Raw genomic sequence first — 57,671 nt, 5'->3', positions numbered from 1 at the left:
AAAAGCAGGCGATGACGGGTCCCACGCCGTATAACCACGGGCTTCAAAGGTATTTCTCATTCCGCCGCTTGGTAAGCTGGATGCATCAGGCTCCTGCTGCACAAGATTGCCGCCGTCAAAATTTTCTATTACAGAAACATCCGAAGAAGGCTCGAAAAATGCATCGTGTTTCTCTGCAGTGGCGCCGGTCAGGGGATGGAACCAGTGTGTGTAGTGGGTAGCCCCACGGTCAACAGCCCAGGCTTTCATGCCTGAAGCGATCTGGTTTGAGACCTTACGGTCGACTTTTGTACCCTTGTCAATTGCTTCCATAACACTGGCAAAAGCCTCTTGCGAAAGATATTCCTGCATCTTCCTTCTGTTGAAAACATTAACACCAAAATATTCTGAGGTCTTGCCGGCCGGAAACTTAACTTCCTGCGGATACCGGGAGCTTGATTTTTCCACGGCACTGAAACGGAGTGTACCCATTAGCGGTTTGTTTTTAAATTATACAAATAATCAAAATTGTTTTTCGGGTCAAATATATATATTTTTTCTTACACCCCCCTGCTTTTTCTCTTTTTTCTATTTATTTTATTATTTTTTTGTACACACCCCCTCTTTTATGACCCTTTATTGTGCTTATTTTTCTTTTTTCGGGCTTCCCGACAATTCTCGTCAATAACAACATCTGAAATTTGCAATACCAAAAAGCCGGTACCAAAAATGTGGTACCGGCTGAAATCTTATAATAACCTTATTCTATCTATTTCCTTACTTCCTGTATATAGTATTTGTAGAACAGGGGAATGGTCTCGATCCCTTTGTAAAAATTCCACAGGGGGTAGTTCTCATTGGGTGAGTGTATTGCATCGCTCTCGAGTCCGAATCCCATAAGGATAGACTTTACCCCGAGAACCTTCTCAAAAAGACTGATTATGGGTATGCTCCCACCGCTTCTGAAAGGAATCGGCTTTTTCCCGAAGGTATCTTCATAAGCCTGGCTTGCTGCCCGGTAGGCCGGATGATCAACAGGAGAAACATAACCCTGTCCCCCATGCAAAAGCCTTGCATTTACCCTTACACCCGGCAGTGCAATAGACTCAAAGTGGGCTTTGAACATCTCATCCACCTTACGGTAGTCCTGGTCGGGGACAAGCCTCATTGAGATCTTTGCATATGCTTTTGAGGGCAGGATGGTTTTTGCTCCTTCGCCCGTATATCCTCCCCAGATACCATTAACATCAAGCGAAGGCCTTGTGCCGGTCCGTTCCATTGTCGAGTAACCCGCTTCCCCCCCAAGCTCATCCACATCGATCTCTTTTTTGTACTGCTCTTCATCGAAGGGAGCTCCTGCCATTCCCTTTCGCTCCTCATCACTGGCTTCAATAACGTCGTCATAGAATCCGGGGATGGTTATCCGGCCATTCTCATCGGTAAGTGAGGCTATCATTTTGGCAAGGGCATTTACCGGATTCACGACAGCTCCGCCATAGAGACCGGAATGAAGATCACGGTTCGGACCTGTTACTTCAACCTCCATATAGCTCAACCCCCTCAAACCGGTGGTAATTGAGGGCACATCCCGTCCGATCATGCTTGTATCGGACACAAGGATGACATCGGACTTCAGTTTACCGGCATTCGCCTCACAAAATTTTCCCAGGCTTGGAGAACCGATCTCCTCCTCGCCCTCGATCATGAATTTCACGTTGCATGGCAATATCCCGTTGTTAACCATGTATTCAAATGCCTTTACATGCATGAACAGCTGGCCCTTGTCGTCATCAGAGCCCCTTCCCCATATCCTGCCGTCACGTATCTCCGGCTCGAACGGGGGAGATTTCCAGAGATCGAGAGGTTCTGCCGGTTGTACATCATAGTGACCATAGACCATGACCACAGGCAGTGAAGGGTCTGTGATCTTTTCAGCATATACAACCGGGTGTCCGTCCGTAGCAATTACCTCGGCATTATCGGCTCCGGCCTCCAGCAATGACTTTTTGATATATTCGGTTGCACGTTGCATGTCCGGCTTATTCTCACTTTTTGAGCTCACTGAGGGGATCCTGATCAGACCGAACAGCTCATCAAGAAACCGGTCCTTGTTTTTTTCAATAAAAACATTAATATTTTCCATGGTATTTATATGAGTTTAGGTCAAAGATAACCAAACCACCTTAAAAAGCCGACCAAAAAAAACCATCATTCATTTCCTCCGGCAAAAGTGGCAGCAGCTATTTCAAGTTCACGGTAATAATCCGACCCGAACCTGCGCAAAAGGCCTTCTTTGCAGAAAGCAAAAACCGGGACTCCCAGTTTTTCACCATTGACGATCGCAGGCTTGCAAACCGGCCACCGGTCGTAGTTGACAGCGGTAAAACTCTCATACTCCTTAACCCTTACAGGATACAGATGGCATGACACCGGTTTGCGGAAAGGAACAGCACCCTCTGACCAGGCCTTCTCAATCGCACACCTGGCAATCCCATTATCGAAAACAGCATAAACGCACTCTTTACCGCCAAGAAGAGGCGTTACCTTCTCACCGTCACTCTCGTCAGTCACATAGGTCCCTTCAGATTCGATAGCAGCCACTGATTCGCTCCGCAAATAGGGTTTAAGAACCGGAAAAATACTGTCCAGAAGGGGCAGCTCATCATCCAGCAGGGGAGCTCCGGCATCTCCCTGTACACAGCATGCTCCCAGGCATTTTTCAAGATTACATACAAATTTTTCTTCAAGCAATGAGAGTGCCAGTACTTTATCACCTGTCTGCAGCATGCCGGTCATTTCACAAGAACTTTACCGGTCATCTCTTCCGAAGCAGGCAAACCCATCATATACAGAAGGGTGGGAGCGACGTCTGCAAGTATCCCGTCCTCTACCGCTGTGAACCTGTCAGATACAACAATGCAGGGCACCGGGTTCAGAGAATGCGCCGTATTGACCGATCCGTCATTGTTAAGTGCATTGTCGGCATTTCCGTGGTCGGCTATGATCATACATTCGTAGCCGTTATCAGCGGCAGCCTTTACAACACTGCCAACGCAACGGTCCACTGTTTCGACCGCTTTGCGGATGGACTCATAGACGCCCGAATGGCCGACCATATCGCAGTTTGCAAAATTGAGACAGATAAAATCAAATTTCTTATTGTTAAGCACGGTAACAACAGCATCAGTAACCTCAGGGGCGCTCATCTCAGGCTTAAGGTCATAGGTGGCTACTTTTGGTGAGGGGATAAGTATTCTCTCCTCATTCTCAAACTCCTTTTCACGCCCGCCGGAGAAGAAGAAGGTAACGTGGCCGTATTTTTCGGTTTCGGCTATCCGCAATTGCTTCAGGCCAGCTGCCGAAACTATCTCCCCCATCGTATTGGTGAGGTTTTCCTTGTCAAACATAATCTTCACACCCCTGAAGGTATCATCATACCTGGTCATTGTAACGTAGTGAAGCGGCATGGTCTTCATATCGTGATCAGGAAAGTCCTTCTGCGTAAGCGCCATGGTTATCTCCCTAAGCCTGTCGGTACGGAAATTGAAGCATATTACAACATCATCAGGGCTGATATTTCCCACGGGATCGCCTGAATCATCAACCATAACAACTGGCCTGATGAATTCGTCTGTTACGTTTTCGTCGTAGGACTCCTGAATCGATTTGAGAATGTCGGTCGATTTTTTTCCTTTACCGTCGACAAGCAGGTCATAGGCCTCCTTGACCCTCTCCCATCTCTTGTCCCTGTCCATCGCATAATACCTGCCAACCAGCGATGCTATCCTCCCGTTTGATTTTCCGAGATGATCCTGAAGGTTTTTCACAAACCCGTATCCGCTTTTCGGATCAGTATCACGGCCATCGGTAAAAGCATGGATATATACCTTGTCAAGCCCGTATTCACCGGTAATATCACAAAGCTTGTAAAGGTGCCTGTCGGATGAATGCACTCCTCCGTCACTTACCAGTCCCAGAAAATGCACTGCCTTGTCATTATCCTTTGCATATGCCATGGCCTCTTTGAGTACTGGATTATCAGATATGCTGTCATCCTCAATTGCAAGGTTTATCCTGACAAGGTCCTGGTAAACTCTCCTGCCTGCCCCGATATTGAGGTGCCCGACTTCGGAGTTCCCCATCTGACCCTCCGGCAGACCAACATTCTCACCCGATGCATGCAGGCTTGAAAAAGGGTACTTTGCCGAAAGGCGGTCCATTACAGGAGTGTCGGAGTTATAAATCAGGTCGGAGCGTGACTTGTCACCGATACCCCACCCGTCAAGTATAATCAGAATTGTTCTTTTGTTTTCCATAATTTATTATATGCTCTCATTAAAAAATATCCTGCAAAATTATTCTTTTTAATTCAGGTAAAAAACCGCAGGCAAAATAATTTACGGTTCTCCGGCATGGGCCCTGACAGCAATGTCCTGGGAAGCATGGCCGGGCTGACATAATATGGCAGTGATCCTGGGACGCAAAAGTCCAGGTGATTATATCCCGATTTGATCACTGTTTTTTGATCGTTGGAAAGGTTTAATTACTTTTGGTCCCGTTTGCATTAAGCCCATAAATGAACTGCGGATCAATGTATATCTTATGACGGAGAACAAAAAACCAGGAATTGAACAGCTCCGGGACGACAAAACCTATTGTCTTGTAAGAACGCTCAAACATGACGAAATTGTGGAATTTGTCACCGCAGAACTAAAAAAGTTCAGGTGGCCTATTGTCACCTTCTACATTTTCAACTCTGTCCTGCTGCTGATCATAACCGCTATTACTGCAGCCAATGTGTTTCATGAGGTTATACCGTGGAGGGCACATCTTACGGGCCTTTTGGCAGGGACAGCAGCCGGCATACTGTTTGTCATCCCTTTTCATGAGGGGCTGCACGGACTGGCATACCGGATAGCAGGTGCAGGAAAGATCAGGTATGGAATGGATCTCCGGCAGATGCTGTTTTATGCCAGTGCTCCGGGGTTTGTTGCCGGAAGGAATGATTTTATGATTGTGGCATTCCTTCCCTTTATCGTTATAAACCTCTTCTTTTTTGCTTTTATAATAACCGGCCAGCAGTTCATGCAATGGGCATCCCTGGTGGCTATGCTAATGCACAGCACTATGTGTATCGGTGATTTTGCAATGATTAATTTCATGGCAGGGTTCTCCGGGAAGGATATTTACACCTATGATGATCCCGGATCAGAAACAAGTTACTTTTATATCCGCAACCGGGTTTAAAGTCAGTTTTTTTATTAGTTTTGCAAATCCCGCCCTGATTAATTTAGCACCGAAGTTAATGAAAGTCCCCTTTAAATTGGCGGCACTGTTGCTGCTGTTGGGTCCATTGCTGGGAGAACAGGCTGCCGGACAGACCCCGGGGAAGGAACCTCTCCGGCAGGAGGAGCTTATAAGACTGCTTGAAGAAAAACACTCGACCAGGATATTTTACAGACAGGAATGGCTGCTGGAAAGTGCAGCCGGACCGGAAATCCTTGAAATGCCTATTGAGAGGGCAGTATCAGTACTTTCCCGGAACAATAACCTCTCAGTCTACCGGATTGACAACTACTATGTCCTTGCACCGGGCAGTGACCTGGCATCCCGTCACACTACCCCCGATGAAACCACCGTTGCCATTGGTAATCCTCTCGAATACGGGCGCTTCCCAATTGTAAGCCTGTACGGCACCATATCTGACGGTCAGACCGGCGAACCCCTTGCAGGTGCTGTCATATACAGTCAGAGATCAGGAACGGGGGTGCCGGCAGGACCGGACGGCCACTTTTCCCTGAACCTCCCTCCGGGTGAACACCGGATCAGTATCAGCTTTGTAGGCTATGAGACTTCAGCTCGCAGGTTATATCTGTACAGTCCGGGAGAATTTGATTTCGAATTATTTGAGGAGAGCCTGCAGCTTGATGAGGTCACAATAATGGCACAGAGGGCAGAGTCAAATATCACACGCACCAGGATGAGTATGATAAGCCTGGACTCGAAAATGCTGAGGGAGCTGCCGGGAAGCATGGGAGAGCAGGATATTATCAGGAGCATGAGCCTGCTGCCCGGTATATCAACCGTAGGTGAATTCGGCACCGGGTTTAATGTGCGCGGGGGCAGTGCCGACCAGAACCTGGTACTGCTTGAGGAGGTTCCCCTGTTCAATTCCTCTCATCTCTTCGGACTTACATCGGTGGTGAACCCCGACATGGTAACCGGCGTGACAATGACAAAGGCAGGTATCCCTGCCAGGTACGGGGAAAGGGCTGCATCAGTCATGGATATAAGGATCAGGCCGGATGATGTAACCGGCACCAGCCTTACCGGCGGGATCGGACTGCTCAACAGCAGGGCCCATCTTAAAACCCCCCTTTTTTCTGAAAATATCATCTTTTCTGCAGGAGCGCGCACCTCGTGGTCGGACTGGCTACTGGGCAGGATACCCGACGAGGACCTCATGAACAGTTCAGCAGGGTTTTACGATCTTACCGGTACACTGGCCTTTTCAATCAATCCGAAAAATACAATCACAATCTTCGGATACAACAGCGCCGACCGCTTCGCATTTGCCGGGAACAGCGATCATGCCTACGGCAATACACTCGGGGCGATAAGGCTTAACTCGATTGCCGGGGAAAAAATTTCATTCAGCATCAATGCAGGTTTCAGCAACTACAACTACGAGGTTATTGAAAGCGATGAGTTGAGGCCATCGGCGGCTTACCGCCTTAATTCGGCTATCAGTTACCGGAGTCTTAAAAGTAATTTCATGTACTTTCCCGATCCCGATCACAACATAGAATTCGGATTCAATGCAATCCATTATTATACCGATCCCGGCAACCTCACCCCATACGGTCCCGGTTCGGATATCATCCCAGTGGCAGTTGACAACGGACAGGCTGTTGAACTGGCAGCTTACGTGAGCGATAATTTTACACTTACACCGTCGGTCAGCATCGAAGCCGGCCTGAGGTACTCCCGTTACTTCAGGCTTGGTGAAGCAACGGTCTACCTTTATGAACAGGGGGTGCCCCGGACAACAGCTTCAATAACCGACACGTTGCATTTTGGCGCCAACGAGATCGTAAAAAGCTACGGTGGCCCCGAACCGAGGCTGGGTGTCAGGTATATTCTTGACGGGGAAAGCTCGGTTAAAGCAAGCTATAACAGAATTCACCAGTATATCAACCTGATCTCGAATACATCAATAATTACACCCTCCGATACCTGGAATCTAAGCGACACACATCTCAAACCCCTTAAAAGCGACCATTATGCGCTGGGATACTTCAGGAATTTCAGCAACAACAGTGTTGAAACTTCCGTCGAGCTTTACTATAAAAGGCTTTACAATGTAACTGAGTACAAAGAAGGTGCGCAGATCATACTGAACGAAAGACCTGAGACCGACCTGATAAATGCAAAGGGGCACAATTACGGTATCGAGCTCTATGCAAGGAAGAACAGCGGGAGACTGACCGGATGGGCCAGTTACACACTTTCAGCTTCGATCAGAAGGTCCGGTGAGGAGCACCCTGAAAACAGAATTAACCGCAACGAGTATTTCCCTTCAAACTATGACAAGCCACACGACTTCTCTGCAAATCTTAATTACAATATAACCAGGAGGTGGATCCTGGGCGGCACCTTTGCCTACAGCTCGGGAAGGCCGGTAACCCTCCCGGAGCTTTATTTCTATCATGGAAACACCATGCTGGTGCGCTATTCAGACCGCAACGCTTACAGGCTGCCGGACTACCACAGGCTTGACCTTTCGCTGACCCTGCTGGAAAACCTGAGGACCGACAGGCGGGGCAAGGGACACTGGACATTTTCTGTTATCAATGTTTACGGCAGGAAGAATGCCTATTCGGTCTTTTATGAGAGGAATGACATGACATCAGGTTCAAGGTCAAACCTGTTCAGCCTGTACAAACTTTATATAATCGGGCGGCCACTGCCTACCCTCACCTATAATTTCACCTTCTGATGAAGAGATATATATTATATATCACCTCAATTGCCGTTATGCTCCTGCAGGCTGTTCTGCCGTCCTGCCGCGAGATATACAACCATGTGCCAAACATCGCTGAAGATGCGATAGTCGTTGACGGGCTTCTGTCAGACCATCCCGGCCCCCATCTTATCAGGCTTACCGGCATTGAGATGATCGAGACAAGTGATCCGGACAACCCGCATTCGCCAGTAAACGAAGGCATCCCTGATTATATAAAGGGAGCATCCGTGATCGTTGCTGATGATGCCGGCAACCAGTTCATATTCAGCGAAGAGGCACCGGGGCGTTACTATTCGGACAGCACGCTGAGGGCCGTTGAAGGGATGAGTTACACTCTTCATATAACCACTTCCAATGGTCATGTTTACCTCTCTTCTCCACAGCAACTACCTGAACCTGTTACCATGGATACCCTGATCGCAATGAATACATACAGGGAAAGGCTGGTGCTGTCAAACCAGGGGACATATTACATCGAAAGGATACACGGACTTGAAATAGTAGCCGACATCAGCGGCAGCAGCAATAACCGTCTGCTGTTCAGGGTTATTCCACAATACCTTTTGCTGTACACCGAGACCTTTGCCAACCATCAGAACTATTTATGGAAGAAGCTGTACATGCCCGATAATATAAATATAAATATTGAGGCCTTTGAACAGGAGACTGCCGTTGTGAGAAACCATGAGGTCGCCTTCATGTCGCTGAGGGAACAGGATATGTATATCGACAGGGAACAAAATTTTGACCCGCACAGAAGAATACTGCTCCTGAGCCTCTTCTCCCTTAATGAGGACTCCTGGAGTTTTTACCACTCGGCGCACGGACAGATCCGTTCGGAGGGCAGGCTTTTTGACCCGATGGCAAAGCAGCTTCCGTCCAATATATATTGCGAATCCGATCCAGGCAGGCTGGCACTGGGTCTGTTTGAAGTATCGCGGGCCACAAAGAAGACCTTCGTGGTAGTCGAGACACCATGGCAGGATTACTACCCTTTGAGGGAAACAGAGGATCTGCATCATATACCTGATTTCGGAAAGATTTTCTTTGACCCTCCCGGTTTCTGGGTTGACCGGTAAACATTGCAAAAATGATAATAAAAAAAAATTTCTGTATCCTATTATTAACCGGTGTTATCCTTGCCGGGGGAAGAGCAGCTGAGCCTCCGGCTCCGTTGATCTCCACATGCGGCAACGAAGATCCGAAGGAGATCACCTCAAACTTTCCTGTCCCGGTTCTGTATACTGACAGGGACATATACATTGCCGGTGAATACCTGTACTTTTCAGCAAAACTTCCGGGACCCGTAATACCGGGCGAGACCGGAAGGCTGGCCTTTATAGCACTCAGAGGCTCAGGCGGCAATACCGTTAAGAAAGGCATAGCAGCGGTAGACCGAGGATATGCATGGGGAGGCATCTACCTGGATGATACACTGTCAACCGGCATCTACCAGATCATCTGTTTTGAAGGCACTGCAACAGCCGGTGTCAGTCCCATACCGTCAGGAAGGGAGGTGATGATTGCAAACCGCTTTGACAGTGACATGGATGAGTTCATAAAATCCTCCGGTTATTTAAAGGGTAATGAAAGAAGAAGTCACGATCCAAAATATACCCCGGAAGAACCCAATATCAGGATCAGCAGCAACAGAAAACGTTACGGGACAAGAGAGCCGGTAATAATAAGCCTTGAGACGGAACCTCACAACGAGTACCCGGTATGGGCATCGCTGAGTGCAGCAAGAGAGGAGACCCTCCTCTGGTGCCCCGATGGCATTTCTGCCGGTGAACATGGCAGTCCGGATCCAAAGGGTAACAGTTCTGAACGCCACCAGCATACCGCAATACGGGGAGGACTGCAAATAAGGGGCATGGCAAGGTCGAATGAAACCGGAGCCCCAATGCCCGGTCTGGGACTTTTTCTCACTATGGCAGGAGAGATGGTCAACCTCTACCACACAGTAACCTGTTCGAACGGAACATTCAGCTTTGTGTTGAATGATTACCATGAGACCAGCCAGGTGTATATTAGTCCCCAAACCCCTGAAATGTCAGGCATTTGCTCAATTACACTGAATGATGAGTTTGATACTGCCCCTCCTTATATCCCCGGAAGGGGAATCAGAGCTCTTCCGTCAACGGAAACAATAAAAAAGAGCCAGGATATCACGACGATCAACAAACTTTTCGGCATTTCATTGCACCATGAAAAGCCCGGCCCTGATCCATGGCAGTTTCGCAGGCCGCTGCTTTACTCAAGGCCGGCCAACAGGGTGTTCCCTGAGAACTTCATCCCGCTTGACAATCTGATGGAGATCGCCCGGGAGCTGGTGCCCCAGTGGCAGATGCGTTACAGGGGGGACAGACTTGTTTCACGACTGGTAAATTCCCGGACCGGGACCTATTTTGATGATGCCCCGGCCCTGTTTCTGGATGGGGTTCATATCATGAGGCCCGAGGATATTATCCACCTCGGTTCGCAAGATATTGGGGTCATCGAGGTGCACAACTATCCCTGGAGGTATGGAGATGCAGAATTTTCGGGGATCATATCCATAAAAAGCACCAACGAAGCATACCTTGATGTCACTTCCTCAGGCCCCTATATAGTTGCAGATATTCCTGAAGTGATACCCCGGTCAACTATTATGCCGCCGGCCTATGAGGAAGACCCCGAAAGGAATGATCCTGATTTCAGACAAACACTCTACTGGGAACCTGAAATCATCTTCAGCTACGGGGAGGAAAAAAAGGAGCTGAGATTTTATTCAGGAGATCTTGCCGGAACATATATCGTGAAAGTCGAAGGTCTTTCCAGCTTTGGTAATCCTTTCAGCGAATATTTAAAAATAGTTGTAGAGTAAATTGTTTAACTGATGTCATACATTAAAATAACAGCCCCGGTAATTGCACTTATGTTTTTTGCCGCATTGGTATCCGGCCAGGATCCCGTCGCGCCTCTCCCGGGAGAGATTACGCAGCCCGGGGGGATGTTCAGGGGAAACCCGTACTTAATTGATGAGTGGCTGGATGGTGAAATAATACTCAGCAACGGATCCATTGTTGGCAACATAAAACTGAAGTACGACGGATACCGTGATGATGTTCTCTGGCTCCATGAAAGAAATATGCAGCACATAATACTTGACCGCAGCCAGTTATCAGGATTCACACTTACCATACCTGAGACCGGAGAAAAACTGCAATTCAAAAAGATTGAACGTGCTGCACTTGGATTGCCGGGCATGGGAGACCTGTTCGTTGAGGTGCTGTTCAGTGATACTGTTTCTCTCTATGTCCACAGGAGAATAGTGAAGATCAGGGACATCTACGAGAGAAGGGGCCGCTCCAGATATATCTTCGCCGAAATTGAATCAGATCCTGTATATTACTTTTTGCTTCCTGGAAACACTGCGATAAGGCTTGACAATATAAACAGGAGATCTCTATACAGGGCCTTCCCTGAGAAGAGAAATGAGCTCAGGCAACTTCTGCGCAGGAGCCGGAGGACAGGGAATGACGAACAGGCACTGGTAGAAACAGCTATCTACCTTAACAAATTACTGGGTAAATGAGCAAGGCAGCCTCAGGCTGCCTTGCGGTGTGGTACCACCTGGAATCGAACCGGGCCGAGCGTTAAAAATCAGCCCGGGGGGCTGATTTAGCGAGGAGCCAGGCTGTAGCGGGAGATCGATTCCAGGGCTGTAAAACAGACAAAGGCAGCCTCAGGCTGCCTTGCGGTGTGGTACCACCTGGAATCGAACCAGGGACACACGGATTTTCAGTCCGTTGCTCTACCAACTGAGCTATGGTACCTTTAAGGGACTGCAAATATATTAAAAAATCATTTTGTAAAATAATTTTGCAATCGAACCCCCTTTATTTAGACGCGGTAAAAATTGTCCGGTTCAGGCAACCTTGCCACCTCCCGCCAGGACAGGGACCCGCATCATTATTCTTACACACCATCAGGAACCTTTGAGGCGTAAGCACAGGCATTTACATATCCGCACAGGACCGGCAAGCAGTCTGCTCCGGGGCCAGGATCCGCACCACTGTCAGTGTGCATCTATTCCGTGGTACATAAAGAGCAGGTGGTCCATCGTCTTAACTATCTCTGTCATATACTCGTTAACCGCCCTGACGCTTCCGGGAAGGGTGTAGACAAAGGCAGACCCCATAAGTCCGGCCACCCCCCTGCTGAGAAGTGCATTGGGCTTATCGGCGCCATACTTCACCCTGATCATCTCCATAATACCAGGTATCTCCTTGTCAAGCATCGGCCTGACGACATCCGGACAGATATCCCGGACACCGACACCGGTGCCGCCTGTAGTTATAATAAAGTCATACTGCCCCGTGCAGGATTTCTCCAGCAGATCACGCAGCTTCACCGCATCATCAGGCATAATAACATTATCAGTCTGTATTCCTCTTTTAAGCTGTTCAAAATGCCCCTCCAGAAAACTGTTAATGGCGGGACCGCTCCTGTCTTCATATTCGCCGCTGCTGGCCCTGTCGCTCAGGGTGATCACCAGAAAACGGTAGAGACGGGGCACATATTCAATACGATCGCCGGCTTTAAGCCTTCCTCCCCTGATTACCCTGGCGAACACCCCCTCCTTTGGCATCACACAGTTGCCGGTCTCGTTATAAATGGCGCAACCCGTACCATGGCATTTCTTGCCGATCTGGGTTATCTCCAGCCCGGCATTTTCTGATACGATCCTGTCTAATGGCAATGCGTCTTTAAGCTCCAGCCCCCTGGTGGTAATGTTTTCTGCAAACTCACCCGGCCCGGGCACCCTTCCCAGCTCCTTTGCAAATCTCTTTACACTCTCCTCTCCCAGCAGGCTTACCTGCCTGTGCCAGAATCCGGCATGAGCATCACCCTCAATTCCTTTGTCACCCAGTTGAATGAACGGTGCGGGTTTTTTTACGGTACCCTTGACCTCTGATATGTTTACAGAGACTACTGTCAGTGTTTTTCTTTTCATCATAAATTGAATCAGAACCTCCTTACCTCCCACTTTTTTATTTCATTCAGTGCGACATCACCGTCACCCATAGCACGCAGCTGCCTGACATCTTTTCCTTTGCAGGAAGTAAACCATCTGACAACAATATCTACAATGTCAGGATAATCATCAAACAGCTCCTCGTATGTTACCGCCTGTATGACACGCAGCGTTTTACTTGCAGGCACGGCTAAAACAACCGGATCAGTAAGCCTGTTGCGCGGCCCTTCGTCATCGTCGAAATAGAAGACCAGTACCGGCACAACCTCTATAAGTGTGCCTGTGGGAAGAGATTCGCAAATGACCATTATACCGACCGGCCGGCCGTCACCACCCAAAACCGGATCGGTGAATGTCCCGGGCACAAAGCCATAGTTGGCAGGAAAAGGCAAAAAATCAACCATCTCCCTGCCTGTATGCTCCTGCTGCCCGGTAATGAATGCACGCTGTCCGGGGTCCCATGTTATTATCCGGTTTGTTCCTGCCGGTATCTCTATTACAGCGTTTACATTATCGCCTGAAAAAGATGGTGTCCTGCTGAAGTCATATGTCTTCCGGTTGCCGCAGCTGCACAGCACCCATACCAGGATGACCGGTAGCAGAACCATGAGCTTTGATTGCGGGGTAAATGATTTTTCCATTACCGGACCTCCTTTTTTGATTTTCCGGTCAGCGATATTCCCTCTATCACCATTGTCTTGTCGGCCGATTTGCACATGTCGTATATAGTAAGCAAGGCAATACCGGCAGCGGTAAGCGCCTCCATCTCAACGCCGGTTCTGCCCGTACACCTGCATTCCGTCCTAACCTCAATGCCGTCATCCATTATTGAAGCTGTAACAATTACCTGCGACAATTCAAGGTTATGGCACAGGGGGATAAGGGCAGGTGTCTGCTTTGCCGCCTGAATTCCTGCAATCTCGGCCACCTTCAAAACATCACCTTTTTTTATACTGTTCAGGCGTACAAGCTCAACCGTCGTGGGCTGCATCCTTATAAAACCGCGTGCCGTCGCAATCCGCAATTGCTCGGATTTGTGGCCGACATCAACCATCGCGGCCCTGCCCTTGTTGTCGGTATGTGTCAGTTTCCTGTCCATTCTGGTCATCCTCCGATATTATAAAAATGATCTTTACTGCATGCAGTTCCATGCTCCGGTTTGTATGTAACCGCGGCAAGCAGGGCATTTCGCGCCCCGAGGGTGCGTACATCAAAGCCTATATCGCTGAAAAGGCAGGGCTTGACTTTGCCGCTGGCAGTCAGCCTCAGCCGGTTGCACCTGGAGCAGTCGCCACCTTCACCTCCTTCGACAACCGAAAACTCACCGCCGTCGAGGTCCATCTGGTGGATAAATCTAACCTGAAGCCCCCTGTTTTCTGCAAACTCCTTTACGGCCCCGGCGTCGGATGAACCTGAAAAACCGGTCGAACTGTTAACTACACAGTTTATCTTTACCGGGCCAAGCCCGGCCGACAGAGCGGCATCTATACCCCTTATCACATCGTCAATATTGCCACCCGAGGTAAGCTCACTGAACCTAGACCTGTCCATTGTGTCAAGGCTTACATTCACCCGCATCAGTCCCGCCTCCCGAAGCGGGCCGGCAAATCTTTCAAGCAAAATACCGTTGGTGGTCATTGACAGATCTTTTATCCCTTTTACGGAAGCAATCATACCCGTAAGTTTCACTATATCCCTTCTAACCAATGGCTCGCCGCCGGTTATCCGCACCCTGTCAATTCCCATGGCAGCGCCCTCGCGAACAACCTCTGCTATTTCGGCGAAACGCAGGATATCTTCATGCCTGAGCATAACAAAATCACCACAGGGCATGCAATACCGGCACCGCAGATTGCACCTGTCCGTTACCGAAACGCGCAGGTAATTTATCCTCCTGTTATAACTGTCTAACATCAACCAAATCTCCTTTTTTGTATGAAAAGACACCTGCAGGCATTGCCATCAGTCCCCATGCATCAGTAAGCGCATGTATATGGGCCGAACCATGATATTCCACAGGCATCACCCCGCCTCCTTCAGTTACAATTACCGGCGACCATGCCACCCGGTCGGCTTTCTTTCTGCTGTAGTCGACTGCAATGGGAAACCGCAATACCGGGGGACGGTAATTATGGCCGCTCATGGTATAAACCAGGGGCTTAACCAGAAGCTCAAATATGGTGAATGATGAAACGGGGTTGCCAGGCAGCCCGAAAACAAAAACATTTTCCCTGCGCCCGAACACGGTCGGACGGCCCGGTTTTACCGCCACCTTTTCAAAAAACAACTCAAACCCGGCTTCTTTGAGAACATGGGGAACAAAATCAAAATCGCCCATCGACACCCCGCCGGTAATAAGCAGAACATCGTTTTCCTTCATAGCAGCTGTAACGGCTGCCATTGTTTCGTCAATGCTGTCGCCTGCAATCCCCCTGTAGTCTCCGGCACAGCCGGCAGCAGCCACCTGGGCCATCAACTGACTCCCGTTGCTGTTACGTATGGAGGTGCCCTGCGGTTTAATATCCGGCTCAACGATCTCGTCGCCCGTTGTCAGAACAGCAACCCTTGGTTGCCTGTAAACAATTGGGCGGGTACAGCCTGCCGAAGCAAGAATTGCTATATGCTGCGGCCTGAGAAGGGTCCCTTTCTCAAGGGCAACGCTGCCCTCCCTCATATCCTCGCCCTTGAATGCAATGTTCACGGCTGTTTTGCCCCCTGTAAATCTGATATGATCTTCTCCCTCATTAACGGTATGCTCAACCATTACGACACAATCTGCTCCATCGGGGACACGGGCACCTGTCATTATCCTCGCACACATTCCCGGCCCGATCCGCTCTTGCGATATATCACCCGCCTTTATTGTTTCAGTCACCCTGAGCCTGGACCCAAGGTCTTCACGCCTGCAGGCAAATCCGTCCATTGCCGATTTGTTAAAGGGCGGCATGTCGGTATCTGATATGACATCCTCTGCAAGCACCCGGCCAACTGCCTCACTGAAAGGGACCTTTTCATCCCTCATTCTTACAGCATTTCCTCCAACAATCCTGAGGGCTTCTTCTAACGATTTCATAGACATCATATTTTTTTACTGAACGCCATACAAAAATAAGCAATTATACTCACCTTACCTTGCTGTCCGGGCCGGAGCTCAGTCACCGTCAAGATGCCAACCCTTTTCATCCAGTATGATCCTTTCAGGCTGCGGGTCAAATGATGCGCCGTCTGAACTGACCGTAACATCTGCCAGATGGATGAGATCTGCAACGCTCTTCATAGTGTCCTCATCACCCTCCCTCCTGACCATTATGAAGAGGCCGGGGCGGACTATCTTTCTGAGCCTGGCAGATTCGGCCAGAATAAAAGCATGCTGGCCGACGGCCTTTAAAAAGTGGTCCAGCGCCTCTTCCAGGAACTCATCCCTTGTCCGAAGATAAAATGCCCTGGCTGCCCCGGCCAGCAGCATCTTCGAGCTGTCCTTCACACCGTCACGGCAGGTCTCCTCAATCAGCCGGAATTTCTCGGGCGGGGGGCCATGCCGGCCGTGACAGGTGTCATTACCGGGTTTTATGCCGGATATTTTCAGGGTAATGATCTCCTTATCGCCCGACAGTCTGCCGATGATACGGCACAGATACTCTGTTTTTCCGGCATTGCGGCCTGTACCGCCTGCAATAAGCATATTCTTCAACACCCTCATCTTCTGATGTATTTGATTGCCGATGCCTTCAGGCTGACCCACACTTTTTTTCCCGGCACGAGTCCCAGTGATGCCACCGACTCTTCCGAAACCAGCACACCAAGCTCCATGCCTGTATCAACCATTACCTCGGTCCCGACACGCGCCGGCTGAACGGACATGACCGTTGCCGGAAAATTATTCACGGCCGAAGTGGATGGTTTTGAAACCGATATAACAATATCTTCAGCCCTTACCACCACAAAACCTTCACCAGGAGGTTCATCGCTAAGCAGGTTAAACCTGATGCCTCCTGCAATAAAGTTTCTCAGCCTGCCTGTATCACCAACCAGGATACCGCCAAAAATATTCCTGATACCTACAAACCGGGCAACAAATTCGGAGCCTGGATTTAAAAACACCTCAGCAGGAGTTCCCGTCTGCACCACCGTGCCATTCTCAATCACGCCTATCCGCCCGGCCAGCATTGCAGCCTCCTCATAATCATGTGTTACATGAATGATAGTCTGTCCGCCGCCGTTTATCTCTCTCAGCAAAGCCCTGAGGTCGGACCTGAGCTGAACGTCAAGCGAAGAGAGCGGCTCATCCAGCAGCAGAAGCTCAGGCTCCGGGGCAAGGGCTCGTGCAAGTGCCACCCTTTGCTGTTCACCCCCGGAAAGGTTACGGGGTGATCGTTTCAGCAGGTGGCCCACCCTCGTTATCTCCGCAAGCTGACCTACCCGCCGGAGCACCTCCTTGCCTCCAATACCCGCCGACACCAGCGGGTATGCAATATTCCTGTAAACGCTCATATGGGGGAAAAGGGCCGAATCCTGGAAGACCAGTCCCACTCCCCGCTTCTGTATCTTTTCGTTCGTAATATCCCGGCCGTTCAGTATCACGCGCCCACCGTCAGGCCGTATCAGTCCCCCCACAACCTGCAGCAGCACACTCTTCCCTGACCCCGACATACCAAGGAGCACAAAGTACCCACCCGGGTCAGCTTCAAAGCTGATATCCCTCAGCTCAAATTTGCCCAGTCTGACCGATATGTTTTCAACTTTCAGCATTGTCATATTTTGATGAAAGCATGCGAAGCAGCACAAAAAAGGCAAGGCAGACACAGATAAAAACGACCGCCACGGGCCGTGCATATGCAAGTCCGAATGCCCCGAACCTCTCATATATAAGTACCGGAGTGATCATCGGGTGGTACGCTACAATCACAACAGCGCCAAACTCACTCATACCCCTGGCCCACATCATTATCATTCCCGAAACAATTGATCGCCAGGCAAGCGGCAGGCTTACAGTGAAAAAGACACGAACCGGAGAGGCGCCCAGAACGAGAGCGGACTTTTCCAGTTTTTCGGGCACCGCCGCAAAGCCGTCCCTTGCCGCGTTGATTAGGAACGGGATGCTTACGAATGCCATCGCCAGTATAATGCCGGCTGCACTGCCCACGAAGCTCAGTCCCACACTCTCCCCCAATCTCCCCACCACGGTATCTCTCGACACGAACCCCAGTATTGCTATGCCTGCTGCCGAATGGGGTATGACAACCGGAACGTCGATAATGGCTGATACCAGTTTCTTAAAGGGAAACTTCTTCCTGGCAAGGATCCAGGCGAATGGTATGGCGGCTACACCGAATATAATGGTGGCAAGCATAGAGGTCCACAATGTAAGTCCTATGCTTCCAGCCACCTCCCTGTCGGCAGCCGTTTCAAAAAACTCTGCCGGCGAGGTGGCAATGAACATCCCGGCAAGAGGCGCTATGATAAACAACAGCACCAGTCCCCCAAGAAGAATAAACACCAGTCTCATCGTATCAAGCCCTCGCATAATGATGACATATGAACTTTATCACTCTGACTTCACAAACTGCCTGAGACTCTCAGGCACCATCCCGTATGTTGAAGACACTGCCGGCACAATGCTGTTCTGGCCGTTTCGTTCCATGATGGCCTGTCCATCCCCCGAAAGGAAAAACCTTACAAACTCCTCTGCCAGTATGCTGTTCCGGGTTTTAAGAGGGATGGTAATGCCGTATATCATCGCCTCACCTGTTTCCGTCATAGTCTCTCCCGGGCGGGTTCCCCTGACCTCGACGCTCGCCCTGGCGTACCAGTCGTTCAGTCCGGCATCCTTCAGGTTAAGCTCGCCGGGAAGCTCCACGAACTGCAACCGGTGCTGCTCAGCGACCGAACGGTACAGGAAGATATAGTCGAGTACGTTCTTCTCAAGCAACGCCAGCAGCTCGGTCTCCTTGGGCCTTATCATGTTGCGGTGCCGCGAGAGAAGCCTGTCCGAAAGGCCCGGCTCTTCATAATACAATTCAGCCAGCCGGGTAACAAATACCGACCTCACCCCGCAGGGATCCGAATCGGGATCCGACCTGCCATAGACAACATCATCCCTCAGCAGCACCCGGTACCAGTTCTCAGAATTAATCTCATCACTGTAGCGCGACCCGGTGTTGTAAACGATTGCCATCTCGTTACCCGCAAAGGGAATGTTCCACGAAGCATGGCCGGGTATCAGGAATAAGTCTATTACATTGTAATCGGCTGATATAAAGATATCGCAGGGCACATCCAGGTCGCTGATCCTTCTTGCTCCCGCCTTGCTGCCCCAGGCCTCGGTAAGGACCCGCACTCCCGGGTTGCGAGCCCCGAACGAATCGGCTGCTTCGCGCACGGGCACCGATAGGCTGCCCGCATGGATGATCCTCAGAGTTTCGGGGCGGCCGTTGCATGAATGCAGCCCCCCAACCAGGCAGAATAAAACCAATACACGAAAATATACAGCCCCTCTTAACATCTGTGAATGTAATAAAAAAAGCCCGGAAGGAACCCCTGCCAGGCTTTTGAATAAAGTAAGCTTTTTAATCCTCCTGGTGGTCCTTAACCATCTCTATCAGCTCAGGCAGGTCCATCCCCAGTTTTTTAAGGTGCTCTATTTTCGGAATACCGTTCTTTGTCCATCCCCTTCTCTGGTATACCGCATCAACCAACTGCTGATAGCGGTCTTCGCGGTACTTCCGGTGGAGGGCTATCTTCTCTTCGGTGGACTTACCCTCCGGATCAATGTTCATAATCTCCTTGAGCTGCTTGTCATATCTCTCCTGCCTCGATTCATACTCTTCTACCGTTACCGGTCCGGCAGCCCTGTAAGGCTGTGCATCATGCTCCCTTGTACCGAACCCGCGGCGCAGGTTGAATATCCGCTGGAAGTTGTAAACCCGCTCCGACTGCCTGATAAGCTCCTCCTTGTCGAACGGCTTGCCGGTAACTGCCTTGTAAATAGCAATGTAGTTGTCGACATGCTCAGGCACCTTGGCAGGCTCATCGGTCTCTGCATTGCCTTCAGGCTCAACGTCGTTCCATGGCAGCTTGCACAATCCCACCAGTCCGAACCATGTACGGAACATCGGAAAGTAGTGAAGCGCCTCGGCCTTGTCTTCGAACGTCGGTATCTGGTTATTGACCATATCCATGAATATCAGCCACGCCTCATCGTGCTGCGGGCCCTTGTTGGTCAAAGCGTAACCGCCCTGCTGGGCAAGAGATTCCTTCGACATGTACTGGGAGTACTCAAGTCCTTTGTTCTCCATTGCGATATCCTGGAGGAGGGCAGCATCGCCCCATCCTTCAGCGGCGAACATCTCCTTCATCTTCCGTACTCCAAGTCCGGCAATCTTCCCGAAACCCTCGCCCCGGGCAAGCATGTGAAGCAGCTCCATAGCCGAGTCGGCATTGCCGAAATTCAGTTTCAGTCCCCCGGTCCTCTCATCATTAAGTATGCCGCTCTCATAGCAGTCCATTACAAAGCCAACCACGGTACCCCAGGTAATGGTGCATATGCCGTATGTGTCGCAGTAGAAGTTAGCCTCAATGGTAAAGTCGGGGTTGAAGATGCCCAGGTTTGAGCCAAGACTGGCAGCCGTCTCATACTCAGGTCCGTCGACTATTACCTTCTCTCCCTCATAGGGGCCTGTACGCAGTTCATAATCATCCACTCCCTTGGCGCACGACATGTTGCAACCGATCCAGCAACCGTCGGGCACTCCCTGGGTGAAGAGCGACTTGTACACGTCTGAGTGAATGTTGCCCGCATCGGGGTGTGAGCCGAACTTAAAATTGTTTACCGGTATCAGGTCATAATCGTTCATAACATTTGTCAGGTGGGCAGTACCCTTGGTGCGCATCTCGGCCTGCTCGTCGTCAAAGCGGCGCATCTCTTCATTAAACCGCTTACCTCGCTCGCGTATCGCTGCCAGGTCAACCACGTTGTTGGCATTGCCCCTTATACCCTCAACTTTTGCAACTATTGCTTTTACACGCTTATCGCGGAAAACCGTGCCGATACCTCCGCGACCTGCCTGCTTCAGCCTGATCTTCTTTCTCTTGGGGTCGTAAAAGGTGAAATTGAGCATGCCGATCAGAGAATGATCAGCCGCAGCTCCGGTCGACACAATACCTATGTTTTTCTTGTCCCTCTCATCGTCGGCAAACATCTCGGTAAGCTGTTCGGTGATCACATGTGAGTCCAGGGCCTCTTTCGGAGCCTCGAATATCTCAACCCTGCCTTTTACACCGTCGATGTATATAATAACGTCATTTTCAGCCTTTCCCTGCAGCTCGAATGCATCGAACCCCGAAAACTTCAGGAAGGGGCCAAAAAAGCCGCCTACATTGCTGTCCATCACCGAGCCGGTCTGGGGCGACAGTGACACCACGAGCGATTTGCCTGCACCCGAATACTGCGTGATGCCACAGATCGGGCCGCCGCTTATTATGATCTCGTTCTCCGGATCGTTCCATTTTGTATCGGGAGCGGTGGCATCCCATAAGAGTTTCAGTCCGTATCCCCTGCCGCCCACAAACTTCTCCTTCATTAGCGGGTCCACATCCTTTTCCTTTATCTCGTTACCGCTCAGATTCACATAAAGTATCTTGTCGGTGTACCCCCTGTCAATGGGGGTTTTACTGTAATCATATCCTGCAAGCAGCTTGTGGCTTTGTTTCAGTTCCTGAACATCCATACCGGTTGGTTTTTGAGGTTGACCCTGGTTAGTATTAACAACTGATTTGTATTCTGTTTTGGATTGATAAAATTAGATCAATGGCCTTAGCTTTCAAATGACTATTATCATACCAGCGACCTGGCTGCAGCCATTTTTTTTATTCCTTCCATTGCGCGTTGTTCCTGGTATTTGTTATTTTTGAAACGGGCAAGTATAATGCAAAAGTGCAAGCAAATGCAAAAAAGAACATTTGAAGAGATCAGAACAATTCTTGCCGGTAAAACAGTGGGCATTGCAGGTGCCGGGGGACTCGGTTCCAACTGCGCCGTTGCGCTTGCCAGGGTGGGAATGGGACGTATCATAACGGCTGATTTTGATACTGTAAGCGAAAGCAACCTTAACCGGCAATACTTCTTCAAAGACCAGGTGGGGATAAAAAAGGTCCTCGCCCTGAAGGAGAACATCGCCAGGATAAATCCGGAAGTCCTGGTTGAGGCTTTTGACATAACCCTGGGCCCGCTTAATATTCCGCAGATATTTGTTGATTGCGAAGTGATAGTCGAGGCCTTTGATCTGGCCGCCATGAAGGTGATGATAGCCGAAACGGTGCTGGAGAAGATGCCCGGCAGGATACTTGTTATGGGCAGTGGCGTTGCCGGATACGGCAACAACGAGGCAATAAAAACCGTTAGATCAGGAAACATATATATATGCGGCGACCAGGAGAATGAAACAGATGAAAGCCTGCCACCGCTTGCACCCAGGGTGGGCATTGTAGCCAGTATGCAGGCCAACCTGGTTTTGGAAATCCTGCTGAAAAATATTTAACCATGCATATTACACTCAATAACAGGAAAGAGGAGTTTGACAGGAGCACCATGACGGTACGCGAGCTGCTGGATGAGAAAAATTTTACATTCAAGATGCTCGTGATAAAGATAAACGGCCAGCTTGTCAGAAAAGAGGATTACGAAAAAGCAGTTATCAGCGATGGCGACGATGTAAGCGTAATACACCTTATATCGGGAGGCTGACCGGCAAACGTATTCAGGCCAGGACACACCCTTCATAACAAATTGGCGGCGAAACGGTTATGGTCAGGCTCTTTGACGTCAACAAATTTTCCCGGAATTTGTTATAATCATAAGGGACCCGAACATACATGCAAACAATAGCAGGCTGGAGGCCCGGACAAATATGTTTATGATGAGTAACACCTTTAAAAAAATATAAAATGCAGCAACAACTATATACCGTTCCCGAAGCAGTCAATGAAGTTCCAAAATCATATGCACCGGGTACACCTGAGAGAGAAGAGCTTCAGAAAGAAATTGCGGCGGCAAGATCAGGCATGGCAGATATTCCTATGTTCATAGGCGGAAAGGAGATAAGGACCAGCAAGAAAGTTGCCATACATCCTCCGCACGACCTTTCACATACACTGGGTCATTTCCATCAGGGTGATGCAGAACATGTATCAATGGCTGTTGACGAAGCCCTCAAGGCGAGAAGTGCCTGGGTTGGGATGCCCTGGAGGGAGAGAGCCGCCATTTTTCTGAAGGCAGCCGCACTCATTTCAGGACCATATCGCTATAAGATCAATGCCGCAACCATGCTTGGGCAGTCAAAGACGGTATACCAGAGTGAAATCGATGCCGTGTGTGAGCTGGCCGACTTCTTAAGGTACAATGTTCAATATATGACCCAGATATTCATGCACCAGCCGAAATCTGCACCCGAGGCCTGGAACCGTATAGAGCAACGGCCGCTGGAGGGATTCGTTTTTGCTCTAAGTCCCTTCAACTTTACTGCCATAGCAGGCAACCTGCCAACAGCACCGGCAATGATGGGCAACGTGGTGGTGTGGAAGCCTGCAAACACCCAGATATATTCGGCAAAAGTTATTATGGAGGTTCTTCGTGAGGCCGGACTGCCTGACGGTGTCATCAATATGGTCTTTGTAAGCGGACCTGTTGCCGGCGACATCATATTCTCGCACAGAGATTTCGCAGGTATTCATTTTACCGGCTCAACTGAGGTGTTCAGGGAAATATGGAAAACCACCGGCAACAATATAGCCGGTTACCGGTCATATCCCCGCATCGTCGGGGAGACGGGGGGCAAGGATTTTGTGCTGGCCCATGCTACGGCAAAACCTGCCCAGGTGGCAACAGCCCTGTCACGGGGTGCGTTTGAATATCAGGGACAAAAATGCTCAGCCGCCTCACGGGCCTATATCTCCCGGTCAATATGGGAGGATGTCAGAAAACTGATGCTTCATCAGATCAGTTCATTCAACGTCGGTGGTCCCGAGGATTTCAGCAATTTCTTTACCGCTGTTATCGACGAAAAGGCTTTCAGCAAACTAACCAGGATAATCGATAAAGTTAAAAATGACGACTCGGTCACTATCATTTCGGGTGGCGGCTACGACAAGTCAAAGGGTTATTTCATTGAACCCACCGTCATACTTACGCCCGATCCATGTTATTTCACGATGATCCATGAACTTTTCGGACCAATACTGACCATTTACGTTTTTGAAGACGACAAATATGAAGAGACCCTTGAGCTGATAGATCGCACAAGCCTTTACGGTCTTACAGGAGCGGTTTTTGCCAGGGACAGGCATGCAATAAACCTGGCCGCCGGCAGGCTTGCAAATGCTGCCGGCAACTTCTACATTAATGACAAGCCCACAGGCGCTGTTGTCGGGCACCAGCCATTCGGAGGCTCTAGGGCATCAGGCACCAATGACAAGGCGGGATCCATGCTCAATCTCCATCGATGGGTGTCACCCCGTACAATAAAAGAGGCATTCCTTCCTCCCGAAGATTACAGGTACCCCCATCAGGGTTCCGTATAACCATTTGTTAAACCTATGTTTATAAATAAGGGGTTACATATCCGGGGTTATGCTATTTTTGTTATATTTTTGTCATGGCCGGCATTCATAAAAATGATCCACCATGCAAACCCGAAGGAAAATATACCGGATACTGAGAAATAAGTACATTCTCAGCATCATGCTTTTTTCCCTCTGGCTGCTCTTTTTTGACCAGAACAATCTGGTTAACAGGTTTCAGGAGATGAGGAGGATCAATCAGCTGGAAGCCGACAAAGAGTACTTCAGGGAAAGAATAAGTGCTGATTCAGCAAGACTTAATGAACTTAAAACCGACCGTGAGAACCTCGAAAAGTTTGCACGTGAACAATACCTGATGAAGAGGGAGAATGAGGATATATTCATTATTGAGTTTGAGGACTAGCATTACAACCATGATCAGCCTTACTTTCAGCAGCTGCTCAGCATCTCCATACCGTTTCTCTCTGGATTCTTCTGTAAATGTTGAGCAGATCCAAGTTACATTTTGCTGCCGGCACCCCCAGCATGTCAAGCAGTCGGGCTGACGCCCCTGTTACGGATATGTCTTCCCGGCCATTCCTGCGTGCATAATTGAGATAACGATGCATCATCAGTCCACCGAACCACCTGAAAAACCTCTTCCTGAAAGCAGGATATGAAGAGGAATTATTATTGACCTGGCCCACCTTCTCAACAAAACAGTTGATTGCAAGGTACTCGCGGAGCACCGGATTAAAGCCGGAGGCAATAGCGGCCGTCTCCCTGGCGGATGCCCTGAAAAGCCCGGGCAGTGACCTGAACAGTTCGCCTGTCTCCTCAAATGATTTTACGGGCCACGTCATCAGGGGCCTTCGCTCACCTTCAGATAATTTCTTTACGGCAACACCAGTCCCAAATGGCACCCTGTCAGACACCCGGGATGAAGGCAGGACTTTGGTGGTATTAAGTTCTGTGAAATTACCCAGCGGAAAGATCTTGTGAAGAAAATAGAAATCCTCGCCCGCTTTCCTCCTGTTCATTCCGCCCTGTTTTACATAAGCAGCAGCAGTAACCGCGAAGCAGCTCCCTATGGTATGGAAGGCCCAGGGAAAACCTGCATACCTCATTGCCTGTACATAGTAGCGAAGGTAAAGCTCATAATCAACTATCACTCCGGGCTCTCCCCCGTCTTTTTCCAGGGGATGCTCAAAATAGATGGTACAGCCGTTAACATTAGGCCGAAAGCAATCCTCAATTGCTGTAAAATAATTCTTGCCGCACAGGGCGTCTGCATCGAATGAGACGATGATCCCTTTCTCATTACCTGACATGTTAAACCTTCTCACAGCCTCATCCATACCCGTTTTACGGGCCCATCCGGCACCGGCATGCCTTGGCGGAAAGAGGGGAGCCTCAATCACATGAAGATAAAAACTGTCACTGTTGTTTGACTTTCCCCATTCGCGTAATTGCTGGATTGTCTTTTTGTTCAGTTCAAGAGCTTCAGCGGGAGCATTTTCGGGAGCATTAACCACCATTATCACCTCAACAGGGAATGAAGGCAGATATGCACAGGCAAGGGAGTTTACCGCACTGATGGCATCAGGCTCATTATAACATGGAATGATTATGATGATCCCGGTTCCGTTAACCGGGGCACCGGGAAGGAAAGGATCAAAATATGCATGTTTCCGGAGATAGGAAGAGGCAAAACCCATGGCCGGCAGAATAACTACCTCCTCCCCGATTCGCTGTACCTGCGGTTCAGCCCCTCAATAACCTCACGGGTAACATCAAGGTTCTTGTCAACATACAGGAATGGCCCGCCAAATGAATGACTGAGTATATACTGGTAGTCGTGATTCCTGTTGAATTCTTCCAGAAATTCATAGATGCTGTGCTGAAGCTGTCTGTTCATAACCTGTTCCTCCTCCCTCAACTCCATTGAGTACTGTTCACTCATCTGCATCAGCTCCTGCTGAACCTGCATCAGTTCGAGCTCCCTCTGCTGTGCCTGTGAGCGGGTCATCAGCCCTTTCTGTACCCTGTCCTGGAAATCTGCTACCTGCCGCTCATACCGGCGTGACCTGGTTGACAGATCACCTTCAAGTTCCTGCTGTTTTTCAAGGAATTTCCTCTGGAGATCGAAAAACATATCATAGTTTTCAAGCAGGGTGTCAAAATTAACATATACAATATCCAGTGAAGCCGGATAAAACTCACCTCTCTCCTCGTATTCGGCCCGAATCTCTTCAGGGATACCCGGAGCAGTAAAATGCAAAACATAAAGGACTGCAACGGCAACACCCAGTACTACATTAATAACCAAAGATAAATGTTTCATGTGTATAAAGTATAGTTAGCAAATTGTTCCACAATGTGTTACAAATTAGTGGTTAGGATATTTAGATTTTCAATTCCCATGGAACCCCCATGCTTTATTCATGTTATTTTGTCTGACGAAGTCTGATGGGGCTTTCATTCGTATAAAGTATAGTTAGCAAATTGTTTAACAATGTGTTACAAATTCATGATCCGGATATTATGCTTTTCAATCCATGGAACCCCCATGCTTTATTCATGTTATTTTATCTGACGAAGTCTGATGGGGCTTTCATCCGTACAAATCAGGTTAATCAAGTTAATAATCAATGAATTATATTTAGCATACAATCAGTGCTCAGCGCCTTGAACGTATGGAACCCCCATGGTTTGTTCATGTTATTTAGTCTGCCGAAGGCTGATGCGGGTTCATTTGCTATACTCTTTTTAAACAACCAACAAAACCAAAGTGCACAAATATACATGAATTTTGCATCATTTGAATATCCCATAGCAGTCAAATCTTGCATGCAAAATTGACGTAGTCAAAATTTTTTCATCCTAAATTACAATCAGACGGTTAAAAACCGGTATTGACGGCAGCCAGGGTGATCAGAACTCAGGACACGGGACCATCCTGGGTTTCCTGGGTATGCGAATTGAAGTCCAGGAATAGGTGATCGATATCTCGTGTGCTCCACCGGTGGATCCCAGCAGGCGGGAAATCGGAAAGTCAAAACTGTAGCCGATATTTAACTGATCTATCTTGTATCCGACAAGGAAGATGACAGCATCCTGGCCACCGCTGCTTATTCCGGGCAACCCCCTGTACCAGGCTCCTACAACAATAGGGCTTCTGTACCAGTACATTCCCAGATCTAGCTGGTTAAAGGGACCCTGCTGCCTGTAAAGAAAAGCCAGCTGGAGGCTCTCCTCCAGACGGGTGCGGACCCTTCCCCCGCGAGTAAACTTTGTCCCTCCGAAAACAGAATATTTAATTGGTATATATGCATTTTCGGCATCAGGGCCGTCAAACTCATAAAGGGAGTGATTGGGTCTGAGCAGGTGGTCAACTGCCAAACCAAACCAGTAATCCTGGGAATAGACCATTGCCGAAGTGGAAAAATCCACACCTCCTCTCCTCTGCAGTGGAGGAATCTCAATCGTTGTAGGGCGGTCCCCCCCGGGTGATATCTGGTCTCCAAAGATAAGCTTGTCAAAGTCAATCGCCCTCTCTGTATAAAAGAAGTGAACCCCCGGCCTCATGTGCCAATCCGGATGTATTGAGAAATCATACGAGTATTGAACTCCCACATTGGTCGTGCGGAGGTTGCCGCTTCCTGCCATATCCTGCATGAACAGGATGCCTGCACCGCTGTTGTAATGGTCAAACCAGTGATCATAAGAAAAGGTGTAGGTCACAAATTTTCCGGGCAACTGGGGCCACTGGTTGCGATAGTTGGCACCAATGCGGCTGCCATCTGTCAGTCCCGCAAAAGAAGGGGCCAGGTACAGCGGGTTTGCATAGAATTGCGAAAACTGGGGATCCTGAGCCCTTAGTTCACCATGCATTAAATAGAATAGAAAGAAAATGACGATAATCCGCCAAATCTCCCTTCTTCCGTATCTATCAAGCATATTCATATAATATGGAGCAAAATAATGAAAAAATAACTAACCCAAATGCCCGATATAGAAAAACTTGTTAGGCGTGAGTAACAGGCACCTGAATTAAGGTTTTCAATCTCTGCATTTCCCCCTGGAGAATAAAGCTTTCCAGGCCGACAACCCTCCCTAAATAATTCAAATCCGTTTCTGCAAATACTTTCTTTCAAACCTGCCATTGCCAAAACCGAATTATTCCTGTTAAAAATACGTTCAAAATACACAACTGGTTACATTTTTTTCTGTTTTTACGTAAAATTACAGGTTTACATGACAAATCATACTCTTTTGTGGGTTAATGAGATCATTGTAATCCAAAATCCCTGCTGCCGCATTGAACAAAAATGAATAGCACCTGTTATTTATAATAGGTAAAAATAAGTAAAATGAAATTAATATGGACAAAAGAACATTTATCAAAAAAGGACTGTTGGGGCTGGGCGGGATAATATCGGCTCCACTTATGGCAAAAGGACAAGGAACTTACGCAGCTAATCGGTTAAGCCAGGAGGAACCGGCAGGCAGTAAATTCAGCCTTCCTTCCCTGCCTTACTCATATGACGCCCTTGAGCCCCATATTGACGCCCAAACCATGAATATCCACCACACCAGGCACCACCAGGCATATGTGAACAATCTCAATAATGCGCTGAAAGGCACAGGTTCAGAAGAGATGACTCTCGAGGATATCAACAGGAATATATCTTCCTTCAATATGGCTGTACGTAACAACGGTGGAGGGCATTTCAACCATAATCTCTTTTGGGAGGTCATGTCGCCCAACGGTGGCGGCCGCCCTTCAGGTGAACTGATGTCGGCAATAAACGGTTCATTCGGGTCATTTGAAAAATTCCGCGAACTGTTCTCGAATGCAGCTGCCACCAGGTTCGGATCGGGCTGGGCGTGGCTCATCGCGAGCGAAGGGAGGCTTAAGGTAACATCCACACCCAACCAGGATAACCCGCTGATGGACATTATCCCGGCCGGTGAACAGGGTGTTCCCGTTCTTGGCATAGATGTCTGGGAGCACGCATATTACCTAAGGTATCAGAATCGCAGAGGCGACTACATATCAGCCTTCTGGGAGGTAATCAACTGGAATGCAGTGGCTGAAAAACTCAAAAGCGCATAAAACACATTTTCCGGGAGGAGCCCGATAATAGGCCCCTCCGGTTTTTCAAGGGGAGGGGGCCGCAAAACGGTCCCCTCTGTTTTTTTAATCGCAATTAACCCGGTTGTAACCGAATAACAAGCACCGGTAATCCCGGACATCTCCCGGAACTTCCCGAATGACCCGAAATTCCTTCAAATGCTCAGGGAAGTTTATAAATAAACATGCAAAAAAGAGTTGCCGGCACCAAAAGCACCGGCAACTCTTCACCAATTAACCTAAACCTTACTAACTAAACCATATGTTCTCTGACATGTATCATGATGATTAAATGAGTCATGTCAACCAAGGAACTTTTCAGACACCGTATTCCAGTCCACTACATTCCAGAATGCTTCAATATAATCCGGTCGCCTGTTTTGATAATTCAGGTAATATGCGTGCTCCCATACATCAATTCCGAGTATTGGAGTCCCCTTTACATCGGCGATATCCATCAGCGGGTTATCCTGGTTGGGTGTAGAACTGACAACAAGTCCGCTACCCGTCTTTACCAGCCATGCCCAGCCCGATCCGAACCTGGTGGCGGCAGCCCTGCTGAATTCATCCCTGAAAGCACCGAATGACCCGAATGAGGAAGTAATTGCATCAAGAAGTTTTCCTTCAGGTTTACCCCCGCCGTTCGGAGACATGATCTCCCAGAAAAGGTTGTGGTTATAAAACCCGCCTCCGTTATTCCTTACTGCAACAGGATATTTTGAGATACCTGCCATTATCTTTTCAATGCTCATTCCCGCCATATCGCTGTTTTCAATTGCCGCATTCAGATTGTTTGTGTAGGCGGCATGATGTTTGGTATGGTGTATCTCCATGGTACGCGCATCTATGTGCGGCTCAAGAGCATTATAATCATATTTTAGTGATGGAAGTTTAAATGACATAACTGATTTATTTAAATATTCAACTTAATTTTTATTTGGACTTAATCCAATCTATTAACATCAATCTATCCATTTTGTTCAATCCAACCAATTGGATTTGTTAACCGGCAACGTGTCAGAACCCCCTGTTTGCATAAACCATGCGAGGCATTCAGGTTCTGCATGATACCCCTTTCAAATTAAATAGTTTTGCTTAACTTTGTCGGTCATCCTGCCTGATATGTAGAGGTTACAGGGGGTCATGACCACAACTATGCATTATAAATCAAAGGGGGAGATGAACCCTGAAAACAGAGAATAACTATATTGAAAGCCCCATGAGCGAAATCACACAAAAAGATATGTATAAAGCATGGGGGTTCCATGGGAATTGAAAAGCATTTTAACCGTTATGTGAATTTGTAACATCTTGTTATATAAATTTATAACTATACTTTATACACATAAACATTATGGGAAACCACAAACCTGACGAATCGTTAACCGACGGCGATATTATAGAGAACGAAGAGTTTGGCTACTCAAAAATTGAGATGTTCCATCCCGGGGATACCAGGAAACTGGCCCATCATTACAGGGAGATTCTAAGTATACTCGGAGAAGATGTAACCCGTGAAGGGCTGCTGAAGACACCTCTGCGCGTCGGCAAGGCCATGCAGTTTCTCACCCACGGCTACAGCCTCAACCCCATGGAAATTCTGAACTCGGCCAAATTCAGGGAAGATTACCAGCAGATGGTGCTTGTCAAGGATATTGAGCTGTACTCCATGTGTGAGCACCATATGATCCCATTTTACGGAAAGGCTCATGTAGGTTATATACCAAACAGGCACATTACAGGTCTTAGCAAGATCGCCCGTGTGGTGGACGCCTTTTCAAGAAGGCTCCAGGTACAGGAGAGGCTTACTACCCAGATTAGGGACTGTATCCAGGAAGCTCTCGACCCGCTCGGTGTGGCGGTTGTAATTGAGGCCCACCACATGTGCATGCAGATGAGGGGAATCCAGAAGCAGAACTCTGTAACGACCACATCGGCATTTACGGGAGCATTCCTTAACCAGTCGCAAACCAGGGAAGAGTTCATTCACCTGATCGGTGCGAAGCTATATTGATCCCTTTTAAGAATAAATACACACAATACCATCTAATATGAAGGCATACGTATTCCCGGGCCAGGGTGCCCAGTATCCCGGAATGGGAAAAGATCTCGCAGAGAGATTTCAGGTTGCAGAAAAGATGTTCGTGACATCCGACAAGATACTCGGATTCGGCCTTACCAACCTTATGTTTAAAGGTACTGACGACGACCTGCGGCAGACAAGGGTAACACAGCCGGCAATTTTCGTCCATTCAGTTGTTCTGGCAACAGTGCTCGGTGAAAGATTCAGGCCTGATATGGTTGCTGGTCATTCCCTGGGCGAATTCTCGGCTCTTGTTGCTGCCGGGGCTCTTTCATTTGAAGACGGGCTCAGGCTGGTATCGGCAAGGGCCACTGCTATGCAGAAGGCCTGCGATGCTGCGCCGTCAACAATGGCAGCTGTCCTTGGGCTTGACGACCAGATCGTGGAAGATGTTTGCAGGGAGGTCGACGATGTTGTAGTGCCCGCAAATTATAACAGTCCGGGACAGATAGTTATATCAGGATCTGTAAACGGGATTGATACAGCAGTCAAAAAGCTTCAGGAACTCGGAGCAAAGCGTGCAATAAAGCTCAGTGTAGGAGGGGCATTTCACTCCCCGCTGATGGAGCCGGCCCGGTCTGAGCTGGCCACAGCCATAGAAAAAACATCTTTCAGCCGGCCGAGGTGCCCAATATACCAGAATGTAAACGCCATTTCCGTAACCGACCCCGAAGAGATCAGGAAGAACCTTGTTGATCAGCTCACCTCTCCTGTAAGGTGGACTCAGACAGTACTCAATATGATTAATGACGGCGCTGTTCACTTTACCGAAGTCGGCCCCGGCAATGTTCTTCAAGGCCTTGTAAAGAAGGCTGACAGGCAAATGGGGACCTCTTCGGCCGCTGATCTGATAAGTTAACCGGCAGCCTCAGCCGGCAGTCGCCGAAATGAATTCTCACAGATTGTCTAGTCACCTTTGCCCGTTATAATTCCTGTCATATCCCGGGCACCCTCTTTTACCGGTTGCGGCTTGAAAATAACCCCCTTGTTATGCCGGCCGTCAATCTGTATCTTAAAAGGTTGTTCAAATCTCACATGACGTACATGTGTATCCTCATAATATGCCGGCTGCCCATCCAGGAAGTCCACATCATATAACCCTTCCCGGAAATGGGGGTTTATGGTAAAATATCCCACCCTGAATGAGGTTAAATTCTGGAAAAAATGAGTACCCTGGCTCGGATCAATATGGTAGTTATCCAGACCCGATTCAATTATCACCCTGGCCATTGATATCTGGGGCCATTTTATCGGTATCCCCAACCAGGGATCACTCGATCCCCACCGTCCGGGCCCTGTAAGCACGTAGTTTCGCCCTTCTTTGATAAAATTTTCATTTATCTTTTCAATCTCCAGTGCAATATCCTTGTTCTCTGATGGGTTGAACTTATCAGGCTTAACATATACGAAATCGGATATATTGGTAATGGTTCCGTACCCAAGGGCCGATTCCGAGTAAACAATCGTATTGTTTTTGTCAATCCTGTCAAAATTGACATCCACCTTCTGCTCTCCGTGCACGATCGGCCTAATCTGGAGAAAATAAAAAATACCGGGTTCATCCTTTGGTGTGTCAAGATCGACCGCAAATTCTATCTCGATAGGATTATTCATTTCATGCTGCCCTGAATCAAGTAGTTCCTGCAGTATTTCAGCCAATGGAAATGTGCTATGCGTAAGGACATTGGCAAATGTCACCACCTTTCTGCCCTGCTGGCCCATACCCTCTCTGAGCATATTGTACTCATAATCATATGTTGAGGCTGCGAACCTGAACGAAGGATCATTTTCCGCATCCTTTATGCCAAGCTTCAGTATGTTGACGCTATCATCAGTAGAAGGTCTGAAGCTGTCAACATTCAGGTCAAGGGAATAGAATTTCTTCTGGGTTTCCCTCAGCGCCTGGTCGGGAGAGGAGAGCTGAAGTATCTTTTTGGGATATTTCGGAGAAAACCTCAGTGAAATGCCTCCGTCGACTATAAGCTTGCCAAGCCCGTAGGCAATGCTTGCTATTCCGTCCTCAGGCTTCTCGGGCGCGATCGGATAGAAATTGATCGAACGGGCAACACCTGAGATGGTCGGATAGAACCTGTCACCGTTCCTGGTACCGCATACTTCCTGGAGAATTATCCCCATCTTCTCCTCGTCTATAACATTGGCAGTAGCGGTCATATAAGCCCTGCTGCTTTTGTAATAGACCGATGCATAAACGGACTTTATCGCATCGGTCAGCATACCTATCATCCTGGTACTGTCCTCCACCCTGGGTATCATGTACGTTGAGTAGATCCCTGCAAACGGCTGGTAGTGACTGTCCTCCAGCTTACTGGAAGAACGGATTGCTACCGGGTTGCGCACCACAGAGATAAAGGCATACAAATCCTGGTGGAGCCGTCCCGGGAGACTTGCGTCGACAAACCGCTGCAGTATCTCTTCATCCGAAACGCCGGATATTGCAAATCTATAGAGGTCATTGGTCTCCATGAACTCATCAAAAATATCTGTGCTCAGAACCACTGTACGGGGTATGGTAACAATAGCCCCAGGGAATTTGGTAAAAAGACCATGCTCGTTAAGTATCGAATTAATAAATGCCAGCCCCCGCGCCTTACCGCCTATCGAACCTTCGCCTATGCGCGAGAACATCAGGTATTCATCAAAGCTGTTTTTGTCAAATTTGGCAATAACCCCGCGACCCTTGCTGGACCTGAAGCTTGATATGGCGGTATGGATATATCTCCTGACCTCCTCGATACTATCGAAGTCATCAACCTTCAGATGTTTAAACATCCGCGCAATAGGAAACAGCGCCCTGGCGTTCAGCCATTTGGAGAAATGATTGTTGCTTGAATGGAAATATAGAACCTTTTCGGGTATGGTAAGTATTGCCTGCTGCATTGCCTGCAGATCGGCAGCCCTGCAGACCTCCTCCTTGGTGTCGGGGTCCCTGAAAATAAACTCGCCGAAAGAAAACTGCCTTATGACAAAGTTCCTCAGTTCAATGGAGAGGGTCTTGGAATACTTGTGAATAAACCCAGCTTTCAATTCCTCTGCCTGGACGTGGTTTTCCATGTCGGAGGACTGCAGAAGAACGGGCATGTGGGGATCATCCGATTTAACCTTGCGGCACAAACGGATTCCTGCCTGCGGGTCACGCCTGCCTTTCCTGCTGTAGGATATGTCTGATATGACCCCCAGAAGGTTATTCTTGTATCTCTTGTAGATGTCAATCGCCTCTTCATAATTCGTTGCCAGCAGGATCTTGGGCCTTCCTCTCATCCGGAGGTTCTTCTGGTGTGCATTGAGTGCTTCCCTTGCAAAATCGCGCGACTGCTTCAGAATAATCTTATAAAGGTTTGGCAAATAGCTGGATGTATACCGGATAGAATTCTCTACCAGCAATATAGTCTGGACCCCGCCCGTCTCAACATCATTTTCGGCATTCATCTTATCCTCTATCAGCTTGATAATGGCAAGAAGAAGGTCGGCATTACCCAGCCAGCAGAATACATAATCGATGGCTGACAGATCCTCATTAGCCAGTTTCATTGATACCTCACGCGAGAAATAGGTCAGTACCACGATAGGTATGCCCGGATGTTCCGATTTAATCTGTTTGGCAAGGTTAAAGATGTCCGATTCCCCTCCGATACTGAACATGGAAATTATAAGATCGATCTTTTCCTCCTCAAGGATACCGAATGCATCGGTACCGCCACTTGCCTTAAGAAACCTTGGCGGGGTACTCAGGTTAAGTGAGACATACTCATTGAATATCTGCTCATCTATCCGGCCGTCTTCCTCAAGCATGAATGCATCGTAGTTGCTGCAAATGAGAAGAACGTTCTGTATACGTATCTGCATAAGATTGCTGAACGAGGTTTGATGGAACTCATAATTACCCGGATCAGCAATGTCTCTTATCTGTTTGATCATAATTTTGTTATGGTTTTATTATCAGTGCAATCCCCTGTCTTCCGTCCATAAGAACATGTAACGGCTCAGGAAATCTTACATGTATGAAAAATTCAGTCTCGTCAATTTTTTCACCCTGATCAAGCATCTCCTCTCTGAAAAAATCATCAGTATCTGTGTGATTCACCGAAAAATAGCCAACATTCATTGCAGTGAGATTATGGAAAAAATGAGACCCCAGTGAAGCATCGAGAGGAAACCCTTCCAGGCTCATTTCGACTATCACTGCAGCATTTGATATCTGCGGCCATGTAACCGGAATGCCTATGAAGCGGTCGCGGGTGCCCCACCGGCCGGGTCCTATAAGTACATATTTCCTTCCTCCCCTGATCATGGCTGAGTTTATCCTATCAACCTCTGCAGCCATCTCCCGGGTTTTAAGCCTGTCGAACTTATCCCTTTTTATACATACCATGTCGCCTATATAATCGATCTTCCCGTTGCCCATGCTCTTTCCCGACCTGAGTATTACTTTACTATTGTCAATTGTCTTCATGTCAATGGCATAATCGCTGCTGCTGCCGAAAAGCGGCTTGATCTGCAACAGGTAAAACGATGGCAGGCCCTTCTCATCTTTTTTCAGGTCAACCGCAAATTCTATTTCAACCGGACATCCGAGCGCTTCCCTCACAACATCAAGGGTAACGCTTATGGTCTTTGCAAGAGGGATGTAATCATATTTAAGGATGTTGGAAAAATTAACCACCCTCGGTCCTGCCGTCTCAATACCCGGCACCATCCGGTCACTGTCGCGGTCATATACCGAGGCACAATGCTTAAGGTTACCGTGCTTCTCAGCTTCTGAAATATCAAGCCTTATAAGTCCCGCATCCTCCCCCTCCAGAAGATTAACCTCCGGCCTGGCCATGTTCACGGCGTAAAAATGCAACTGGGAATTTTTAAACTGATCCTTCGGCGAGGAGATCTCAAGATCGGGATATACCGGCGAGAACCTCCATGCCTGCTCACCTCTTACTACATAATGGCCCAGTCCGATTGCCATAACACTGAAGCCTTCATCAGGTTTCATATGTGCTACCGGATAATAGTTATGGGACTGTGCCGTGCCGCTTATGTGGGGATAATAGCTGTCACCCGACCTGTTGCCGACGACCTCCTGCAGGACAATTGCCATCTTCTCCTCTTCAATCCGGTTATTGATAGATTCAAAATATCTTTTGGAATCGTCTGAGAATATTGATGCGTATACCAGCTTGATGCCATCCATAGCCTGCTGAAGCCTTACATCAAAACTGGGATGATTGTTCGGAAGGAGCCAGGTCCCGAAAATCCCCGAGAATGGTTGCATAAGCGAATCCTCAAAAAGGCTTGAGGACCTGATGGCAATCGGACGTTTTACCACGTTCATGAATATCCGCAGCTTCTTTTCAAGGTTGTAGCTGATATTCCCCTCAAGGAACAATTTTTTTATCCTGTCATAGCTCTCCTCTTTGTAAACTATATCATACAGCTTATTAATCTCCAGGAAAACATCAAACTCTTCGGTGCCAATTATACCGGTAACCGGAGTGCGCACATTTATACCCTCTATAAGCTCCGAGAACCTGAAACTGTAGATCAGAGAATTTACAAATGCAAGTCCCCGTCCCTTTCCCCCAAGTGATCCGGCAGCAAAAGAGACTATATTTGACTCGTCCAGGATGGCCGACTCCTCGAAATTGACAATCTTCCCCATATCCTGCTCATTACGGTGCTTGGAGATAATGTTGATAAGAAACTCGCGCATCGCTGCCGGATTGCTGAAATCATTTATCTTAAGGGGGTTGATTATACGGGCAATCTTAACCTCCCCCCTTGCCATCAGCCATAGGGAAAAATGGTTCTTAACTGCATGGTAGACAAGAGACTCTTCGGGAACCGTTTTCAGGTAGCTTTCAAACTCCCGCATTGACTTAGCCACGGCGATCTGCCGCCCCTCGTTGTCGCGGTAAACAAAATGACCAAATCCAAGGAAATAGGTAATAAAGCTTTTCAGGTCCTGCAGAAGTGTTTCAGAATTCTTGTTTATAAAGCTGACTTTCAGCTCATGGGCCATTTTCTGGTATTCAGGATCGGCCGATTGCAGCATGGATGGAAGGTTTTCAACCTGGCTCTTGACATATTTTATCAGTTCAACACCTGCCATGGGGTCGATCTTCCCCTTACGGGGGATGCGGGCATCGGAAATTACACAAAGTACATATTCCCTGTAGCGGGTAAATATATCCATCGCCTCCTCCCAGGTAGATGCAAGAAGTATTTTAGGCCGGCCCCTCAGCTTCAGCACCTTGTAAAGCTCGTCGGTATTGACATCTTCGATCAGGTGCCGGGTCTGTTCAAGAACTATAGAATATATCATTGGAAGGTAACGGGAGTAATACTTTGGCGAATCCTCTACAAGAAGTATCACCTTGGTAAATCCCATGGCAGTATCATTCTCTACATTGACCTGGTCCTCCAGCAGCTTAACCATGGCGAAGAACATTTTCGAGTCTCCGTTCCATACAAATACACGGTTCACGAAACCATACCTGGCGGGTGATTCCTCAAATGTCTCAATATCCCTGTTATTGTTAAGAAGAAAGAATACGGGAATATAGGCAAACTCCTCCTTCATCCTTTTGCTCAAAACCAGCGGTGTCTGCTTGTCCATGCCCATCATTACGATAACCATATCATAATGTTTAGTGGCCAGCTCATCAAGTGCCTCCTCAAGCTTTGATACACCTGTTACCCTGGGCAGGGAGGTAAGGTTGAGCTGGTGGTACTGTCCGAGCATATGGTCGGAAAAACGCCCCTCCTTCTCTATACTGTACGCGTCGTAAAGTGTGGCAACAAGAAGTATCTCCTTTACCTTAAACGGCATCAGATCATGGAACAGGTCGCGCTCTGCATTATGCTTGTTGAGGAACCGCTGCAGAAGCTGCCGGCTGCTGCTTATCCTCTCCTTCTCTTCAGCCTGCTTCTTCTCCTGCCTCTCTTTTCTTTTTGCCCTGAACAGCAGCGTCTTTGCTTTGTAGCTATTTATGTAACCTGTCAGCAGGCTGGCAATATTATCGATCAGATGACGCTCCTCCTCCAGGAAAGGACCCTCGTCAAGGGTGGCAAACTCCCTTGTATAGCACACCTCAATTGTCCCTTCATTCCCGTCGAGCGTCCTGAAGCTTTGTGATTGCAGCCACTCTGTTACCCTGAATCGGGGACTTCGGTATTCCTTGCCTTCGTATATTATACGGGAAACGGTGTATTCCGGATACTGCCATGCGGTGGTCAGTATGAGGGTTACCTGGTGGAGTGTCTCTTCTACAGGCTTACCCTCCCTGAGAATTGCCGTTGTCTGGTTAATGCATGCAAGTTCCTTCAGCCTTTCTCTTCTCTCTTCCAGCAACTTGTTGATATTGCTGTCTCCCCTGACCTCATTGTCTTCCATCCGGTTACGGTTTTATTGCCTTGTGATGGCAAAACATAAAATTTCACATCTTAAAATTACAAAATCCCGTTGGTATTGACATTGATTCATCTTTTATTTATCTTGACCCTGTCACCGGAATTAAGCATTGGTATGACAATTTCGGCATATATTTGTAAGTTTTATAAGCGGGCCCGGTTTATTCCAATATGCCCGGAATAAATCATTAATACTTAAACCATGAACAATAACGTCAGCAAAAAAATCAACCGTATACTGGTGCCGGTAGATTTCTCCGGGTACTCATTAAACGCATGCTACTTTGCAATGCACCTGGCTTCACGCACGGGTGCCGGACTGAAACTGTTTCATGCATTCTTCAATCCTATGATCGATGCCATGGCCTTCCCCGATGCATTTACATACCAGTCGAACATGGCAGAGGTATTCCGTGAGCTTGAGGAAAACTCAAAAAAGGAGATGAAAAAGTTTGCCAAAAAGCTTAAGAAATATGCAAAGCTAAAGAACCTCAAAGAGGTGGAGGTTGAAACCGGAGTGGTTGCCGGACAACCCGGTGAGGAGATTGAGAGCATTATTGAAGCTTATGATCCTGATTTCATTGTGATCGGGACAAGAGGTCACGGCGATCGGGCCAATGAGGTTCTCGGATCTGTTGCCTCAAGAGTCATCGATATTTCAGGGATTCCTGTACTGCTGGTGACCCGGGACGCGAAGCTCAGGGAGAAGGGAAATATCAGGCTGCTATATGCCACCGATTTTGATGATTCCGATTACCAGGCCATTGGCAGCCTCTCTGCAATCATGTCGGGCTACAGCCTGAAAATATTTTGTGTCCATTTCGAGACAGGTTCGTCAAAAGAGGATAAGGAAAGCAAAATGTCGGAGATGAAGCACAAACTTATAGAGAACAAAAAGGTGCTGTCAATTGAATGTCATAATATCAAAAGTGATGATATTGTAACCGACCTCAATTTATTTGTAGAAGCAAATGATATTGAGATGATTGCGCTAACCCACAAAAAAAGAAATATATTTTACAGGCTTTTCAATCCAAGTTTGGCAAAGAAATTGCTGTTTGAAACAAAGAAGCCGGTTTTTGTGTTTAATTAATTAATATACAATTCAGATAGGGTTTTTATAGTTCCTTTTAAAAAAAATACTATTTTAGCACCCTGAAAAATTTTAACAGAACAAAACAAAACTCAAAGTTTATGAAGATCAGGTTAATGAAAAAGTTTTTATTGTTGTCGCTGGTGTCCCTTTTTATAGGTTTCCAGGCAAACGGACAAACCCTGAAGGATGCCATAGATGCATACAATAACGGGTTAGACCTTGTTGACAGTGACATAAGGGCAGCAATCGAAAGCTTTAAAAAGAGCTATGAGATTGCCAGCCTGTTAGGCGCAGAGGGAGAAGAGGTCAAAGAGCAGGCAGAGATACAGATACCGGGTCTATATTTCGACCTGGCAATGGGTTATTACCGTGAACGGAACATCCCGGATGCCATATCGGGTTTTGAAGAGGCGATAGAAGTGGCGGGCGAATACAACGACCCCGGCACAAAAACACGATCCGAAAATGTTCTTCACCAGCTTTATGCCATGCATGCCAATGCCCTGTTCAGGGCGGAGAACTATGATGAAGCGCTCAGCATGTTTGATATGGCACTGGCCATAAACCCCCAGCATGCAAGATCCTACCTCGGAAAGGGACTTGTGTACAGGAGACTGGAAGATGCGGCCAACTTCAGGGAGAGCATGGACATGGCCATTGAGTCGGCCCTGATGACAGATGACGATCAGATTCTTCAGACAGCCGAGTCGACCGCGCGCGACTTCTTCCTTGTGCGTGCCGTCAGAGCCAAGGGAGAGGCCAACTATGACCAGTCGCTTGAATTTCTTACCACATCACTAGCATATGACCAGGAGTTCCCGGAATCACACTTCCTTCTCGCATCGGTGTACAATGAGCTGAGAAGGTACCAGGATGCGGTGAACAGCGCTCAAAGGGCGATCGAATTGTCTGCAGGCAGCCGGGAGGAAAAAGCCAAGATGTACTTTGAGCTTGGCAAGGCCTATGAAGGGCTGGGCAACGCCTCACAGGCATGTGAAGCATACAGCAATGCCGCTTTCGGCAACTACGAAGCTTCTGCAAAATATCAGATGGAACATGTTCTGAAGTGCCCGTAAAATATCCGGGCACAAAACCAAAACAGAAGACCACCCCTGAGGGTGGTTTTTTGTTTTTGGTTCCGGCGATCAAGAGCTGGACTTATCGATGAGACCTTCTGCCCCAAGTGGTTTCCTGTTTTTGGTCCGGGCAATGAGTGGCATGGGCAATTAGCAGCGGGCATCAGTGCATTCAGGACCTCAAAAGGGCTGCGAACTCTTCAAGCTTTGAGGGATCCCTCTCGACTGAATTGCCAACAACTGCTATATCGGCACCGGCATCAAAAACTTTCCGGAGATCATCTGCATCCCTTATTCCGCCGCCCACCACCAGGGGTACGCTGATATTCTTCCTTACCGCCTCAATCATGGCAGGCGGAATTATCCCGTTTGCCCCGCTCCCGCCCTCCATGTATATGAGTTTAAGTCCAAGTAACTCCCCGGCAATGGCAGTGGATACAGCAATATCAGGTTTGTTGCGGGGTATAGGGGTGGTATTGCTCATATAGCCGACCGAACTCAACGCACCGTTCTCAATCAGCATGTAACCCGTTGGTATTACCTCGAGCCTGCTGTTTTTGATAAACCGTGCTGCCACAACATGGTTGCCGATAAGAAACTCCGGGTTCCTCCCCGATATAAGCGACAGCAGCAATATTCCATCGGCCTTGCTGCTGAGCTGTCCGGGATTGCCCGGGAAAAGGAGGACGGGTATGGATGATATGTCTTTTATGGCCTCAACGACCGGATCAACGGGATTACTTACAAGGCTTCCCCCGACAAGCACCAGGGAAACACCTGATGACGCAGCCATCTCCATCAGTCCGCCAAGCCTTTCAACCCCCGTCTCATCGGGATCAACCAACAGCGCAAGGATCTTTTTTTTCCCCGAAAGGGTAAGAATCGACTGGTATATCATAAACTGTTTACTTGCAACACCAAACAACGGAATATTTACGGTACTTGAAATAGTGGAGCACAAAATCCTCCCTTATCGCATCTGTATGAACCCGGCCCGTTAAGGTACCCGACTTCTCAGGAGTGAACGGATCGATAATGATATCCTCACGGAAGTTAATGTTCTGCTTGTCGCATATCTTGTAGAGCGTCTCCTTGGCACACCAGTAAATATATACATGGTACCGCCTGAACCTCCGGCTTACCGCCTCCTCCTCAGCGGAAGTAAGGAATTTCCCGGCAAGTGAAGATATCTTTCCTGAAATATTTTCAAGGTCAACACCCACACGTTTTGTCCTGCTCAGGATTATGGAGGTCAGCCGGCCTGAGTGGGATATACTTATGTGGTAGTCAGGGTCGGTAAGGAAGGGTTTACGGTTGCCGTTGTAATATATCTTTATTCCAGGCCCGACCATCTCCAGCAGAAGAACCCTGACACTGAGCCACTCCAGCTTCCTGCCGTAGCTTTTAAAGCTGTTCAGCGTGTCTATCTCCCCCTCATCCAAATCCAGCCGGTCGTAAAGCGAGAAAAAATCCTCGTCTATCTCCCACAAGCCCAGAAGAGTATCGTCCTGCACATATTTTTTCATTACCAGTCCCATACCTTAGACTTTTTGCTTACCGCAAACGGCAAATATGAGAAATCATTTACTTCCAGGCAAAACTTTCCATCAGGTATATTATATCTTCTATGAAATAATCGATAACAGGATCGAGTGAATCCCTGTTGGGTGTAACGTTGAAGTAAAGTGCCCCACGGAAAAAATGGCTGGAGGAATCGGTCAGGTAGAACTGCACCGCCGAAGCCGCATTTCCTTTGATATCATAAAGTGTTCCGTACACATCATCAGCCCTGTTTATGAACATTCTTTCATCAATCGCATCAGCCTTGACCGTGTGCCTGAAGGCAAGTTTTCGTGCATCTTCCAGGTAATCAACCAGGTTGTTGTCAATTTCGCTGTAGCTGATATGCAGTCTCCCCCTGTAGCCGGGGAAGTCTATATTAAACCAGCAGGGATGTGCCAGCCTGCCATCATCATCATTTATCTCTGCAAATGCAGGATAGCTGAATGTAAAAGGGCAGTCCCCTTCATAGGTTATATATTCCCTTTCGGGGAAGTCTATCCTGAAATAGCCCCTTGGCCTCGGCGAATACTCACCGGTGCAGGAAACAAACGTTAAAACCGCTGCCGATATGAATGCTATGGCTGTCGTCGGGTGTTTCATAAACTACTCCTTGCTCTTTTTCGTATCCACTTCATCGGGTATTGCATCATCTGAAAGGCTGACCCTGATCTGTTTGATGCGCCGGTTATCGGCCGACTCTATCCTGAACTCAAATTGTCCGTACACTATTTTCTTGTTCTTGCCGGGGATCTCTCCCTCGTATTCAAGAATAAGCCCTGCCAGGGTATCGGCATCCCCTCTTATATCATCAAAAACTCCGGGATTGAGGTTCAATATCTTATAGAAGTCATTCAGCGGGGTCTTCCCCTCGAATATATAGGTGCCGTCGTCAAGTTTTGAGAAATAGAGCTCCTCAAGATCAAATTCATCACTGATCTCTCCAACTATCTCCTCAAGTATGTCTTCCATCGTAACTATGCCTGTGGTGCCTCCGTATTCATCAACAACCACAGCCATATGGATCTTCTGAAGCTGGAACTCTTTCAGCAGGTCATTTATCTTCTTTGTTTCAGGAACGAAATAAGGAGGCCTTATCAGGGTCTGCCACCTGAAGGAATCTCCCTTCTGGTGGTGTGGCAGAAGGTCCTTAACATAAAGGATCCCTTTAACATCATCAAATGTACCTGAATATACCGGAATACGGGAGTAACCAGACTCAATAATTATTGAGATGAGGTTGCTCATAACTGTCGATGTGTTAACAGCAGCCACATCAATCCGTGGTTTCATTATCTCGGTAACTGCCTTGTTGCCGAAATCGACAATACCCCTGAGTATCTTTTTGTCCTCCTTCAGCGAAGGTGCAGTAAGATCAAGCGCATGGCCCAGGTCATCGATAGAAAGGTTGTCACGTGTGCTGGTTACCTTCCTGTAGAAAAAAGCTCCGGACCTTATAAGGAGCATGCTTAGCGGTTTGAGCAGGCTGCCGGCAAGAAGCAGGGGATGGGCCATAAATAGTGCAAACCTCAGGGGCCTGTGGTTGGCATACAGTTTAGGCAATATCTCACCAAACAATAAAAGAAGGAAAGTAATAACCACCACCATAATAAAGAAGCCAAGGGCAGGTGATGCTGAAAAGTCCATGATAGATTCGGCAATGACCGTTGAGAGGATTACAATGGCAACATTTACAAAATTGTTTGAAACCACAATGGTAGCCAGCAATCTCTCCTGGTCCTCCAAAAGCATTCTTACCACACGGCTGGAATTGGATTCCCCCTTCTCAATGGTGTTGAGGTTTGCGGGTGACAGAGAAAAAAAAGCCACCTCAGATCCGGATATCAGGGCCGAAACAATCAGCAGAAAGGCGAGTCCGAGCAGGCCCATACCTATCCCGACTGTAAATGGGTGAAAAACCAAATCTGTATTTGTGAAAAACCCTAAAAAATAATCACTCTCTTCCAAAGCAGTTCAGCAATCGTTTTACTTGTTTGTCCGGCCCGTGCCCCCGTTCAACTTAAAGGGGGCATCCGTGCTACGTGCAGGGGCATCCGCTGCCTGACACCGCAAGTTAATAAATTAATTGCTGATATTAACAACCCGGTGACAATAAGAGGTATTAAGGATGCCCGGAGGCCCTCAGCCCCCGGGGTTACAACCTTAAAGAGACCAATCGTTCGGTCACTACGCCCTGTCTCCTTCTGATGGATACAGCTGATCATAACCTGGCAGAGATTATTCGTCCAATCATTGTCGGCTGCCACGGTCCTTCTTATGAAGGCAGCTGATTATAACCTGGCAGAGATTATTCGTCCAATCATTGTCGGCCGCCACGGTCCTTCTGATGGATACAGCTGATCATAACCTGGCAGAGATTATTCGTCCAATCACTGGAATCTGCCTTTGCATAGGGTCAAAACGGCAGATCGTCCTGCTCGCCCGCATCGACATCCGGACCATCATCCTGTGTTTGCGACACAGCTTCTTCCTGACCCTCGCCCGGGGCTGCAGGTTTCCTGCCAAGCATTTTCATTGCATCGGCAAAAACCTCTGTGGTATACTTCTTGTTGCCATCCTTATCATCCCAGGAGCGGGTACGCAACCTGCCTTCGATATAAAGGAGCTCCCCCTTTTTCACATACTTTTCAGCAACCTCAGCAAGTCCACGCCACAGGACTATACGGTGCCACTCCGTCTGTGTAACCTTTTCACCGTTTTTGTCTTTGTAGGTCTCATTGGTGGCAAGGTTGAAATTAGCAACAGCAACACCCGATTCAAGGTGCCTGACTTCAGGATCCTGTCCTGCATTTCCGACTAATACTACTTTGTTGACCATAATAGATTATATTTTTTGGTTAGTACTATATTAAATTTAAGAAATAATCCTTTATAAAACAATATCCCGGACCACCTTTTTTCTTTTCGAATGCAACCCGGCGGTGCAATTTACATATAAAAAAACGACAACACTGATCTTCTCAGAAGACGACTATTTGACTAAACCTCATATTTTTAATAAAAATCAGTATATTTGCAGTTGCTCATGCAAATTTACCAACGATAGTTTTTTTTATTTGGCAAATAAATATATATTTGCACTCCAATAGTAAAATCACTCATTAATTAATTGATAACTAAAGATTTTAAAAATGACAAAGGCAGATATTGTTAACGAGATTTCCAAAAACACTGGAATTGAAAAAATAACTGTTCAGAAAACAGTTGAAGCTTTTATGGAGACTGTAAAAGACTCCCTTTCAAAGGACAAGAACGTTTACCTCAGGGGATTCGGCAGCTTTATCGTTAAGAAAAGGGCCAAAAAAACAGCCAGGAATATTTCCAAGAACACTACCATCATCATTCCTGAACATTTCATCCCGGCCTTTAAGCCTTCCAAGACATTCGTAAACAAGGTCAAAACATACGTAAAGAAATAAGACCGGCTAATAATAATAACAATGCCAAGCGGAAAAAAGAGAAAAAGACATAAGATGGCAACCCATAAACGCAAGAAGCGTTTAAGGAAAAACCGCCATAAAAAGAGGAAATAGGCTATTATTAAGCTGACAGCAAATATGTAAGAACTCATAAACCTAAAGAAACCTTTTTCTTTAGGTTTATTAATATAAGAGTACCTAATCAATTTCATACTGCTGCCGTTACGTTGACGTTTCCGCTTTTACCTCCTATAATCAATGAGGAACTGTGAGCAAAGAACTAGTTATAGATGCTAATGCTTCTGAGATATCAATAGCACTTCTTGACAATAAACAGCTGATCGAGCTGAACAAACAGAAAAGCAACGTTCAGTTCACTGTAGGCAATATCTACCTGGGCAAGGTCAAGAAAATAATGCCCGGGCTGAATGCTGCATTTGTCGATGTAGGATATGAAAAAGATGCATTCCTGCATTACCTGGACCTGGGACCCCAGTTCCAGACCCTCAATAAATTTATTGCCCAGACACAAAACCGGAAAAGCAAAAACCCGGTGCTTCAGCGATTCAAATCTGAGAATGATATATCCAAGGACGGGAAAATATCTAAGGTGCTGTCAAGCGGCCAGAATGTATTGGTTCAGATAGCTAAGGAACCTATATCAACCAAAGGTCCCCGCTTAAGCTCTGAGATATCGATAGCCGGCAGGAACCTGGTCCTTATGCCTTTTTCTGATAAGGTATCGGTATCGCAAAAGATCGAATCGGCCGAAGAGAGAAACAGGCTCAAACGGCTTCTTCAGAGCATCAAGCCCAGAAATTACGGACTTATTGTCAGGACTGTAGCCGAAGGCAAAAGAGTCGCCGAACTGGATGCCGAACTCAAAAACCTTGTCAAAAAATGGGAATCCATCTATGACAAAGTAAGGGGCGGTACAGCCCCGAAGCTGGCACTTCAGGAGATGGACCGCACATCAACGATCCTGCGTGACCTTCTTAATGTGGACTTCAACAATGTTTACGTTAATGACGGGATACTCGTAAGTGAGATAAAGGAATATATCAGTACCATAGCTCCCGAAAAGCAGAAAATTGTAAAACATTACTCCGGAAAGACGCCCATTTTCGATCATTTCGGCATTGAAAAACAGATCAAGTCATTGTTCGGCAAAACGGTATCCTGCCGTAACGGGGCCTACCTTATTATTGAACATACCGAAGCCCTTCATGTAATTGACGTAAACAGTGGCAACCGGTCAAAATCAGGTGATAACCAGGAAGCAAATGCACTTGCAGTAAACCTGATAGCGGCTCAGGAGGTTGCAAGACAGCTCCGGCTGCGCGACATGGGAGGCATCATAGTTGTTGATTTCATTGATTTGCACTCCCAGGAGAACAAGCAGATGCTGTTCGACAAGATGAAGGAGTTCATGTCAGAAGACCGCACTAAACACAACATACTTCCTTTGAGCAAGTTCGGACTGATGCAGATCACCCGCCAGAGAGTCCGGCCCGAGATGAGCATCAAAACCATGGAGAACTGCCCCGCCTGCCAGGGCACCGGCGAGATCAGTCCCAGTATCCTCCTTACCGACCAGATAGAAGACCATCTTGAAAGAATACTTGAAAGATCGGTGCAGGGTACCATCGTATTGAAAGTCCATCCCTATATTGAGGCCTTCCTCAGAAAAGGGTTTCCCTCGTTAAGACTTAGATGGATGCTTCGTTACAGGAAGTTTATCAGGGTAATGCCTGTGATGTCTTACCATTTTACCGAATACCGGTTCTTTACCACTGATGACGAAGACCTTGATGCCCTGCTCCAGTAGCAGTAATTTAACAGGGTCTCATCCACAGGCACAGGCATGCATATCAACAGGCGTGGGTTTGTTTATGCTGAAATATTTTTGAACAAACAGCGATCTTATCTGTATAAAATAGTACTGATCCAATAGAAAAGCAGATGCAAAAACCTATGATCACCATTATCAGCCTGCTGCTGTTCGTCAGCGGGGCAGCGTCACAGATACTTGAACCGGTAAAGTGGCATTTTTCAAAGGAGCAGGTAAGTGCCCGCGAGGTACACCTGCACATAAATGCGGCTATTGACGATAACTGGTACCTGTACGGACAGGAGATCCCTGAGGGCGGGCCAATACCAACCTTTTTCCATATTGACGTAAACGAGCATTTTGAGCTCATTGGCAAAGTGGAGGATATGGTTGACCCGGAGATTAAATTTGATCCGTTTTTCAGCATGGACCTTCCTCTTTTCAGCAATGAGGCCCGCTTCAGGCAGAAAGTCAGAATACTTTCAGAAAGTGAGTTTGTCATAACAGGCTTTGTTGAGTACATGAGCTGCGATGACGAACGCTGCCTGCCTCCCCAGGAGGTAGAATTTGAATTCATTTTAAACGAGGGTGTGGTTCCGGCTCCGGCTGCCGCAGACGAGTCCGGCAGATTGCCGGGGGTTACGGCCGCACCTGAAACAGCAGCAACTCCTGATGAATCTGCAACTGTTGATGAAGAGCCGGGTCCTGCCTTCACAGGAGAAAACGAGTCCGGTCAGACAGGTTACCCTGTAACCGGCACAAGTGCGGCCAAACCATCACCGGCAGATACAGCAACAGACAGCCGCAGTCTCTGGTTATTCTTCTTTATCGCATTTGCAGGGGGACTTGCAGGGTTGCTTACTCCCTGCGTCTTCCCGATGATCCCGATGACGGTATCCTTTTTCATGCAGAAGCAGTCAGGCCGCCTGAATTCCATAATTAACGCATTAGTGTTTGGCATTTCCATTATCGCGGTATACACCAGTCTCGGTCTTCTTGTATCGCTTACGAGCGTCGGAGCAGGATTTGCTAATCAGCTCAGTTCGCACTGGCTTCCCAACCTGTTATTCTTCCTGTTGTTTATTGCCTTTGCCGCATCGTTTTTCGGACTTTTTGAGATAACCCTGCCCGGCAGCCTGGCAACAAAGGCAGATACAAAAGCAGAAAGCGGTGGTTACCTGGGTTCATTCTTCATGGCTCTGACCCTGGTCATTGTTTCCCTCTCATGTGTCGGGCCCATCGTTGGCGCACTGCTTGTTGAAGCGGCAACCGGTACAGGAGCAAAACCGGTAATCGGCATGTTCGGATTCTCGCTTGCCTTCGCCGTTCCTTTCACCCTGCTTGCCATATTCCCATCATGGCTCAACAAACTGCCTAAATCAGGGGGTTGGCTCAATTCGGTAAAAGTCGTGCTGGGCTTCATTGTCCTGGCCTTCAGCCTCAGATTCCTCATGGTGGTCGACCAGACATATCACTGGGGCATATTGACCAGGGATGTATACCTTGCAATATGGATTGTGATATTTACACTTCTCGGCTTCTACCTTTTGGGAAAGCTCAGACTGGCACATGACAGCAAGCTGGACCATGTGAGCGTGCCAAGGCTTTTCATTGCCATAGCATCATTCGCCTTCGTGGTCTACCTGGTTCCGGGAATGTTCGGGGCCCCCCTCAAACCAATATCATCCCTGTTGCCTCCCCAGCATAGCCTCTCCTTTGACATAGGTGCAATTATAAGGGACAGCGGAACAGGCACGGCGGCAATACCATCGGAATTATGCGACGAACCGAGATTTGCTGACTTCCTCACATTGCCGCACGGACTACAGGGATATTTTGACCTGGAGCAGGGACTTGCCTGCGCACAAGAGCTCAACAAGCCTGTATTCCTCAGCTTTACCGGACACGCCTGTTCAAACTGCAAGGAGATGGAGGCCAGGGTCTGGTCAGACCAGCGCGTACTTGAGCGGCTGAGAAACGACTTTGTCATTATCTCACTCTACGTTGATGACCGGACAAGGCTCCCTGAAGATGAATGGATAACATCAGAGATCGACGGAAGGGTAAAGAATACTATCGGGAGAAAAAACCTGGATTACCAGATATCGGCATTCAATACAAATACCCAACCCTATTACGTGGTAATGGATCCCGGCGGCAATCTGCTTAACCAGCCACGCGGTTACAGCCTCAACAGGGATGCTTTTGCAGAATTCCTGGAAACGGCTGTCATGAGCTTCGGCGAAAACCCTTAGCACCTTAACTTTTTCTTTTCCCGTTAACCAGGTACACGCCTGCCAGGATTACAAGTGCCCAGAATGCCTGAACAGGGAGAAAACTCTCTCCATCCATCAGGCCCCAGAAAATGGCAAATATCGGGATAATATAAGTTACCGATGCAGCAAAGAGCGTAGTTGTGAACTTGATCAACACATTCATCAAAATAACTGCAATAAAGCTCGAGAAAAATGCCAGCGCAATAACGGCAAGAAGGCTGCCGGTCAGTTCGGCCGATCCTGCAGCCATGCTGAAGTCCGTCATCAGAAGATACAGTCCGGCAAAAGGTCCGATAAACAGGAACCCAAGGGAGGCAATGGCAACACCGTCAAGATCACGTAGCCTGAACTTGATCTCATTCACATTTATGCCGTAACACAGTGTTCCTGCCACGGCAAACAGACCATACCAGTTGTTTGAAGTCCCGATATCAATATTATTTATACTGGTTATCAGTCCCACAGCACCTATCATTCCGATAAACAGTCCCCCAACACTTATCCATCTCACCTTATTGGCATATAATAGCACACCTATTAAAAGTGTGAAAATGGGAGTAAGGGAATTGAGAATTCCTGCCACTGAGCTGCTTATCTCGGTCTGTGCCGTTGAAAACATAAAAGCGGGTATGGCATTGCCGATAAACCCGACAATGAGCAGCGACTTGAGGTTTGACCGGTTCAGTTTTCCAAGGTACCTTATTATAAGGGGTATAAAGAATACGAAAGAGAAGAAGATCCGCATGGCACCCACCTGCATACTGGTGAATGAAACAAGTCCCCTTTTCATAAGGATAAAAGATGCGCCCCAGATAAAAGCAAGAAAGATCAGCATGATCCATTGCCAGGGCCGTTTTTCAAGGTCAAACAGCATTTCAGAAAAATAAGAGCGTAAAGATAATTAATTTTGCAGGCAGTAATTGAAATGTAAATTGCATATTTTTGTGATGTGTCATTATTAATACCGAAGCAAGGGTCAGGTGCAGGATATCTTAATTTTGCTCATCAAGAGCATGGCAATAGGACTGATAGCTTCAGTCCCGCTGGGACCTGTCGGGGTACTCTGCATCCAGCGGACACTCAGCAGGGGGCACCTCTCGGGGTTCGTTTCCGGAATGGGAGCCGCCGTTGCCGATGCAATATTTGCACTGGCAGCAATCCTGGGGCTTTCAGTGATCATAAACTTCATTGAAACACAGCAGTTTCTGATGCGTGCTGCAGGCGGGCTGATATTGTTATTTCTTGGTGTCCGCATATTCATCTCGAACCCGGTCAGTCTGATGCGGTCAGGACAGAACAATAACCAGACCCATTTTTCCGATTTCATGTCGGTACTGCTTCTGATGCTGACCAATCCCCTTGCCATATTTCTGTTCCTGGCGGCTTTCGCAAGCCTTGAACTTGTAACACCTAAACCCGGCCCGCTTGTATCTTCTGCTATCGTTACCGGTATACTCGCCGGGGGCGCTCTTTACTGGCTGCTCCTGAGCAGCATCATAAACCATTTCAGGAACAGGTTCCGGCTAAGGATCCTGTTCAGGATCAACCGGTCAGCCGGGGTACTGATCGTCATATTCGGCATAACAGCATTAATAAGCATACTAATCTGAAAATAAAACCGGCCATGCAACTAATAAAAACGGAGGATCTGCTCAGGTCAGGCAAAATGAACAAACTCGGAGGAGAAAGCATTGCCAGGTTGCTTATACTCCTGCTACGGTTCAACAGAATTAACAAAGTCTACTCAAAAACATGGGACAAGGATGGCATAAAGTTCATCGACGCACTGATTGACGAACTTGAGATAAAATATGAAGTGAGCGATGAAGAGCTTCAGAGGATACCCGCCGGGGGTCCGTTCATAACCGTATCAAACCACCCTTACGGGGGAATTGACGGACTTCTGCTGTTGCACGCGCTTTCAAAACGCCGTGCAGATTTCAGAATAATGGCAAATTTCCTTTTGAGCCGGATTGAGCCCATAAAAGAACACATTATTTCCGGCAACCCTTTTGAAAAACTAAGAGATGCCGGCTCAGGCATATCAGGGTTAAAAGAGGCGCTGACCCATCTGCGGTCAGGTTCTCCGTTAGGCATATTCCCTGCCGGGGAGGTTTCTGTTTACAATGATGAATGGACAGGTGTAACCGACCGGCAATGGCAGAGTTCAGCTATCAAATTCATAAAACGGGCTCAGGTCCCGGTAGTGCCTGTTTACTTCCAGGGAACCAACAGCAGGATCTTCCATCTTCTGGGAATGATCCATCCCGTGCTCAGGACCATAAAACTCCCATCAGAGCTTCTGAACAAGAGGAACAAGATTATCAAATTAAGGATCGGGAACCCCGTCCCTGTTAAAGATCAGCATGAGTTTACAGACACCTACAGGTACGGACGTTATCTTAGGGCACGCACCTATTCCCTGGGCACCAGCATTGAAGTGAAAAAATTCTTCTCCTATACCATCCGGAGATCTTCCACTGAAGAGCCTGTAATAGATGCTGTTCCTGCCACAAAAATGCTGGATGAGATCACCAGCCTCTCAGATTTCCTGCTTTTCAAAAGCGGAAACTTTTCGGTTTATTGTGCACCCTCAGTGATCATTCCCAATATCACCAACGAGATAGGCAGATTAAGGGAGATCACTTTCAGGGATGTTGGCGAAGGAACCAACCGTAAGATCGATATAGACGAATTTGACCTTTACTACCACCAGCTGTTCATCTGGGACGATGACGAGAACAGGGTAGCCGGGGCATACAGGGCAGGCAAAGGCAAGGAAGTGATTGACAAATACGGACTGCCGGGTCTTTATATTAGTACCCTTTTCAAAATAGACAAAAGGTTAATTCCTGTCCTGGAACAAAGTATTGAACTGGGCCGGTCATTCATAGCCAAAGATTACCAGAAAAAACCACTGCCTCTGTTCCTGCTGTGGAAAGGAATTCTCTATTTTCTTATTAAAAACCCCGATTACCGCTACCTCATTGGTCCGGTAAGCATCAGTAACCGTTACTCCAAGTTCTCAAAGGCGGTAATCATCAAATTCATTACCGACAATTATTTCAACAATGAATTTGCCCGGCTTATCAAACCCAAAAATAAATTCAAAGTTGACCTGGGCGATGTTGACACCGATATCATTCTGGGTGATTCGGCCGACCTGGGCCGGCTCGACAGGTTCATACAGGACATTGACCCTAGCCACTATACAGTGCCGGTGCTTCTGAAAAAATATCTCAAACAGAGCGGCAAGATCATAGGTTTCAATATAGACCCAAAGTTCAACAACTCGCTTGACGGCCTGCTGGTACTAGATCTGTATGACGTGCCACTTGAAACCATCACGGCACTGTCAAAGGAGATTAAAGACGAATCCCTGCTCCAGCGCTTCTACGGGACAGATACAAAGCTGTAGGGAAAACCCTGAGTTTACATTCTGTAATCTCCTGCATATGTTGGGTATCCTGAATCCACAGGAGATTCAACGACAAACAGCCTGCAATCACTCTTTGCATTCATCTCAAGCTTCTCTTCTTCCTTTGCAATGAAAAAATCGTATTGGCCAAGATCACTCCCCCTCAGATTGAGGTGGCCTTCGAGAATAAACCCCGAAATAAAAACATTACCGGGAAAATTGCAGGCATGCTTCCCCTCTGCCAGCGAAATTTCAGAGATGGTAACACCGGGAGTGTGAATTACTGCGCCTGAGCCCTCCCCCACATACACTTTGGTACTCCTCCCCTCTTCAATCCTGATCGGGAACCTGTCAGACGGGAAGTCACTGTATGAAGATGGACGGTTCAGTGTTTTCTCAAGGTCAGGATCAAACCAAATCTGCAGAACAGAGGATGCGGGCAGGAATCTTTCCGAATGGACATAGCCATTCCCGGCCATTATGACTTGCATATCACCTGCAGAAAGTCGTTTCCACCCCCTGTAACGGTTATCATAATGCTCAATCTCCCCGTTAAGCACGAAACTCAATATTTCAAATCCCTTATGCGAGTGTTCGCCGGTATCAGCGCCGCTCCCGCTCGACATATGCGACCAGTAGAAAATGTTTGAATAGGGGCTAAGAAGTCCGGCATCCTTATAAAACCCGACAGGCTTTCTCTCATGAAGATCCAGGTTCCCGTGCATGCCGGCGGACTGTTCTTCGCGCCTGTATGTCATTATTGCCATGTCACCACGAATGGGTTAATACCAGTTACATGACATAAAGATAATCAAAATAACGTTCATTGTTTTTAAGGCCCCAAACCAGAATTATTATTATTTTAGCCCTCCTAACCAAAAAAGACTTCCCATGAGCAATATGAGAATTACAGGATTACTGTTGGCAATAAGTATGCTTGTCACGGGAGCCGCTGAACGTCAGAACAATGACATTGCAGCTATAGCAGCAGAGATCCACTCTGAGGTCCTTACTCTCGACACCCATACCGACACACCACTGATGCTTGCAAGGGAAGGCTTTGATATTGGAAGCAGGAACATAGCCGACCGCAGGGGCGGACAGGTTGATTTTCCCCGGATGTTTGAGGGCGGACTTGATGCAGCCTTCTTCGCAGTTTTTCTGGGACAGGGAGAGAGGACCCCTGAAGGAAACCAAACGGCAAAAGAGAGGGCATTGCAGATCTTTGAACTTATCCACCAGGCAATTGACAGCCATCCCTCGATGGCCGGACTTGCACTGGAACCTGATGATGCATACAGGCTTAAAAATGAGGACATGCTGGCCATCTACATAGGCCTGGAGAACGGCTACCCCATAGGGCGCGACATTAACCTGGTCGACAAGTTTTATGATCTGGGAGCAAGATACATAACTCTGTCCCACTCCAGGAACAATGACATTTGTGATTCATCTACCGACCCCGCCGGTCCCGAACACGGAGGGCTGTCAGATTTTGGCATAAAGGTGGTCAGGAGGATGAATGACCTTGGAATGATCGTCGATGTAAGCCATATAAGCGACGAGGCCTTCTACGATGTTCTGAAAATATCACGTGCGCCGGTTGCAGCCTCGCACTCCAATGCAAGAGCCGTGTGCGACCACCCCCGCAACCTGGATGACGATATGCTGATTGCCCTGAGAGATAACGGAGGTGTAATACAGGTATGCATACTGAGCTCCTATGTGAAAACACCGGAACCCAATCCGGAAAGGGACGCAGCCAGGGAGGCTGTCAGGCAAAGGTTCAATAATTTCGTCGACCTGACCGACGAAGAGATGGAGATGGCCAGGGAAGCCTGGTTTGAGGTAAACGAGAAATACCCGCAGCAGCTTGCCACCGTTGCCGACCTGGTTGACCATATAGATCACATAGTTGATCTGATTGGGATTGACCATGTGGGGATCGGGACTGACTTTGACGGGGGCGGATCACTTGCCGATTGCAGGGATGTAACCGAAATAGGAAATATAACTTTCGAGCTGGTCAGCCGCGGTTATTCACGAGAAGATATAGAAAAGATATGGGCAGGTAACTTCATGAGGGTATTCAGGAAGGTTGAAAAACTTGCGGCAAAATAGCAAAAAAAGATCCCGCACTTTGCGGGATCTTTTTTTTATTCTCATGGACTCAACCTGCGGCTGTGCCAGGTGTGGGCGGAACTGCGGGAATATCAACCGTACCCATCTCAAGTGATTCGGGTCCCAGGTTCATCGACGAGTTCATCATCTCCTCCCATGTTACTTCACGGCCGGTGTATGCAGATACCCGGCCCATAAGCGCGGTCATACAGGCTTCTGATACATTCTGTGTCTCGTTGATATAGTTCCCTGTACGGATTGCCGTTACAAGATTTATTATCTCCTGGTCATAAGGACTTACAGCGACGGTACCTGTCGGTTGTCCGTCATCCCCCAAAGGATACTGGTATCCCCATATCACGTTGCCGTCATAGTCCCATATCGTGTTCTGGGCATTGGTATAACCTTTGGTCCCGAATATGATCTCGGAAACGTTATTTGCACATCCGTTGATCTGCCGGCACATACTGTGCATATGCCTGTTGTCGTCGAAGGTGAAATCAATGCTGAAGAAATCATACTGGTCACCTGTCGGCCTCCTGTGCCTGCCGCCGAAACCGACACCTTTAACCGGGTGCTTCTCAAAGAACCAGTTGACAACATCGATATTGTGAACATGCTGTTCAACAATATGGTCGCCCGAGAGCCAGCACCAGTTGACCCAGTCACGAAGCATTGCCTCCATATCGGTCCAGCCCTCCTGTCGTCTTACAAACCAGAGAGCGGACTGGTTCCAGTAACAGTTCGCTGAGACCAGATCGCCTATTGCCCCGTTCTTGACCATCTCAAATGTCTTTACATAATCACGCTGATGCCTTCTTTGTGTACCTGTTACAACATTCAGTCCGGCCGATTCGGCCATCCTTCCGGCAGCCATTACCTGGCGTATGCCAACAGGGTCGACCCCCACAGGCTTCTCGGCAAAGATATGCTTACGGTTCTGAACAGCATATTCAAAGCTTTTGGGCCTGAAATAGGGAGGTTCGCAAAGCAGTACAACATCAACATCGGTGTCGATAACCCTTCTGTAGGCATCAAAGCCGGTAAAACACCTGTCATCGGGCACATCAACGCCCCTCTTTTCCTTCAGCTCATTGCGGCATCTGTCCAGCCTGTGCTGAAACACATCGCCAAGTGCAGCTATTTCCAGGTTAGGGCCGCTGTTAAGAAAGTTCATGGCCGCACCGGTACCACGTCCTCCGCAGCCGATAACACCGGCTTTCAACACCCTGCCATCAGGTGCCTGATCGGGGAATACGGGTGCAACATATGTTGGCCTCCTGCTGCACGATGAGGCTGCAGCACCAACGCCGAGTACACCAATTGCACCTATTGCTGCAGCATCGCCAAGGAATTTGCGACGGCTTAATGATTTTTTCTGATCCATGATTATGTATTTTGATTAATATATTATAAAAAATTAAAACTATCCGGATTATTGGTCATCCGTCTCCCATTCCATGACCACCCTGAAGCCGACCTCACGGGTATCGGTATACCACCACTCACTTTTTGGTATCTGCGGATCGGTCATCTGCCATGCCGCATGCCGGGTGTGACTCCTTGCGGCTACCCTTACATCAGCTGCATCGGAGTTGAAAGAACCGCCCCTGATAACCCTTTCGGTGCCGGA

At 47.9% G+C, this 57,671-nt stretch carries 49 protein-coding genes and 1 tRNA gene (2 of these 50 cut by a window edge); 20 read left to right on the top strand and 30 right to left on the bottom strand.

Features of this window, described 5'->3' with window-relative positions; translation table 11 throughout:
* The 4 genes from EA408_02580 to EA408_02565 all read right to left on the bottom strand — a co-directional run.
* Positions 1-471, bottom strand: partial view of a glutamine synthetase type III gene (locus EA408_02580; GenBank protein TVR74608.1) — the 5' portion only. It extends 1,719 nt beyond the left edge of the window; the window shows 471 of its 2,190 coding nt (coding positions 1-471); it begins with the start codon at positions 469-471; its stop codon lies off the left edge, out of view.
* A gap of 277 nt (positions 472-748) precedes the next feature.
* Positions 749-2,122: a dipeptidase gene (locus EA408_02575; GenBank protein ID TVR74607.1), complete on the bottom strand. Its 1,374-nt coding sequence runs from the start codon at positions 2,120-2,122 to the stop codon at positions 749-751.
* 65 nt (positions 2,123-2,187) lie between these two features.
* Positions 2,188-2,766, bottom strand: coding sequence for a DUF3109 family protein (locus EA408_02570; protein ID TVR74649.1), 579 nt, complete (start codon positions 2,764-2,766; stop codon positions 2,188-2,190).
* 5 nt (positions 2,767-2,771) lie between these two features.
* The gene (locus tag EA408_02565) at positions 2,772-4,295 is read right to left on the bottom strand and encodes a 2,3-bisphosphoglycerate-independent phosphoglycerate mutase (GenBank protein ID TVR74606.1); all 1,524 of its coding nucleotides are present in this window, start codon (positions 4,293-4,295) and stop codon (positions 2,772-2,774) included.
* Positions 4,296-4,581: 286 nt separating this feature from the next.
* On the opposite strand from EA408_02565, the gene EA408_02560 reads away from it, so the two are divergent.
* The 5 genes from EA408_02560 to EA408_02540 are packed head-to-tail and all read left to right on the top strand — an operon-like array spanning position 4,582 to position 11,582.
* Complete coding sequence (locus EA408_02560; GenBank protein ID TVR74605.1) at positions 4,582-5,226, top strand: DUF3267 domain-containing protein; 645 nt, start codon at positions 4,582-4,584, stop codon at positions 5,224-5,226.
* Positions 5,174-7,978, top strand: coding sequence for a TonB-dependent receptor (locus tag EA408_02555; GenBank protein ID TVR74604.1), 2,805 nt, complete (start codon positions 5,174-5,176; stop codon positions 7,976-7,978). Before EA408_02560 ends, EA408_02555 begins: the two co-directional genes overlap by 53 nt.
* Positions 7,978-9,084 carry a DUF4249 domain-containing protein gene (locus EA408_02550; GenBank protein ID TVR74603.1) on the top strand — a complete coding sequence of 369 codons (1,107 nt, stop codon included), beginning with the start codon at positions 7,978-7,980 and terminating at the stop codon, positions 9,082-9,084. Before EA408_02555 ends, EA408_02550 begins: the two co-directional genes overlap by 1 nt.
* Before the next feature lie 11 nt (positions 9,085-9,095).
* Positions 9,096-10,871, top strand: a complete 1,776-nt coding sequence (locus EA408_02545) for a hypothetical protein (protein TVR74602.1) — start codon at positions 9,096-9,098, stop codon at positions 10,869-10,871.
* A gap of 51 nt (positions 10,872-10,922) precedes the next feature.
* Positions 10,923-11,582 (top strand): hypothetical protein, encoded by a 660-nt coding sequence (locus EA408_02540; GenBank protein TVR74601.1) that lies wholly within the window; start codon positions 10,923-10,925, stop codon positions 11,580-11,582.
* A 168-nt stretch (positions 11,583-11,750) separates the two neighbouring features.
* Here the strand turns inward: EA408_02540 and EA408_02535 are convergent.
* From EA408_02535 to EA408_02485, 11 genes are all read right to left on the bottom strand, one after another.
* Positions 11,751-11,823: transfer RNA gene (locus EA408_02535), tRNA-Phe, on the bottom strand.
* Positions 11,824-12,065: 242 nt separating this feature from the next.
* Complete coding sequence (locus EA408_02530; protein ID TVR74648.1) at positions 12,066-13,004, bottom strand: molybdenum cofactor synthesis protein; 939 nt, start codon at positions 13,002-13,004, stop codon at positions 12,066-12,068.
* 11 nt (positions 13,005-13,015) lie between these two features.
* Positions 13,016-13,666: a hypothetical protein gene (locus EA408_02525; GenBank protein ID TVR74600.1), complete on the bottom strand. Its 651-nt coding sequence runs from the start codon at positions 13,664-13,666 to the stop codon at positions 13,016-13,018.
* Positions 13,666-14,124, bottom strand: a complete 459-nt coding sequence (moaC, locus tag EA408_02520) for a cyclic pyranopterin monophosphate synthase MoaC (GenBank protein TVR74647.1) — start codon at positions 14,122-14,124, stop codon at positions 13,666-13,668. Before moaC ends, EA408_02525 begins: the two co-directional genes overlap by 1 nt.
* 5 nt (positions 14,125-14,129) lie before the next feature.
* Positions 14,130-14,939, bottom strand: coding sequence for a radical SAM protein (locus tag EA408_02515; protein ID TVR74599.1), 810 nt, complete (start codon positions 14,937-14,939; stop codon positions 14,130-14,132).
* Positions 14,923-16,107 carry a molybdopterin molybdenumtransferase MoeA gene (locus EA408_02510; GenBank protein TVR74598.1) on the bottom strand — a complete coding sequence of 395 codons (1,185 nt, stop codon included), beginning with the start codon at positions 16,105-16,107 and terminating at the stop codon, positions 14,923-14,925. Before EA408_02510 ends, EA408_02515 begins: the two co-directional genes overlap by 17 nt.
* A 69-nt stretch (positions 16,108-16,176) precedes the next feature.
* Positions 16,177-16,725, bottom strand: a complete 549-nt coding sequence (locus EA408_02505; protein ID TVR74597.1) for a hypothetical protein — start codon at positions 16,723-16,725, stop codon at positions 16,177-16,179.
* Positions 16,722-17,888, bottom strand: coding sequence for an ABC transporter ATP-binding protein (locus EA408_02500; GenBank protein TVR74596.1), 1,167 nt, complete (start codon positions 17,886-17,888; stop codon positions 16,722-16,724). Before EA408_02500 ends, EA408_02505 begins: the two co-directional genes overlap by 4 nt.
* Entirely contained in the window at positions 17,761-18,549 is a 789-nt protein-coding gene (locus EA408_02495; GenBank protein ID TVR74595.1) for an ABC transporter permease subunit, read from the bottom strand. The genes EA408_02500 and EA408_02495 overlap by 128 nt, the downstream gene beginning before the upstream one ends.
* A gap of 21 nt (positions 18,550-18,570) precedes the next feature.
* Positions 18,571-19,527 carry a tungstate ABC transporter substrate-binding protein WtpA gene (locus tag EA408_02490; GenBank protein ID TVR74594.1) on the bottom strand — a complete coding sequence of 319 codons (957 nt, stop codon included), beginning with the start codon at positions 19,525-19,527 and terminating at the stop codon, positions 18,571-18,573.
* A gap of 64 nt (positions 19,528-19,591) precedes the next feature.
* A complete protein-coding gene (locus EA408_02485) occupies positions 19,592-21,751 on the bottom strand; it encodes an aldehyde:ferredoxin oxidoreductase (protein TVR74593.1) in 2,160 nt (719 codons plus the stop codon).
* A gap of 198 nt (positions 21,752-21,949) precedes the next feature.
* Here EA408_02485 and thiF point away from each other — a divergent pair, with 198 nt between their 5' ends.
* The 4 genes from thiF to EA408_02465 all read left to right on the top strand — a co-directional run bounded on the left by thiF (position 21,950) and on the right by EA408_02465 (position 25,002).
* Positions 21,950-22,561 (top strand): sulfur carrier protein ThiS adenylyltransferase ThiF, encoded by a 612-nt coding sequence (thiF, locus tag EA408_02480; protein ID TVR74592.1) that lies wholly within the window; start codon positions 21,950-21,952, stop codon positions 22,559-22,561.
* A 2-nt stretch (positions 22,562-22,563) separates the two neighbouring features.
* Positions 22,564-22,767 carry a sulfur carrier protein ThiS gene (gene thiS / locus EA408_02475; GenBank protein ID TVR74591.1) on the top strand — a complete coding sequence of 68 codons (204 nt, stop codon included), beginning with the start codon at positions 22,564-22,566 and terminating at the stop codon, positions 22,765-22,767.
* A 200-nt stretch (positions 22,768-22,967) separates the two neighbouring features.
* Positions 22,968-24,599, top strand: coding sequence for an L-glutamate gamma-semialdehyde dehydrogenase (pruA, locus tag EA408_02470; GenBank protein TVR74590.1), 1,632 nt, complete (start codon positions 22,968-22,970; stop codon positions 24,597-24,599).
* A gap of 103 nt (positions 24,600-24,702) precedes the next feature.
* The gene (locus EA408_02465) at positions 24,703-25,002 is read left to right on the top strand and encodes a septum formation initiator family protein (protein ID TVR74589.1); all 300 of its coding nucleotides are present in this window, start codon (positions 24,703-24,705) and stop codon (positions 25,000-25,002) included.
* Between the two features lie 37 nt (positions 25,003-25,039).
* On the opposite strand, the gene EA408_02460 is transcribed toward EA408_02465, so the two are convergent.
* The 3 genes from EA408_02460 to EA408_02450 all read right to left on the bottom strand — a co-directional run bounded on the left by EA408_02460 (position 25,040) and on the right by EA408_02450 (position 28,544).
* Positions 25,040-26,296 carry a hypothetical protein gene (locus tag EA408_02460; protein ID TVR74588.1) on the bottom strand — a complete coding sequence of 419 codons (1,257 nt, stop codon included), beginning with the start codon at positions 26,294-26,296 and terminating at the stop codon, positions 25,040-25,042.
* 14 nt (positions 26,297-26,310) lie between these two features.
* Positions 26,311-26,922, bottom strand: coding sequence for an OmpH family outer membrane protein (locus EA408_02455; protein ID TVR74587.1), 612 nt, complete (start codon positions 26,920-26,922; stop codon positions 26,311-26,313).
* A gap of 590 nt (positions 26,923-27,512) precedes the next feature.
* The gene (locus EA408_02450; protein TVR74586.1) at positions 27,513-28,544 is read right to left on the bottom strand and encodes a type IX secretion system membrane protein PorP/SprF; all 1,032 of its coding nucleotides are present in this window, start codon (positions 28,542-28,544) and stop codon (positions 27,513-27,515) included.
* A gap of 418 nt (positions 28,545-28,962) precedes the next feature.
* On the opposite strand from EA408_02450, the gene EA408_02445 reads away from it, so the two are divergent.
* Complete coding sequence (locus EA408_02445; GenBank protein ID TVR74585.1) at positions 28,963-29,697, top strand: superoxide dismutase; 735 nt, start codon at positions 28,963-28,965, stop codon at positions 29,695-29,697.
* 320 nt (positions 29,698-30,017) lie between these two features.
* Here the strand turns inward: EA408_02445 and EA408_02440 are convergent, their stop codons facing one another.
* A complete protein-coding gene (locus tag EA408_02440) occupies positions 30,018-30,617 on the bottom strand; it encodes a superoxide dismutase (GenBank protein ID TVR74584.1) in 600 nt (199 codons plus the stop codon).
* 533 nt (positions 30,618-31,150) lie between these two features.
* Here EA408_02440 and folE point away from each other — a divergent pair.
* On the top strand, positions 31,151-31,729 hold the full coding sequence (gene folE / locus EA408_02435) for a GTP cyclohydrolase I FolE (GenBank protein TVR74646.1): 579 nt from the start codon (positions 31,151-31,153) through the stop codon (positions 31,727-31,729).
* A 37-nt stretch (positions 31,730-31,766) separates the two neighbouring features.
* The gene (gene fabD, locus EA408_02430; protein TVR74583.1) at positions 31,767-32,657 is read left to right on the top strand and encodes a [acyl-carrier-protein] S-malonyltransferase; all 891 of its coding nucleotides are present in this window, start codon (positions 31,767-31,769) and stop codon (positions 32,655-32,657) included.
* Positions 32,658-32,704: 47 nt separating this feature from the next.
* On the opposite strand, the gene EA408_02425 is transcribed toward fabD, so the two are convergent.
* Both EA408_02425 and EA408_02420 read right to left on the bottom strand, forming a co-directional pair.
* Complete coding sequence (locus tag EA408_02425; GenBank protein ID TVR74582.1) at positions 32,705-35,734, bottom strand: phosphoenolpyruvate synthase; 3,030 nt, start codon at positions 35,732-35,734, stop codon at positions 32,705-32,707.
* 7 nt (positions 35,735-35,741) lie between these two features.
* Complete coding sequence (locus EA408_02420) at positions 35,742-38,639, bottom strand: pyruvate, phosphate dikinase (GenBank protein TVR74645.1); 2,898 nt, start codon at positions 38,637-38,639, stop codon at positions 35,742-35,744.
* Positions 38,640-39,422: 783 nt separating this feature from the next.
* Between EA408_02420 and EA408_02415 the strand changes: the two genes are divergently transcribed.
* Both EA408_02415 and EA408_02410 read left to right on the top strand, forming a co-directional pair.
* Positions 39,423-40,313: a universal stress protein gene (locus EA408_02415; protein ID TVR74581.1), complete on the top strand. Its 891-nt coding sequence runs from the start codon at positions 39,423-39,425 to the stop codon at positions 40,311-40,313.
* A gap of 101 nt (positions 40,314-40,414) precedes the next feature.
* Positions 40,415-41,392 carry a hypothetical protein gene (locus EA408_02410; GenBank protein TVR74580.1) on the top strand — a complete coding sequence of 326 codons (978 nt, stop codon included), beginning with the start codon at positions 40,415-40,417 and terminating at the stop codon, positions 41,390-41,392.
* Between the two features lie 172 nt (positions 41,393-41,564).
* Here EA408_02410 and EA408_02405 read toward each other — a convergent pair whose 3' ends face one another.
* The 5 genes from EA408_02405 to EA408_02385 form a co-directional block, all read right to left on the bottom strand.
* A complete protein-coding gene (locus EA408_02405) occupies positions 41,565-42,290 on the bottom strand; it encodes a geranylgeranylglyceryl/heptaprenylglyceryl phosphate synthase (protein TVR74644.1) in 726 nt (241 codons plus the stop codon).
* Between the two features lie 7 nt (positions 42,291-42,297).
* Entirely contained in the window at positions 42,298-42,930 is a 633-nt protein-coding gene (locus EA408_02400; GenBank protein ID TVR74579.1) for a 4'-phosphopantetheinyl transferase superfamily protein, read from the bottom strand.
* A 46-nt stretch (positions 42,931-42,976) separates the two neighbouring features.
* Positions 42,977-43,555: a gliding motility lipoprotein GldD gene (gldD, locus tag EA408_02395; protein TVR74578.1), complete on the bottom strand. Its 579-nt coding sequence runs from the start codon at positions 43,553-43,555 to the stop codon at positions 42,977-42,979.
* A gap of 3 nt (positions 43,556-43,558) precedes the next feature.
* A complete protein-coding gene (gene gldE, locus EA408_02390) occupies positions 43,559-44,842 on the bottom strand; it encodes a gliding motility-associated protein GldE (protein TVR74643.1) in 1,284 nt (427 codons plus the stop codon).
* A gap of 526 nt (positions 44,843-45,368) precedes the next feature.
* A complete protein-coding gene (locus EA408_02385) occupies positions 45,369-45,791 on the bottom strand; it encodes a single-stranded DNA-binding protein (protein ID TVR74577.1) in 423 nt (140 codons plus the stop codon).
* Positions 45,792-46,104: 313 nt separating this feature from the next.
* On the opposite strand from EA408_02385, the gene EA408_02380 reads away from it, so the two are divergent.
* The 3 genes from EA408_02380 to EA408_02370 all read left to right on the top strand — a co-directional run bounded on the left by EA408_02380 (position 46,105) and on the right by EA408_02370 (position 50,478).
* Entirely contained in the window at positions 46,105-46,392 is a 288-nt protein-coding gene (locus EA408_02380) for an integration host factor subunit beta (protein ID TVR74576.1), read from the top strand.
* Between the two features lie 268 nt (positions 46,393-46,660).
* On the top strand, positions 46,661-48,220 hold the full coding sequence (locus tag EA408_02375; protein TVR74575.1) for an Rne/Rng family ribonuclease: 1,560 nt from the start codon (positions 46,661-46,663) through the stop codon (positions 48,218-48,220).
* Between the two features lie 134 nt (positions 48,221-48,354).
* On the top strand, positions 48,355-50,478 hold the full coding sequence (locus EA408_02370) for a DUF255 domain-containing protein (GenBank protein ID TVR74574.1): 2,124 nt from the start codon (positions 48,355-48,357) through the stop codon (positions 50,476-50,478).
* A 4-nt stretch (positions 50,479-50,482) separates the two neighbouring features.
* Here EA408_02370 and EA408_02365 read toward each other — a convergent pair whose 3' ends face one another.
* A complete protein-coding gene (locus tag EA408_02365) occupies positions 50,483-51,373 on the bottom strand; it encodes a DMT family transporter (protein ID TVR74573.1) in 891 nt (296 codons plus the stop codon).
* A 139-nt stretch (positions 51,374-51,512) separates the two neighbouring features.
* On the opposite strand from EA408_02365, the gene EA408_02360 reads away from it, so the two are divergent.
* Positions 51,513-52,109 (top strand): hypothetical protein, encoded by a 597-nt coding sequence (locus EA408_02360; GenBank protein TVR74572.1) that lies wholly within the window; start codon positions 51,513-51,515, stop codon positions 52,107-52,109.
* Positions 52,110-52,123: 14 nt separating this feature from the next.
* On the top strand, positions 52,124-53,917 hold the full coding sequence (locus EA408_02355; GenBank protein TVR74571.1) for a GNAT family N-acetyltransferase: 1,794 nt from the start codon (positions 52,124-52,126) through the stop codon (positions 53,915-53,917).
* Between the two features lie 14 nt (positions 53,918-53,931).
* Here EA408_02355 and EA408_02350 read toward each other — a convergent pair whose 3' ends face one another.
* A complete protein-coding gene (locus tag EA408_02350; protein ID TVR74570.1) occupies positions 53,932-54,684 on the bottom strand; it encodes a hypothetical protein in 753 nt (250 codons plus the stop codon).
* A 133-nt stretch (positions 54,685-54,817) separates the two neighbouring features.
* Between EA408_02350 and EA408_02345 the strand changes: the two genes are divergently transcribed.
* Positions 54,818-56,038, top strand: a complete 1,221-nt coding sequence (locus EA408_02345; protein TVR74642.1) for a membrane dipeptidase — start codon at positions 54,818-54,820, stop codon at positions 56,036-56,038.
* A gap of 49 nt (positions 56,039-56,087) precedes the next feature.
* On the opposite strand, the gene EA408_02340 is transcribed toward EA408_02345, so the two are convergent.
* The gene (locus tag EA408_02340) at positions 56,088-57,425 is read right to left on the bottom strand and encodes a twin-arginine translocation signal domain-containing protein (protein TVR74569.1); all 1,338 of its coding nucleotides are present in this window, start codon (positions 57,423-57,425) and stop codon (positions 56,088-56,090) included.
* 48 nt (positions 57,426-57,473) lie between these two features.
* Positions 57,474-57,671 carry the 3' end of a hypothetical protein gene (locus EA408_02335; GenBank protein TVR74568.1) on the bottom strand. 1,320 nt of this gene lie beyond the right edge of the window, so the window shows 198 of its 1,518 coding nt (coding positions 1,321-1,518); its start codon lies beyond the right edge, outside the window; its stop codon occupies positions 57,474-57,476.

This window comes from Marinilabiliales bacterium, assembly GCA_007695015.1.
Taxonomy (GTDB): domain Bacteria; phylum Bacteroidota; class Bacteroidia; order Bacteroidales; family PUMT01; genus PXAP01.
The sequence above is the reverse complement of the archived record's forward strand: the minus strand, read 5'-3'. Positions and strand labels throughout refer to the sequence as shown.

What these genes read in the sequence shown, in the direction of transcription:
- EA408_02575 (TVR74607.1), bottom strand. Translation starts at nt 2,122, where the DNA reads ATGGAAAATATTAATGTTTTTATTGAAAAAAACAAGGACCGGTTTCTT.
- EA408_02570 (TVR74649.1), bottom strand. Translation starts at nt 2,766, where the DNA reads ATGCTGCAGACAGGTGATAAAGTACTGGCACTCTCATTGCTTGAAGAA.
- EA408_02565 (TVR74606.1), bottom strand. Translation starts at nt 4,295, where the DNA reads ATGGAAAACAAAAGAACAATTCTGATTATACTTGACGGGTGGGGTATC.
- EA408_02560 (TVR74605.1), top strand. Translation starts at nt 4,582, where the DNA reads ATGACGGAGAACAAAAAACCAGGAATTGAACAGCTCCGGGACGACAAA.
- EA408_02555 (TVR74604.1), top strand. Translation starts at nt 5,174, where the DNA reads ATGATGATCCCGGATCAGAAACAAGTTACTTTTATATCCGCAACCGGG.
- EA408_02550 (TVR74603.1), top strand. Translation starts at nt 7,978, where the DNA reads ATGAAGAGATATATATTATATATCACCTCAATTGCCGTTATGCTCCTG.
- EA408_02545 (TVR74602.1), top strand. Translation starts at nt 9,096, where the DNA reads ATGATAATAAAAAAAAATTTCTGTATCCTATTATTAACCGGTGTTATC.
- EA408_02540 (TVR74601.1), top strand. Translation starts at nt 10,923, where the DNA reads ATGTTTTTTGCCGCATTGGTATCCGGCCAGGATCCCGTCGCGCCTCTC.
- EA408_02530 (TVR74648.1), bottom strand. Translation starts at nt 13,004, where the DNA reads ATGAAAAGAAAAACACTGACAGTAGTCTCTGTAAACATATCAGAGGTC.
- EA408_02525 (TVR74600.1), bottom strand. Translation starts at nt 13,666, where the DNA reads ATGGAAAAATCATTTACCCCGCAATCAAAGCTCATGGTTCTGCTACCG.
- moaC (TVR74647.1), bottom strand. Translation starts at nt 14,124, where the DNA reads ATGGACAGGAAACTGACACATACCGACAACAAGGGCAGGGCCGCGATG.
- EA408_02515 (TVR74599.1), bottom strand. Translation starts at nt 14,939, where the DNA reads ATGTTAGACAGTTATAACAGGAGGATAAATTACCTGCGCGTTTCGGTA.
- EA408_02510 (TVR74598.1), bottom strand. Translation starts at nt 16,107, where the DNA reads ATGATGTCTATGAAATCGTTAGAAGAAGCCCTCAGGATTGTTGGAGGA.
- EA408_02505 (TVR74597.1), bottom strand. Translation starts at nt 16,725, where the DNA reads ATGAGGGTGTTGAAGAATATGCTTATTGCAGGCGGTACAGGCCGCAAT.
- EA408_02500 (TVR74596.1), bottom strand. Translation starts at nt 17,888, where the DNA reads ATGAGAGGTTCGGGGCATTCGGACTTGCATATGCACGGCCCGTGGCGG.
- EA408_02495 (TVR74595.1), bottom strand. Translation starts at nt 18,549, where the DNA reads ATGCGAGGGCTTGATACGATGAGACTGGTGTTTATTCTTCTTGGGGGA.
- EA408_02490 (TVR74594.1), bottom strand. Translation starts at nt 19,527, where the DNA reads ATGTTAAGAGGGGCTGTATATTTTCGTGTATTGGTTTTATTCTGCCTG.
- EA408_02485 (TVR74593.1), bottom strand. Translation starts at nt 21,751, where the DNA reads ATGGATGTTCAGGAACTGAAACAAAGCCACAAGCTGCTTGCAGGATAT.
- thiF (TVR74592.1), top strand. Translation starts at nt 21,950, where the DNA reads ATGCAAAAGTGCAAGCAAATGCAAAAAAGAACATTTGAAGAGATCAGA.
- thiS (TVR74591.1), top strand. Translation starts at nt 22,564, where the DNA reads ATGCATATTACACTCAATAACAGGAAAGAGGAGTTTGACAGGAGCACC.
- pruA (TVR74590.1), top strand. Translation starts at nt 22,968, where the DNA reads ATGCAGCAACAACTATATACCGTTCCCGAAGCAGTCAATGAAGTTCCA.
- EA408_02465 (TVR74589.1), top strand. Translation starts at nt 24,703, where the DNA reads ATGCAAACCCGAAGGAAAATATACCGGATACTGAGAAATAAGTACATT.
- EA408_02460 (TVR74588.1), bottom strand. Translation starts at nt 26,296, where the DNA reads ATGGGTTTTGCCTCTTCCTATCTCCGGAAACATGCATATTTTGATCCT.
- EA408_02455 (TVR74587.1), bottom strand. Translation starts at nt 26,922, where the DNA reads ATGAAACATTTATCTTTGGTTATTAATGTAGTACTGGGTGTTGCCGTT.
- EA408_02450 (TVR74586.1), bottom strand. Translation starts at nt 28,544, where the DNA reads ATGAATATGCTTGATAGATACGGAAGAAGGGAGATTTGGCGGATTATC.
- EA408_02445 (TVR74585.1), top strand. Translation starts at nt 28,963, where the DNA reads ATGGACAAAAGAACATTTATCAAAAAAGGACTGTTGGGGCTGGGCGGG.
- EA408_02440 (TVR74584.1), bottom strand. Translation starts at nt 30,617, where the DNA reads ATGTCATTTAAACTTCCATCACTAAAATATGATTATAATGCTCTTGAG.
- folE (TVR74646.1), top strand. Translation starts at nt 31,151, where the DNA reads ATGTTCCATCCCGGGGATACCAGGAAACTGGCCCATCATTACAGGGAG.
- fabD (TVR74583.1), top strand. Translation starts at nt 31,767, where the DNA reads ATGAAGGCATACGTATTCCCGGGCCAGGGTGCCCAGTATCCCGGAATG.
- EA408_02425 (TVR74582.1), bottom strand. Translation starts at nt 35,734, where the DNA reads ATGATCAAACAGATAAGAGACATTGCTGATCCGGGTAATTATGAGTTC.
- EA408_02420 (TVR74645.1), bottom strand. Translation starts at nt 38,639, where the DNA reads ATGCCGTTTAAGGTAAAGGAGATACTTCTTGTTGCCACACTTTACGAC.
- EA408_02415 (TVR74581.1), top strand. Translation starts at nt 39,423, where the DNA reads ATGAACAATAACGTCAGCAAAAAAATCAACCGTATACTGGTGCCGGTA.
- EA408_02410 (TVR74580.1), top strand. Translation starts at nt 40,415, where the DNA reads ATGAAGATCAGGTTAATGAAAAAGTTTTTATTGTTGTCGCTGGTGTCC.
- EA408_02405 (TVR74644.1), bottom strand. Translation starts at nt 42,290, where the DNA reads ATGATATACCAGTCGATTCTTACCCTTTCGGGGAAAAAAAAGATCCTT.
- EA408_02400 (TVR74579.1), bottom strand. Translation starts at nt 42,930, where the DNA reads ATGGGACTGGTAATGAAAAAATATGTGCAGGACGATACTCTTCTGGGC.
- gldD (TVR74578.1), bottom strand. Translation starts at nt 43,555, where the DNA reads ATGAAACACCCGACGACAGCCATAGCATTCATATCGGCAGCGGTTTTA.
- gldE (TVR74643.1), bottom strand. Translation starts at nt 44,842, where the DNA reads ATGGGCCTGCTCGGACTCGCCTTTCTGCTGATTGTTTCGGCCCTGATA.
- EA408_02385 (TVR74577.1), bottom strand. Translation starts at nt 45,791, where the DNA reads ATGGTCAACAAAGTAGTATTAGTCGGAAATGCAGGACAGGATCCTGAA.
- EA408_02380 (TVR74576.1), top strand. Translation starts at nt 46,105, where the DNA reads ATGACAAAGGCAGATATTGTTAACGAGATTTCCAAAAACACTGGAATT.
- EA408_02370 (TVR74574.1), top strand. Translation starts at nt 48,355, where the DNA reads ATGCAAAAACCTATGATCACCATTATCAGCCTGCTGCTGTTCGTCAGC.
- EA408_02365 (TVR74573.1), bottom strand. Translation starts at nt 51,373, where the DNA reads ATGCTGTTTGACCTTGAAAAACGGCCCTGGCAATGGATCATGCTGATC.
- EA408_02360 (TVR74572.1), top strand. Translation starts at nt 51,513, where the DNA reads ATGGCAATAGGACTGATAGCTTCAGTCCCGCTGGGACCTGTCGGGGTA.
- EA408_02355 (TVR74571.1), top strand. Translation starts at nt 52,124, where the DNA reads ATGCAACTAATAAAAACGGAGGATCTGCTCAGGTCAGGCAAAATGAAC.
- EA408_02350 (TVR74570.1), bottom strand. Translation starts at nt 54,684, where the DNA reads ATGGCAATAATGACATACAGGCGCGAAGAACAGTCCGCCGGCATGCAC.
- EA408_02345 (TVR74642.1), top strand. Translation starts at nt 54,818, where the DNA reads ATGAGAATTACAGGATTACTGTTGGCAATAAGTATGCTTGTCACGGGA.
- EA408_02340 (TVR74569.1), bottom strand. Translation starts at nt 57,425, where the DNA reads ATGGATCAGAAAAAATCATTAAGCCGTCGCAAATTCCTTGGCGATGCT.